Here is a 57,671-nt window from a genome sequence, read left to right as displayed (position 1 = left end):
GCACATTCACCATGGGGCCGCGAATGGGTGCCGGTGGTGCGGCACTGAATCAGTTGAAAAGTCTGTTGCATCAAAGCGACCGCGCCTATGCACTCCGGGAAGACATCGGGGGCTTGTGCCTTGATGCTGAAACGAACTTAACGATCCTTGAAGAAGCGGCCTTGCACCACTGGGGCATCGGGTAGCCCTTCTGTCGTTTCACTGGCAGTATGCGCAGTGCGGGGAAAATGCAACACCATCAGATCCGAGACGTGTTGCAGAGCACTTTCCATACCTTGGGCGTAGGCGTTGTGCTGAAAGGCCTGCTGCATGTCTTTGACCACGGCATTCCACGTTGCCTGCGGTACGGCCCGGGCTGCGGCGCGGTCGGCAACGATTTCAATGGCGTGGTCGGCCAAAAGCAGATAAATCAGGACTCCGTTGTTGTGCTCGGTATCCCAGGTGCGCAGTTTGCCGAACAGTCCCACTGCCCGGTCTCGGGCCGTAGCGCCGCGCCAAATGTAGCTGTAGGGTAAGCCGCCTTCAATGCACAGCCGGATCTGGCCCGTGTGTTGCGACTCACTCTTGGAGACAGCCTGTTCGAGGCGCAATAGCACATCGGCAGGAAAAGCTTTTTGCACTTGGCTCTCTGTCCAACGGTGGCGCCACAGGCGTGTGATTTTTTCAATCAATGTTGTCATGGTCTACCAGCTCCCGGAGGCTCCGCCGCCTCCAAAACTGCCGCCTCCGCCAGAGCTGAAGCCTCCACCAAATCCGCCACCACCGAAACCTCCTCCGCGACCACCGCCAAAACCCCCGCCACCAATATAGGGGCCCCCCCCGCCACCAGAGATATTGGCGAACAGTGTCACCAGCAGGGCAATCACACCGGCGGCCAGCGCCAGCAGCAGGCTGGAGGTCAGCAAGAAAGCCAGCAAGCCAGCACCGCCTCCCACAATCGCCGAGCCCAGCTTGTTACCGAAAATGCGACGAATGATGGGGCCAACGACCATCACTCCGAAGAATAAAAAGATGGCCAAACTTTCCAGGTCTATGCCTTGGGAAGAATTGCGCGAGGGGGTGCCTGGAGCTGGCAACTGCTCGCCGGCAATACGTGCACCAACCTGATCCAGTGCCGCCAGAATTCCTCCTGCATAGTCGTTTTGCCGGAAGTGGGGCACCATGTGCTGCTCAATGATGCGGGATGCTGCCAGGTCGGGGATGGCTCCTTCCAGGGCACGCGCAACTTCAATGCGCATGCGGCGGTCATCCTTGGCCACCACAATCAGCAAGCCGTCGCCTACTTCCTTGCGCCCGATCTTCCAGGTGCTGGCCACGCGGTGGGCAAAGGGGGCGATGTCTTCCGGGGAAGTGGTGGAGACCATGAGGACCACCACTTGCGATCCTGACTTCTCTTCAATGTCGCGCAGGCGAGCCTCAATGGCTGCAGTTTGTTGTGCGTTGAGCGTGCCGGACTGGTCCATCACGCGGGCGGTCAGGGTCGGTACAGGCTGCAGCTGCTGTGCCGCGGCAAACTGCCACGGGAGCAGCATGGCAAAACACAGCGCCAGCAGCATGCGCCACAGGGAAGCAACAGCCATAAATCTTCCTACAAGGGCCAGCAGCCATTAAGGATTGCTGGATTTACTTACTTCGTGCCAAAGTCCACAGTGGGTGGACGAGAGATTTCAGCTTCGTTCTGCACGGTGAAGTTGGGTTTGGCCTTATAGCCAAAGACCATGCCTGTGAGATTGGTGGGGAAGCTCCGCGCAAGTACGTTGTACTCCTGAACCGACTGGATGTAGGCATTGCGTGCGACTGTGATGCGGTTCTCGGTGCCCTCCAGGGTGACGCGCAAATCACGGAACGCCTGATTGGCTTGCAGTTGCGGGTATTGTTCGGCAACCACCATCAGCCGTGATAGCGCGCTGCTCAACTCACCTTGGGCTTGTTGAAATTTCTCGAATGCAGCGGGATCGTTGATCAACTCGGGTGTGGCCTGAATGGATGTGGCCTTGGAGCGCGCTTCAATCACTTTGGTCAGCGTCTCCTGCTCAAAGTTGGCTTCACCTTTGACGGAGGCAACGATGTTAGGCACTAAGTCTGCACGTCGTTGGTACTGGTTGAGCACCTCGCTCCACTTGGACTTGGTGTCTTCATCCAGTCTCTGGAAATCGTTGTAGCCGCAGCCGGTCAGTGCAGTGGCCATCAACAAAATCGCAAGAAGGCGTTTCATGGCGTATCCCTTTTCTTGGTATGAACTATGGAGCGTATTGTGCGTGACCCATGAGGCTGCAATGTGTAGGGCAACCGCGTGCAAAGCATGCTGCATTGCGGTTATCTTTGGCAACTACATGCGGCAAAAAAACAGGTTGGCAGATATGGATGACATCGTAAAACAAGCGCTGGAGAAATGGCCCAATGTGCCTGACTGTTGGGGCTGGCTGGGGCTGGACATGCGCGGCAATTGGTGGCTGCGTGACAGTGATGCTCAAGCGCTAGGAGCATTTCCTGCCAGCAAGGGAACATTGTTGGCGCATGAGAAGCTGCTGTCTTTTATTGGCCGCAATTACGAGGCAGATCAGCAGGGGCAGTGGTTTTTTCAGAATGGCCCGCAGCGCGTGTTCGTAGAGTTGGAAAGCACGCCCATGATTTGGCGTGTGCATGCAGACGGGCGTGTGGTTTCGCACACAGGCCTGGTTGCGCAGCAAGTGCAGCAGTGTTTGCTGGACGAGCACGGCCATGTGTATTTGCTGAGTGAAGGAGTCTTGGGCCTGGTGCATTCTCTGGATGTGTTGCACGCAGCAGCTGCCATTGAGTCAGGGCAATGGCAGGTTGAGGATGTGCAGGCGCACACCCTTGCTGCGCGGTTTGGTTTTGTGCGCAGTCCTCAGCAGCGACAGCTTGGTCAGGCGTAAATAAAAAAGGATCCGGTAAAGGATCCTTTTTCAAAATAGACCTGGGCCTGCGTATCGCTCAGTTGGCAGGCACCTCTTCTTTGGCTTCGGGCTGAGGCTCTTCAAAGCTGCCACCTGCGGCGTTGGCCATGAAGGCAACCGCGCGAGCTATTTCCAGGTCATTGAACTCGCCGCCACCCTGAGGTGCCATGGCGCCTTTGCCTTTCAAGGAAGATTGAACCAAGGCGTCGAAGCTCTGGCTCAGGCGAGGGCCCCATTCCGCAGCATCAGAAAACTTGGGGGCGCCCGAAACACCAGTGCCGTGACAGGCCACACACTGCACTTTGTAGACGTCTTCACCAGAGCGCAGCGGACGATCTCCATCGGCCTCGCGAATTTCAATAGAACCTATTTTTTGGATGCGCTGAGCCTGGGCCAGCTCATGCATTCCAACGCCTGCGCCAGTTTTTGGCGCTGAGCCCACAAACGTCACTAGACCGATGATCAAAATTACTGGCAGGATGAAGGCAAGCAATACAGTGATCAGCAGTTGCTTGGAGTTCTTGATGGGGCCGGTGTGGCCTTCTTCGTGGTGCGTATCGCTCATGGCGTCCTCTGCTTATCGGGGGCGGGAAAAACCAACAGAAAATTATATCGACCGACTCTTTTTTTACCCTGGCCACAGTGAGCGGTAAGCGGTCACTGTGGCGCAGAGTTGACGCATCTCAATGATTGTTCACTTCCTGCTTGCCAAGACTGGCTTCAGACCAGCCTCCGCCTAGGGCTTTGTACAGATTGATTTGATTGATCAACTGTGCAAGGCGCACTTGGACATCTGCTTGCTCCAGAGCAAACAGCGATCGTTGGGCATCCAGCAAGTCCAGATAGCTGGCGACACCGTTGCGATAGCGCAGATCTGAAAGGTAAAAGCGTTTGCGCTCTGCTTCAGCCTGTGCGGTTTGGGCGCGTGCCTGCTCAGCCAGGGTGGTGCGGCTTGCGAGAGCATCGGAGACCTCCTTGAAACCTGTCTGAATGCTTTTTTCATATTCAGCAACGGCGATTTCACGTGCTGCCTTGGCAGAGTCAAGGTTCGCGCTCAGACGTCCTGCAGTAAAGATGGGCAGATTAATGGTTGGTCCGATGTTGAAGCCCCAGGTGCCACCTTTGAACAGTCCGGAAAGCTCATCGCTGACACTGCCGTACTGTGCCGTCAGCGAAATGCTGGGGAAGAAGGCCGCCCGTGCTGCGCCAATATTGGCATTGGCAGAAATCAATCTTTGCTCTGCGGCCCGAATATCGGGGCGACGCACCAGCAAGTCAGATGGCAAGCCCGCAGGAATATCCATCATGGCAGGGGTGTCTGACAGCTTGGTGCCCTGGATGCTGGTGAGTAATTCGCTGGGCACCTGCTGGCCAATCAGTAGCGCCAGGGCGTTTTCATCCAGCGCGCGCTGGCGCTGCTGTTGCGCAAAGGTCGCACGCGCAGCCTCGGTCAGGGATTCGGCTTGACGGTAATCCAGTTCGGAGGAGAAGCCTGCATCAAAACGCAGCTTGGCAAGTTTGATGGACTCTTCTCGCGTGATCAACGTGCGGCGAGAAATGTCCAACAGCTCTTCATCTGCAATCAGTGCCAGCCAGCCTTGTGCCACGCTGGTGACCAAGGTCAGCTCAAAAGCTTTGCGCCCTTCGTCGCTGGCCAAATACTGCGCCAAGGCTGCTTCCTTCAGGCTGTTGACGCGACCAAAAAAGTCAATTTCCCATGCAGATAAGGCCAATCCAACAGAAAAGGTGTTGCCAAGGTCGCCAGTGACTTGGCTGTTGCCGCGATTGGCGGAGGCTACCCCCCCAACGCTGGGGAACAGTGCCGAGCGCTGGATTTGGAATTGGGCACGAGCCTGCTCCAGATTCAGGACAGCAATGCGCATGTCGCGGTTGTTGTCCAGCGCCAATTCCACAAGCTGCTGCAAGCGTGGATCCGTGAAGTAGTCGCGCCAGGCAATGGCGGTGTTCTCACCCTGGGCTGCAGCTTGTGAATAGGTGGCAGGAACGGGCGCTTGTGGGCGCTCGTACTCGGGAATCAGCGAGCAGCCTGACAAGGCAGCCGCAGCGGCCAATGCGATCAAAGAAAGATGTTTAGGCATGTTGATCCACTCCTGCTGTGCCAGCGGGGGCGGCGGTTGTATTGGCGGCAGGCGGCTGAGCTTTGCCCTTGAACAGGGTGCGCACCACCACGAAGAAGACGGGCACAAAGAACACTGCCAAAACAGTACCAGTGATCATCCCGCCCAGAACGCCGGTACCGATGGCACGCTGGCTGGCTGAGCTGGCGCCCGAAGCAACGACCAAGGGAACCACACCCAAACCGAACGCCAGCGACGTCATGATGATGGGGCGGAATCGCAGGTGGGCTGCCTCGAGTGCAGATTCAATGATGCCCTTGCCAGAAGCCTGCAGGTCCTTGGCAAATTCAATAATCAAAATGGCATTCTTGGCAGACAAGCCAATCACCGTGATCAGCCCAACCTGGAAGTACACGTCGTTGGAATAGCCGCGCAACAGGATGGCCAGCAAGACGCCAAGCACACCCAAAGGCACAACCAAGATCACGGCCATGGGGATGGTCCAGCTCTCATACAAAGCCGCCAGGCACAAGAACACCGCCAGGATGGCGAAGCTGTACAGCACCAGCGATTGCGAGCCGGCCAGCTTTTCCTCATAAGACTGTCCGGTCCATTCAAAACCAAAGCCTTGTGGCAGTTGCGAAACGATGCGCTCAACTTCAGCCATTGCATCACCAGTGCTGTAGCCTTCTGCAGGCGCGCCGGAGAGCTTCATCGCAGGGTAACCGTTGTAGCGCACGGTCTGCTGAGCGCCCTTGACCCAGTTCACGGTCGCGAATGCCGACAAGGGAACTGGCTCGCCACGCGTGTTGGATGCGTTGATTTTGAGTAGATCATCAGGCTGCATGCGAGCAGGCGCATCGGCTTGCACCACCACGCGCTGCAGACGGCCTCGATTCGGGAAGTCATTTACATAGGCGGAGCCCATGGCCGTCGACAGGGCAGTATTGATGCTGTCAAACCCGACACCCAATGCATTGGCCTTGTCGCGGTCAATGTCGATGCGCAGCTGTGGCGCATCTTCCAAACCATCGGGGCGAACCTGCGTCAGGATAGGGCTTTGAGCGGCCATACCCAGGAACATGTTGCGCGCGTTGACCAAAGCGTCATGTCCCAAACTGCCGCGGTCTTGTAAGCGCACGGTAAAGCCAGAGGACACACCCAGCTCTGGAATGGGAGGTGGGCTGAGTGCGTAGATAAAGGCGTCACGGATGCCACCTGTGCCTTGCATGATACGTGCGGCCAAGGCGTCGGCATGCTGGCTGGCCGCTTTGCGGTCATCCCAGTTCTTGAGGGTGATGAAGCCAATGGCTGCGTTTTGGCCCTGGCCGGAGAAGCTGAAGCCAATCACGCTCACCATGTCGCTGACCTCAGGCTGTTGGAGCACAAAGCCTTCGACTTGCTTCATGACCTCTTCGGTGCGCTCAGCCGTTGCGCCAGCAGGGAGCTGTACGTTCACCAGCACGTTGCCCTGGTCTTCACCGGGCAGGAAAGAGGTGGGCAAGCGCGTGTACATCACCACCACTGCAGCAATGATGGCTGCGTAGATGATGAGATAGCGCGCAGCCTTGTTGAGCATGCGCGCCACCACGCTTTCATAGCGCTTTGCGCCCTTGGAGAACGTGCGGTTGAACCAGGCAAAGAAACCTTTGCCTTCCAGGTGGTGGCCAGCTTCTACGGGCTTGAGCAAAGTGCCGCACAGCGCAGGCGTGAGTGACAGCGCCATGAACGCAGAGAAGCCAATGGATGCCACCATCACCGTTGCAAACTGGCGGTAGATATTGCCAGTGGAGCCAGCGAAGAACGCCAAGGGGACAAATACCGAGATCAGCACCACGGTCACACCGATGATGGCGCCAGAAATCTGGCCCATGGCTTTGTGCGTTGCCTCTTTGGGAGGAAGACCTTCCTCACTCATGATGCGTTCAACGTTTTCCACCACCACGATGGCGTCGTCCACCACGATACCGATCACCAGCACCATGCCAAACATGGTCAGCACGTTGATCGAGAAGCCCAAGGCCAGCAAGGTGGCAAACGTACCAAGCAGTGCGACAGGCACAACAATGGTCGGAATGATGGTGTAGCGCCAGTTCTGCAGGAACAGGAACATCACCAGGAACACCAGGCCCACGGCTTCCAGCAAGGTGTGTGCAACCTTGGTGATGGAGATGCTCACAAAGTTCGAGCTGTCATAAGGGATGGAGTAGCTCAGACCTTCAGGGAAGTACTGGGATAGCTCGTCCATCTTGGCGCGCACTGCCTGGGCTGCAGCCAGTGCATTGCCCGTTGGGGACAGCTGCACGCCGATACCAGCAGCGGGCTTGCCGTTCAAGCGTGCGGTGGTCGCGTAGCTTTGGCCGCCAATTTCAATGCGGGCAACGTCCTTGAGCCGAACCGCAGCGCCTGATGTATCCGCGCGCAAAACAATGTTGCCGAACTCCTCAGGAGTGGACAACTGGCCACGCACTGTCACAGTGGCTGTGATGCCCTGGCCTGCAATACCAGGCAGGTCGCCAATAGCACCCGACGCGACCTGCGCGTTCTGTGCTCGAATGGCTGCAATTACTTCTGCACTGGAGAGCTTGAAGCCTTCGAGTTTTGTAGGGTCGATCCACACGCGCATGGCTTGCTCGGAGCCAAACAGTTGCACCTGACCAATGCCTTCCAGGCGCTGGATTTCGGGCACCACATTTCGGGATGCATAGTCACCGATACGCACCACATCCCAGTCCGGGTTGGATGACGACAGCATGGAGAACAGCAAGAAGTTGGAGGCAGATTTATCTACCTTCACACCTTGCTGAGTCACTGCCGCCGGCAGACGAGGCGTCGCACGCGACAAGCGGTTTTGCACGTCCACCTGGGCCATCTCAGGGTCGATGCCTTGCTCGAAACTGACGGTCACCGAACCCGTGCCGTTGGACTGGGCCACGGACTCCATATAGAGCAGGCCAGTGGCGCCGTTCATTTCGCGCTCAATGACCGAAAGCACACTGTCTTCAAGCGTTTGTGCGGAAGCGCCAGGGTAGACGGCACTCACCACAATCGCAGGGGGAGCCACAGGGGGATATTGCGCAATGGGCAGTTGCGTGATGGAGACAGCGCCCAGCACCATGATGAAAAGCGCAACCACCCAGGCAAAGATGGGGCGCTCGATAAAGAATTTAGCCATGTGACAAGGTCCTCATTTACTTGGCTTCGGTGCCTTGTGCAGCAGGTGCAGCAGGTGCAGCAGTGGCAGGCGCTGCATCACTGGCCTTGTCCCCTGCAGTGCCAGGAGCAGTCCAGGGCACAGCTTTCACGGGCGTTCCAGGAGGCAGCATCTGCAGTTTCTGGAAGCCGTCGACCATGACCTGCTCACCCGCTTCCAGGCCCTCTTGAATGACCCAGCGGTTGCCACTGGCCATGCTGACCTTGACAGGGCGCACGCTGACCTGGCCTTCTGCTGATACGACGCTGACAGTGTCGCCTTGCTCTGTGCGTGTGACCGCCTGCTGCGGCACGGTGATCGCGTTGGTCGCTTGGGCCTGCTCCATGCGAATGCGGACATACAAACCAGGCAGCAGCAATCCCTTGGGGTTGGGGATCTCAGCGCGTAAAGTAACCTGGCCGGTACCTGCATCGACTGCCAGATCACTGAAGAGCAGCTTGCCGGGTGTTTCGTACTCAGAACCATCATCCAGAACTACGCGCACTTCGGCAGCTTGTTGACCGGCCGACTTGAGCTTGCCCTCATCCATGGCCTTTCGCAGCTTGAAGGCTTCGGTCGCCGACTGGGTGAAATTCACATATACCGGATTGATTTGCTGAATCACGGCCAGTGGTGTGGCTTCTCCCTGCCCAACCAGGGCGCCTTCCGTAACCAATGCTTGTCCAATACGCCCCGAAATGGGCGCTGTGACACTGGCGTAACCCAGGTTGATGTCTGCTGTGCGGACGGCAGCCTTGGCTGCTGCCACTTCGGCTTGTGCTTGCTTTTGTGCTGCTTCGGCGTTCACGAAATCCTGCTTGCTGATCGCGTTGGCTGCGACCAGAGGTCGGAAACGTTCAAGTTGCGCGGTAGTTTGTACCAGGCTGGCTTCTGCACGTGCCAGGGTAGCCCGTGCACTTTGTGCGGAAGCTTCGTAGGGAGCGGCATCAATGCGAAACAAAGTCTGTCCTGCTTTGACGTCCGAGCCTTCGGTGAACAAGCGTTTTTGCAAAATTCCCGCACTTCTTGCGCGTACTTGTGCAACGCGAGATGCCTCTACGCGACCTGGCAACTCGGTGATCAGGCCCACTTCGCCGGGTGTTGCTGTGACCACGCCAACGGGAACCTGGGGAGCGCTGCCAGCTGCGGCTTTGGCAGGATCTTCTTTTCCTTTGCCACATGCAGTCAAAACAAGAGCACATGCCAGTGCAACAGGGACGGGGCTGAATAGTCGGGCCCATGCATTGGTATGGCCAGAGCAAATGCGGTTCATGGTTGTCCTTCGGGGAAGATGTCCTAAAGCTACAAGCGCAGCAGGAACGCAGAAGTCAGTCAAAGCATCTGCGTTCATTCAGAAAATGGATATACATACAATGGTGAATGTATGTGAGCGTACGATTGTAGTAGTGCACATGCTGCCGATGTGTGGGTATCAATGCAAGTGATGGGGTCCAATGGTACGAAGAACAAAAGAAGATGCAGAAATGACTCGAAACCGGCTGCTGGATGCCGCGGAGCAAGTGTTTCATGCAAAGGGTGTCAGTGGGGCCTCGTTGAGTGAGGTGGCGCAGGCCGCTTCCATGACCCGCGGAGCGATTTACTGGCACTTCAAAGACAAAGCGGATTTGTTCGATGCCATGCTAAAGCGCGTCACCTTGCCATTTGAGCAGGCATGGGAGGGAGATGACGGAGAAGGGTTGCAAGGGCCAGCTTTACCGAGAATCCTGAGCGTTTATCGAATGATTTTGCATTCTGTAAGTGCTCATGCAGGCGTCCAGCGAGTATTTGACATTGCACTTTACAAAGTGGAGTGCGTTGGTGAAATGCTGGCAGTTAGAGAGCGGCGTTTGATGGGTTTGATGCGTTTTACCAAACAGGTTGAAGCAGCCTTGTCCTTGGCCGCTAAGCAGCAAGATGTTCAGTTAACCATTCCAACCGCCAGCGCGGCAATTGGTTTGCATGCAATTTTTGATGGCGTGCTGCACGCTTGGCTGTTGCACAATGCGCGGCCTTTTGATTTGGAGAAAGAGGGAATGACAGCGGTAACTTGTTACCTCCAAGCCCTAGGTTTGAATGTTTCTAAAGAAATTGCACAAATCTCTCAAAACTGATGATTTGTGCAGGTTAGAATTGCGGCTGTAGATTTTTTGGTAGTTCGCGTGCAGCGGGCGTCTGCGGCTGTAGCTCAGTGGATAGAGTATTGGCCTCCGAAGCCAAGGGTCGTGGGTTCGATCCCCGCCAGCCGCGCCAGACTAAATTGAGGAAATATTAAAAAATATTTTTGAGAGCAAAAAGTCTGCTACAATTGAAATCTCTTCGGAGGGGTGCCCGAGTGGCTAAAGGGGGCAGACTGTAAATCTGTTGGCTTACGCCTACACTGGTTCGAATCCAGTCCCCTCCACCATCTTTTTGAAAGATGAGAAGAGATAAGCATTGCAGGGCAATGCGCGCAAACCTAAGGTTTGCGGGAGTAGTTCAATGGTAGAACCCTAGCCTTCCAAGCTAATGACGCGGGTTCGATTCCCGTCTCCCGCTCCAAGATTCATAAGTTTGTAAGCGCAAACTTATGCCCATGTGGCTCAGTGGTAGAGCACTCCCTTGGTAAGGGAGAGGTCGGCAGTTCGATCCTGCCCATGGGCACCAATTTCATGGTGCTTCTGTGTCAGATGGTTGCGCCGATACCTCGTTAGCATTTGGTTTTTTTCGGAGTCGAAAAAATGGCAAAAGAAAAGTTCGAGCGCACCAAGCCCCACGTGAACGTGGGTACCATTGGTCACGTTGACCACGGTAAGACCACCCTGACAGCTGCTATCGCTACAGTGCTGTCCAAGCACTTCGGCGGCGAAGCTCGCGACTACTCGCAGATCGACAATGCGCCTGAAGAAAAGGCTCGTGGTATCACCATCAACACTTCGCACGTTGAGTACGAAACCGCTACTCGTCACTACGCTCACGTTGACTGCCCCGGTCACGCTGACTATGTGAAGAACATGATTACCGGTGCTGCTCAGATGGACGGCGCTATCTTGGTTTGCTCCGCTGCTGACGGCCCAATGCCCCAGACACGCGAGCACATCCTGCTGGCTCGTCAGGTTGGCGTTCCTTACATCATCGTGTTCCTGAACAAGTGCGACATGGTGGATGACGAAGAACTGCTGGAGCTGGTGGAAATGGAAGTCCGCGAACTGCTGGACAAGTACGATTTCCCTGGTGACGACACACCTATCATCCGCGGCTCTGCCAAGCTGGCTCTGGAAGGCGACCAATCCGACAAGGGTGAGCCAGCAATCCTGCGTCTGGCTGAAGCTCTGGACTCCTACATCCCCACACCTGAGCGTGCTGTGGACGGCGCATTCGTGATGCCTGTGGAAGACGTGTTCTCGATCTCCGGTCGTGGTACCGTGGTGACAGGCCGTATCGAGCGCGGTGTGATCAAGGTTGGCGAAGAAATCGAAATCGTCGGTATCAAGGACACACAGAAGACCACCTGCACAGGCGTGGAAATGTTCCGCAAGCTGCTGGACCAAGGTCAAGCTGGCGACAACGTGGGTCTGCTGCTGCGCGGCACCAAGCGTGAAGACGTGGAACGCGGCCAAGTGCTGTGCAAGCCCGGCTCCATCAAGCCACACACACACTTCACTTCCGAAGTGTATGTGCTGTCCAAGGACGAAGGCGGCCGCCACACTCCTTTCTTCAACAACTACCGCCCTCAGTTCTACTTCCGTACAACTGACGTGACCGGTTCCATCGAGCTGCCAGAAGGCAAGGAAATGGTGATGCCTGGCGACAACGTCTCCATCACTGTGAAGCTGATCGCTCCTATCGCTATGGAAGAAGGTCTGCGTTTCGCTATCCGCGAAGGTGGCCGTACTGTTGGCGCCGGTGTGGTTGCTAAGGTTATTGCCTAATTTATTTCGGGTTTAGGGGTATAGCTCAATTGGCAGAGCGTCGGTCTCCAAAACCGAAGGTTGTAGGTTCGATTCCTACTGCCCCTGCCACCATGTAGTGGTAACACCAAGCCCGCCAGGAACTGGCGGGCTTAAGTGTCTTGTGCTGCAGCAATGTTGCAGTGAGAAAAAGAGAGTTATGGCCACGTCGCAAGTAGAAACAGTTAGCACAGGTGCCGACAAAGCTAAGTTGGCTGGTGCATTGCTTTTGGTAATCGCCTCTGTTGCAGGCTTTTATCTGTTGTCCAAGCACGGTGCTGTTGCTCAATGGGGTGTCCTGGTAGTCGGCTTGATTGCTGCTGCCGCGACGTTCCTGGTTTCTGAACAAGGCAAGCAATTGCTTGGCTTTGGTAAAGATTCCTGGAAAGAAGTCAAAAAGGTAGTGTGGCCAACTCGCAAGGAAACCTTGCAGATGACCCTCTACGTTTTTGCGTTTGTGGTGGTCATGGCTCTGTTTCTGTGGCTGACGGATAAAACGCTTGAGTGGGCTCTTTATGATCTCATCTTGGGCTGGAGAAGCTAATGACTGATGCGATCGAACCTGTGTCGGGTGAGGCCGGTGCGTCTGCTCCTGTGAATCCCGATCTGCGCTGGTATATCGTGCATGCTTATTCAGGCATGGAAAAAGCGGTAGAGCGCAACATTACTGAGCGCATTAATCGCGCTGGTATGCAAGATAAGTTTGGTCGAATCTTGGTTCCCACCGAAGAAGTGGTGGAAATGAAGGGCGGTCAACGCAAGACCACAGAGCGTCGCCTGTTTCCAGGTTATGTCTTTGTTGAAATGGTCATGGAAGACGATACTTGGCACCTGGTCAAGCACACCAGCAAGGTCACTGGCTTTGTAGGTGGCGCCAAGAATCGTCCTGCTCCCATCTCTGAGGCTGAAGTCCAGAAGATTGTGAGCCAGATGCAAGAAGGCTCTGACAAGCCTCGCCACAAGATTGAGTTCATGGTGGGCGAATTGGTTCGTGTGAAGGAAGGTCCTTTCACAGACTTCAACGGCAGTGTCGAAGAAGTGAACTACGAGAAAAATCGTCTGCGTGTTTCTGTGGCAATTTTTGGTCGTTCGACACCTGTCGAACTCGAGTTCTCTCAAGTCGAAAAAACTTGAGGTACGTTTCTGGCCCCGCGTATTGAAATATTGGGGCTTTAACCCCGGGGAGCTGCGTCTTTTTGGAGACCCAGCGTTATCACCCGTAAGGAGCTAAAAATGGCGAAGAAAATCGTCGGCTTCATCAAGCTGCAAGTGCCAGCTGGTAAGGCCAATCCATCCCCTCCAATCGGTCCTGCGCTGGGTCAGCGCGGTCTGAACATCATGGAGTTCTGCAAGGCATTTAATGCGCAGACTCAAGGTGTTGAGCCAGGTCTGCCTTTGCCTGTGGTGATCACGGCATTTGCTGACAAGAGCTTCACTTTTGTTATCAAGACTCCTCCAGCGACCGTTCTGATCAAGAAGGCCATCAAGCTGGACAAGGGCTCTTCGAATCCTCTGAAGGCCAAGGTCGGCAAGATCACCCGCGAACAGCTGGAAGAAATCGCCAAGACCAAGTTGAAGGACATGAATGCTGCTGACGTGGACGCCGCTGTGCGTACATTGGCAGGTTCTGCTCGTTCGATGGGCGTGATTGTGGAGGGTTTGTAAAATGGCCAAGTTGACCAAGAAGCAAAAAGCCCTGCAGGGTAAGGTGGACTCCACCAAGCTGTACACATTTGCTGAAGCTGTGGCTCTGGTGAAGGATGCTGCAACTGCCAAGTTCGATGAATCCATCGACGTGGCTGTGCAACTGGGTGTGGATGCCAAGAAGTCTGACCAAGTGGTGCGTGGCGCTGTTGTGCTGCCTCACGGTACAGGTAAAACTACCCGCGTTGCTGTGTTTGCCCAAGGTGCCAAGGCTGAAGAAGCCAAGGCTGCTGGTGCAGACATCGTGGGTATGGACGACCTGGCTGCGATGGTGAAGGCTGGCGACATGCCTTTCGACATCGTGATCGCTGCTCCTGATGCAATGCGCATCGTGGGTCAGCTGGGTCAAATCCTGGGTCCACGTGGTCTGATGCCTAACCCCAAGGTTGGCACTGTGACTCCTGACGTTGCTACAGCGGTGAAGAACGCCAAGGCCGGTCAAGTGCAGTTCCGCGTGGACAAGGCCGGTATCATCCACTCGACCATCGGCCGTCGTTCATTCGACAACGACAAGCTGCAAGCCAATTTGGCAGCTTTGATTGATGCTCTGAACAAGGCGAAGCCTGTCTCCAGCAAGGGCTTGTACCTGCGCAAGGTGGCAGTATCCTCCACCATGGGTGTGGGTGTTCGCGTTGAGACACAATCCATCGCAGCTTAATTGCTAAAATCTTTGGTTCCGTCAGAAATGATGGAGCCAATGTGGTGGGCTAAATGGCTTTGCTTGCAAAGCCGTTTAGGTCATCCAAGACCGCTGGTGTGGCTAGCCACTTAATACTTCCAGCGCAGATGGCGATCCCGCTGCAGATGGATGAATGTCCTTCTAACAGTTGGTCGCTGCAATAAGAGCGCGTATGCAGGGCCTGCCTTGTATATGCATTTTAAGGAGTAGACCTTGAGTCTGAATCGCAGTGAGAAAGAAGCGGTCATCAATGAAGTGACCAGCCTCGCCGCTAAAGCTCAAACGCTTGTGATCGCGGAATACCGTGGCATCACGGTCGCCGACATGACCAAACTGCGTGCTGATGCTCGCAGCAAGGGTGTGAGCCTGAGCGTGTTGAAGAACACCCTGGCCCGCCGTGCTGTCGCCGGCAGCGCGTTTGAAGTTGTGGCTGACCAGATGACTGGTCCCCTGATCTATGGCTTCTCTGAAGACGCAGTGGCTGCCGCCAAGGTGGTGGCCGACTTCGCGAAGACCAACGACAAGTTGGTGATTCGCGGTGGCGCGTTTGCAGGCAAGGCCCTGGACGTGGACGGTGTGAAGCAACTGGCAAACATTCCTTCCAAGGAAGTTCTGCTGGCACAACTGTGCGGCTTGCTTATGTCCCCAGTCTCGCGTACGGCCGTTGTGCTGGGCGCTCTGGCGGCAAAGAAGAGCGAAGGCTCTGCCGAAGTGGCAGCCGAAACAGCCGCAGCCTAAGCGCTCGGCAAAACCAACAAATTTGTTAGGAAATCAAAATGGCATTCGATAAAGACGCATTCTTGACCGCCCTGGACAGCATGACTGTTCTGGAACTGAACGACCTGGTTAAGGCAATTGAAGAGAAGTTTGGCGTGAGCGCTGCTGCTATGGCCGCTCCTGCTGCTGGCGGCGCTGCTGCTGGTGCTGCTGCTGCTGAAGAAAAGACCGACTTCAACGTCGTTCTGGCTGAAGCTGGTGCCAACAAGGTTGCCGTGATTAAGGCTGTGCGTGAAATCACTGGCCTGGGTCTGAAGGAAGCCAAGGACCTGGTGGACGGCGCTCCTAAGGTTGTTAAGGAAGCCGCTCCTAAGGCTGACGCTGAAGCTGCTGTGAAGAAGCTGACCGAAGCTGGTGCTAAGGCTGAACTGAAGTAATTCAGTCCAATCCTGAGGCTGGAGTGTCTGAAAAGGCACTCCAGCCTTTGGTGCTTGTGGATATGGTTTTTACAGAGCACACCAGAAAGCCTGTTTTGAACAGTTTTTCTAGTGTCTTCTGACAACCCGACAGCAGAAGACGCCTTGGTTCGGGCAGTGTGCAATGCATTGCCGTCAGCCATGGTTGGTAGTGGCCAACCGCCAAGCCGGCAAAAAAAGCGCTCGCTGTATTTGCCGGACAGTGTCGTCGCAGACCCAGGACTCATGTCTTTGCCCGGAGATCTCATGGCCTATTCTTACACCGAACGCAAGCGAATTCGCAAGAGTTTCGGCAGCCGCGACAGCGTGCTCGAAGTGCCTTACCTGCTGCAGATGCAAAAAGATGCCTATACCGCATTCCTGCAAGCAGATGTAGCCCCCAAAAAACGTACGATGGAAGGCCTGCAAGCGGCCTTTGAGTCGGCATTCCCTATCGTCTCCCACAATGGTTTTGTGGAGATGAAGTTTGTTGAGTACAACTTGGCCAAGCCTGCATTCGACGTGCGCGAATGTCAGACACGTGGTCTGACGTTCGCGTCGGCTGTGCGTGCCAAGGTGCAACTGATCATCTATGACCGCGAGTCCTCGACCAACCAATCCAAGGTGGTCAAGGAAGTGAAGGAGCAAGAGGTCTACATGGGCGAAGTGCCCCTGATGACCGAAAAGGGCTCTTTCATCATCAACGGTACAGAGCGCGTGATCGTATCTCAGCTGCACCGCTCGCCAGGCGTGTTCTTTGAGCACGACAAGGGCAAGACCCACAGCTCGGGCAAGTTGCTTTTCTCGGCACGCATCATTCCTTACCGCGGCTCTTGGCTGGACTTCGAGTTCGACCCCAAGGATTTGCTGTACTTCCGCGTGGACCGTCGCCGCAAGATGCCTGTGTCGATCCTGCTGAAGGCCATCGGCATGTCGCCAGAACAGATCCTGGCACACTTCTTTGTGAACGACAACTTCCGCCTGATGGACAGCGGCGCACAAATGGAATTTGTGGCCGACCGTCTGCGTGGTGAAGTGGCACGTTTTGACATTACCGACAAGTCGGGCAAGGTCGTGGTTGCCAAGGACAAGCGTATCACTGCGCGCCACACTCGTGAGCTGGAGCAGTCGGGTACCAAGTTTGTCAGCGTGCCAGAAGACTTCCTGATTGGACGCGTGCTGGCCAAGAACATCATTGACCCTGACACCGGTGAAATCATCGCCAAGGCCAATGAAGAGTTGACTGAAGCGGTACTGAAGAAGCTGCGCAGCGCTGGTGTGCAGGACATCCAGTGCATCTACACGAACGAGCTGGACCAAGGTGCGTACATTTCGCAAACTCTGCGCACCGACGAAACCGTGGACGAGTTCGCTGCCCGTGTTGCCATTTACCGCATGATGCGTCCTGGTGAGCCTCCTACCGAGGACGCTGTGCAAGCGCTGTTCCATCGCCTGTTCTACAACGCAGACACATACGATCTGTCGCGTGTGGGCCGCATGAAGTTCAATGCCCGCGTGGGCCGCGAATCGGCAGAAGGTCCCATGGTGTTGTCCAATGAAGACATCTTGGCCGTGGTCAAGCTGTTGGTGGATCTGCGCAATGGTCGTGGCGAAGTGGACGATATCGACCACCTGGGCAACCGCCGCGTGCGTTGCGTGGGCGAACTGGCCGAAAACCAATACCGTACCGGTTTGGCACGTATTGAAAAAGCTGTGAAGGAGCGTCTGGGTCAGGCTGAGCAAGACCCGCTGATGCCTCACGACCTGATCAATTCCAAGCCTATCTCTGCAGCGCTGAAGGAATTCTTCGGTGCATCGCAGCTGTCGCAGTTCATGGACCAGACCAACCCGCTGGCCGAAATCACGCACAAGCGTCGTGTTTCGGCCCTTGGCCCAGGTGGTTTGACACGCGAACGTGCAGGCTTTGAAGTGCGTGACGTGCACGTGACCCACTACGGTCGCGTTTGCCCTATCGAAACGCCTGAAGGTCCAAACATTGGTCTGATCAACTCGCTGGCGCTGTACGCTCGTTTGAACGAGTATGGCTTCATCGAGACCCCTTACCGTCGCGTGGTCGATGGGAAGGTGACAATGGAAATCGACTACCTGTCCGCCATTGAAGAAGGCAAGTATGTGATCGCTCAGGCCAACGCCGAGCTGGATGCAGAAGGCCGCCTGGTGGGTGATCTGGTGTCGGCCCGCGAAAAGGGTGAGTCCACCTTGCTGTCGCCTGAGCGCGTGCAGTACATGGACGTGTCGCCAGCGCAGATTGTGTCGGTGGCGGCTTCCCTGATTCCTTTCCTGGAACACGACGATGCGAACCGCGCGTTGATGGGTGCCAACATGTCGCGTCAGGCCGTGCCTGTGCTGCGTCCCGAGAAGCCCATGGTGGGTACGGGCATCGAGCGCGTTGCTGCGGTGGACTCTGGCACCGTCGTGACTGCCCGTCGCGGCGGTATCGTGGACTATGTCGATGCAACCCGCATCGTGATCCGCGTGAACGACCAGGAAGCGGTGGCTGGCGAAGTCGGTGTGGACATCTACAACCTGATCAAGTATCAGCGTTCGAACCAGAACACCAACATCCACCAGCGCCCCGTGGTCAAGCGCGGCGACGTGCTGGCCAAGGGTGACGTGATTGCGGATGGCGCATCGACTGACCTGGGCGAAATCGCCATTGGTCAGAACATGCTGATCGCTTTCATGCCCTGGAACGGCTACAACTTCGAAGACTCGATCCTGATTTCTGAGCGCGTGGTGGCTGAAGACCGCTACACCTCGATCCACATCGAAGAACTCGTGGTGATGGCACGTGACACCAAGTTGGGCGCGGAAGAAATCACCCGCGACATCCCCAACCTGTCCGAGCAGCAACTGAACCGTCTGGACGAGTCCGGCATTATCTACGTGGGCGCTGAAGTTCAACCAGGCGACACACTGGTTGGCAAGGTGACACCAAAGGGTGAAACCACGCTGACGCCTGAAGAGAAGCTGCTGCGCGCCATCTTCGGCGAGAAGGCTTCCGACGTGAAGGACACTTCGCTGCGCGTAGACCAGGGTTCGTCTGGCACCGTGATCGACGTGCAGGTATTCACCCGTGAAGGTATCCAGCGTGACAAGCGTGCTCAGCAAATTATTGATGATGAGCTCAAGCGCTTCCGTCTGGACCTGAACGACCAGCTGCGTATCGTGGAAGCCGACGCGTTTGACCGTATCGAGAAGCTCTTGATCGGTCGCACCGCCAACGGTGGCCCTAACAAGCTGGCCAAGGGAGCCAAGCTGGACAAGGCTTACATGGACAGCGTCGAGAAGTTCCACTGGTTTGACATCCGTCCTGCAGAGGATGAGGTGGCTGCCCAGTTGGAGTCCATCAAGAATTCGCTGGAGCAAACACGCCACGAGTTCGATCTGGCCTTCGAAGAAAAGCGCAAGAAGTTGACACAAGGCGACGAGTTGCCTGCTGGCGTGCTGAAGATGGTCAAGGTGTATCTGGCAGTGAAGCGTCGCTTGCAGCCTGGTGACAAGATGGCCGGTCGCCACGGTAACAAGGGTGTGGTCTCGCGTATCGTGCCTGTGGAAGACATGCCTTTCATGGCCGACGGCACCACTGCCGACATCGTGCTGAACCCTCTGGGCGTGCCTTCGCGTATGAACATCGGTCAGGTGTTGGAAGTGCACTTGGGCTGGGCCGGTAAGGGTCTGGGTCAGCGCATTGGCGACATGCTGCGTGACGAAGCCGCTGTGGCTGAAGTGCGCGCCTTCCTGGAAGAGGTTTACAACAGCCGTGGCCGCAAGGAAGACCTGTCGTTGCTCAGCGATGCAGAAATCATGCGTATGGCTGACAACCTGAAGACCGGCGTGCCTTTCGCGACGCCTGTGTTTGACGGTGCTTCCGAACAGGAAATCAAGGACATGCTGAAGCTGGCATACCCTGATGATCTGAAGGAGCGCAAGGGCCTGACCGAGACACGTACGCAAGCGTACCTGTTCGATGGCCGCACTGGCGAGCAGTTCGAGCGTCCAACCACTGTGGGTTACATGCACTACCTGAAGCTGCACCACTTGGTCGACGACAAGATGCACGCGCGTTCCACAGGCCCATACTCGCTGGTGACACAGCAACCTCTGGGCGGTAAGGCCCAGTTCGGTGGTCAGCGTTTCGGTGAGATGGAAGTGTGGGCGCTGGAAGCTTATGGCGCCGCTTACGTGCTGCAGGAAATGCTGACGGTGAAGTCTGACGACGTGGTGGGCCGTACCAAGGTGTACGAATCTATCGTTAAGGGCGAGCACGCGATCGAAGCCGGTATGCCCGAATCGTTCAACGTTCTGGTCAAGGAAATTCGTTCCTTGGGTCTGGACATTGAACTGGAACGTACCTAAGGCCTTAAAGAAAGAGAGCGGCTGGCGCTTGTAGAACAAAACATGCAAGACTTTCAAAATTGGAAGCCTTGCATGCCAAGCGCTGGCAGCTATAAATTTTGTGAAAAGGGAAAGAGTTACATGAAATCGCTACTCGACCTGTTCAAGCAATTCACGCCGGATGAGCATTTCGATGCCATCAAGATCGGCATGGCTTCGCCCGAGAAAATTCGTTCCTGGTCTTTCGGTGAGGTGAAAAAGCCCGAGACCATCAACTACCGTACGTTCAAGCCCGAGCGCGACGGCCTGTTCTGCGCCAAGATCTTTGGTCCTATCAAGGACTATGAGTGCTTGTGCGGCAAGTACAAGCGCCTGAAGCACCGTGGTGTGATCTGCGAAAAGTGCGGCGTTGAAGTCACTCAGACCAAGGTGCGTCGTGAACGCATGGGCCACATTGACCTGGCTGCACCTTGCGCCCACATCTGGTTCCTGAAGTCGCTGCCATCGCGTCTGGGCCTGGTGCTGGACATGACACTGCGCGACATTGAACGCGTTCTGTACTTTGAAGCATATGTGGTGACCGACCCTGGCATGACCCCGCTGAAGAAGTTCAGCATCATGTCCGAAGACGACTACGATGCGAAGCAAGCTGAATTCGGCTACGACGAATTCACAGCCAAGATGGGCGCAGAAGGTATCAAGGACCTGCTGGAATCCATCGACATCGACAGCGAAATCGAGCGCCTGCGTGGTGACTTGACCGGCTCAGAAGTCAAGGTCAAGAAGAACGCCAAGCGCTTGAAGCTGCTGGAAGCGTTCAAGAAGTCCGGTATCAAGCCCGAGTGGATGGTGCTGGAAGTGCTGCCTGTGTTGCCTCCAGACCTGCGTCCTCTGGTGCCTCTGGACGGTGGCCGTTTCGCTACGTCCGACCTGAACGACCTGTACCGCCGTGTTATCAACCGTAACTCGCGTCTGCGTCGCCTGCTGGAGCTGAAGGCTCCCGAAATCATTGCTCGCAATGAAAAGCGCATGCTGCAAGAAGCGGTGGACTCGCTGCTGGATAACGGCCGTCGCGGCAAGGCCATGACGGGCGCGAACAAGCGTGCGCTGAAGTCCCTGGCCGACATGATCAAGGGTAAGAGCGGTCGCTTCCGTCAGAACTTGCTGGGTAAACGCGTGGACTACTCCGGTCGTTCCGTGATTACCGTGGGTCCTTACCTCAAGCTGCACCAGTGCGGTCTGCCCAAGCTGATGGCGCTGGAGCTGTTCAAGCCTTTCATCTTTGCCCAGTTGGAGCAGCGTGGCATTGCCACCACCATCAAGGCTGCCAAGAAGGAAGTCGAATCCGGTACGCCCGTGGTTTGGGACATCCTGGAAGAGGTCATCAAAGAACACCCCATCATGCTCAACCGTGCGCCTACGCTGCACCGTTTGGGTATCCAGGCGTTCGAACCTATCCTGATCGAAGGCAAGGCCCTGCAACTGCACCCTCTGGTCTGTGCGGCGTTCAACGCTGACTTTGACGGTGACCAGATGGCTGTTCACGTGCCTTTGTCTGTGGAAGCGCAGATGGAAGCCCGTACCCTGATGCTGGCTTCGAACAACGTGTTGTTCCCTGCTTCCGGTGAGCCTTCCATCGTTCCTTCTCAGGACGTGGTGCTGGGTCTGTATCACGCCACGCGTGACAAGATCAATGGCAAGGGCGAAGGCATGGTGTTCGTGGACACCAACGAAGTGCAACGCGCTCTGGATGCTGGCGAAGTGGAACTGCACGCCAAGATCAGCGTGCGTCTGCCTGAGTGGACCAAGAACAAGGAAACTGGCGAATTCGAAAAGAGCGTGAGCCTGGTGGAAACCACCGTGGGCCGTGCGCTGCTGTCGGAAATTCTGCCCAAGGGCCTGCCTTTCAGCCACATGAACAAGGCGCTGAAGAAGAAAGAGATCTCCAAGCTGATCAACTCTTCTTTCCGCAAGTGTGGCCTGAAGGCGACCGTGGTGTTTGCGGACAAGCTGCTGCAAAACGGTTTCCGTCTGTCGACCCACGCTGGTTTCTCGGTGTCTATCGACGACATGCTGGTGCCTCCACAAAAGGCTGGCATCTTGGCGAACGCCGAAGCCGAAGTGAAGGAAATCGAACAGCAGTACGTATCCGGTCTGGTGACCGCAGGTGAGCGCTACAACAAGGTGGTGGATATCTGGGGCAAGGCGGGTGACGACGTTTCGAAGGTGATGATGGACCAATTGAAAGTCCAGAAGACCATCGATCGTCACGGCAACGAAGTGGACCAGGAGTCTTTCAACGCGATCTACATGATGGCCGACTCGGGCGCTCGTGGCTCGGCTGCTCAGATTCGTCAGTTGGCTGGTATGCGTGGCCTGATGGCCAAGCCAGATGGCTCGATTATCGAGACGCCTATTACCGCGAACTTCCGCGAAGGTCTGAACGTTCTGCAGTACTTCATCTCGACCCACGGTGCTCGTAAGGGTCTGGCCGACACGGCCTTGAAGACTGCGAACTCGGGCTACCTGACACGTCGTCTGGTGGACGTGACGCAAGACTTGGTCGTGACCGAGAACGATTGCGGCACTTCCAACGGCGCGTTGATGCGTGCCATCGTTGAAGGTGGTGAAGTGATTGAGTCCCTGCGTGATCGCGTGCTGGGCCGCACCACTGCTGAAGACGTGCTGCACCCCGAAAACCGCTCGGTGCTCTTGGCTGCAGGCACATTGCTGAACGAAGACATCATCGAAGAGCTGGAAGCTCAGGGCGTGGACGAGATCAAGGTTCGCACTGCGCTGAACTGCGAGACCCGTTACGGTCTGTGCGCCAAGTGCTATGGCCGTGACCTGGGCCGCGGCGGCATGGTGAACCTGGGAGAAGCCGTGGGTGTGATTGCTGCGCAGTCCATCGGTGAACCCGGTACTCAGCTGACCATGCGTACCTTCCACATTGGTGGTGCGGCTTCGCGTGCGGCCATCGCTTCGAGCGTGGAAGCCAAGTCCAACGGCTCGGTGAGCTTCAACGCCACCATGCGCTATGTGACCAACACCAAGGGTGAGCTGGTTGTGATTTCCCGTTCCGGCGAAATCGTGATCAGCGAAAACGGTCGTGAGCGCGAGCGTCACAAGGTGCCTTATGGCGCGATCCTGACCATCAAGCCCGATGAGCAGATCAAGGCCGGCAAGATCCTGGCGAACTGGGACCCGCTGACTCGCCCCATCATTACCGAATACGCCGGTCAGGTGAAGTTCGAGAACGTGGAAGAAGGTCTGACCGTTGCCAAGCAGGTGGACGATGTGACCGGTCTGTCGACCCTGGTTGTGATCGACCCCAAGCGCCGTGGCTCTGCCAAGGTGGTGCGTCCTCAGGTCAAGCTGATCGATGCCAACGGGCAAGAAGTCAAGATCCCTGGTACCGATCACTCGGTGACTATTGGCTTCCAGGTCGGCGCGCTGATTCAAGTGCGTGACGGTCAGGATGTGGGCCCAGGCGAAGTGCTGGCACGTATCCCTGTGGAAGGCCAGAAGACCCGAGACATTACCGGTGGTCTGCCTCGTGTGGCCGAGTTGTTCGAAGCCCGTACGCCCAAGGACAAGGGCACACTGGCAGAGATGACCGGTACCGTGTCCTTCGGTAAGGAAACCAAGGGCAAGATCCGCCTGCAGATCACCGATCTGGAAGGCAAGGTCTGGGAAGAGCTGGTGCCCAAGGAGCGCAACATTCTGGTCCACGAAGGCCAGGTGGTGAACAAGGGCGAGTCCATCGTTGACGGTCCTGCCGATCCTCAAGACATCCTGCGTCTGCTGGGTATCGAAGAGCTGTCGCGCTACATCGTCGACGAAGTGCAGGACGTGTACCGCTTGCAAGGCGTGAAGATCAACGACAAGCACATTGAAGTGATTGTTCGCCAGATGCTGCGCCGTGTGGTGGTGGAGAACCCAGGTGAGTCCACCTACATCGCTGGTGAGCAGGTGGAGCGTTCGGAGATCCTGAACACCAACGAAGCGCTGCAAGCCCAAGGCAAGATCCCTGCAACATACTCCAACGTGCTGCTGGGTATCACCAAGGCTTCGCTGTCGACCGATTCGTTCATCTCGGCGGCTTCCTTCCAGGAAACCACCCGCGTGCTGACCGAAGCTGCGATCATGGGCAAGCGCGACGAGTTGCGCGGCCTGAAGGAAAACGTGATCGTGGGTCGTCTGATCCCTGCCGGTACTGGTCTGGCTTACCACCAGGCCCGCAAGGCCAAGGATGCCATGGACGACGCAGAGCGCCGCGCCATTGCCGAAGCTGAAGCAGCCGAGATGGCTGGTGAAGTGGATGCTTCTGAAGACAGCGCAGCTTAATCGCAGTGTTGCCTGACTAGGCAAAGCATCGCGCTCCCTACTTGCCTGACGGTGGGTAGGGAGCGTTTTTATTGGGACAAAGGTAAAACTAAGACGATGTGGATCTTGTCGCTGGAATGGCTGTTGCTTGTAGTGCTCATGTTCTGGGTGATTGGGGCGTTCAAGCGCCTCAAGCGTATGCGCGCAGCTAGCAAGCAGGCGTTTGCGTCTTTGGAGGTGCAGTTCACACAGTTGGTGGAGTTATTGCGTGACTGTGCGCGTGTGCAGGCGCTCAAAGAGAAGGTGGCCAGTGTTTCTGTACAGCATGCACACCATGCTCTGGTGCCCAGTGCCGATTTGCTGGAAGCTGCGTTGTTGCAAGCCAAACACCATCCTTTGCGTCCCGAGACGATTGCAGCTTTGGACAGCGCATGGCAAGGGGCGCAAGTGGCGTGGCAAGCCTATGTGCAGTTGTCCAAAGGGCACTCAGACGTATTGGAAGAGCATGTTCAAGAGTGGTCGCAGCGTTGGTTGCAGTTGACCACATTGCAAAGTCACAGCACTGAGCGGTTCAACGCAGCTGTGAAGGATTACAACCGGGCCATCGCCCAGTTTCCCGCGTGCATAGTGGCGCGACTCAGCGGCCTCAAGGCAGGCCGCACTTTTCAGAAAGATGCTGCATTGCTGATGCAGCCAAGTGCATGACACGAAAGATTTTTGACCACGCTGGTTCTGCCGCTTCCAGCGCATCTGCGCCCATCCCTTTGTGGCAACAGTTGGCCGCTGTGGCGCAAGGCTTGCAAATGATTCTGGCTGGCCAGTCCGGAACGGCGGCTTTGGCTGCCGTTCCGCTAAGGCTGCGCCCTGGCGTGCAGGCGTTGCTGTTTCAAGTGCTGCGTCAGCTGGGGCGTGCGCAGGCACTGCGCAAGCAACTGGCTCCGAAAGCACCGCCAGCAAAGGTGGACGCATTGCTGTGTATCGCATTGGCACTGGCCTGGGACGCGGAGCAAGCGCCGTATGAGCCATTTACGCTGGTGAACCAGACGGTAGAAGCTGCCAAGCGGGGAGGGCTGGAGCGCCAGTCCGGATTCATGAACGCATGCTTGCGTCGCTTCCTGCGGGAGCGCGATGCCTTGGTGGCAGCTACCGACAAAGATAGTCTGGCGCGCTGGAATCACCCCCAGTGGTGGTTGGAGCGTTTGAAAAAGGATCATCCCCAAGATTGGCAGCGAATCTTGGAGGCCAACAACGCGCAGGCTCCGATGAGCTTGCGGGTCAATCAGCAAAAAAGTACCCCAGCGCAGTACCAGCAAGCGCTGGCAGCAATAGGTGTGCAGAGTACGCTGTTTGGTGCCTGCGGCGTGCTGTTGCACAAAGCGCAGCCTGTGCAAGCCTTGCCGGGTTTTGCGGATGGCGTTGTGTCGGTGCAAGACGGTGCGGCACAGCTTGCAGCACCCTTGCTCTTGCAAGGCCTGGACTTGAGGCAGCCTTTGCAGGTGCTTGATGCTTGCGCTGCACCAGGAGGCAAGACCGCGCATTTGCTGGAATTTGCCGGTGCGGCATCTCCCATCCAGGTCACGGCACTGGAAGTGGATGCCCAGCGCAGCGAGCGCATCCATGACACCCTGCAGCGTACGGGACTGCAAGACCATGCCAAAGTGCTGGTGGCTGATGCGGGGCAGCCCTCGCAGTGGTGGCAGCAAGCCAATGGTGGCCTGCAGTTTGATGCCATCTTGCTGGATGCACCCTGTACAGCTTCCGGGATTGTGCGCAGGCATCCTGATGTGCGCTGGTTGCGCCGTGAAAGTGATGTGGCACAGTTGGCGGTTATCCAGGCGCAGATTTTGGATGCTCTGTGGCCCTTGCTCAAAAGCGGAGGGCGTATGTTGTACTGCACATGTTCGGTGTTCAAGGCAGAAGGCGATGAACAGGTGCAAGCGTTTCTTGCACGCAACACCCAGGCTCAGTTATTACCCTCTCCGGGCCATTTAATTCCGGGAATTTGGGCGCAAGGCGATGCACTCCCGGACAATGGTGCAGGTGACCATGACGGCTTCTTCTACGCTTTGCTCCAAAAAAACGCCTGATTCCTTGTCCGCTCAAGGAATGCGGCGTCGTGCGCTTTCCTTGATGATGTTGGCCGCACTGGCCAGTGTGGCTGTTCAGCCGCTTGGGGCGCAAAGCCAGGAACTGTCACAGCCTTATACGGAGCATCTGTCGCCTGAGATGCCTGCCGGTGTGCAGTTGCATCGTGATGGTGATGCATTGATGCTGACCGCCACTTTGAACTGGGCGTTGCCTGATTTGGTGCAAGACGCCTTGCTCAAAGGCATTCCTGTGCATTTCATAGCGGAAGCAGACATGCTGCAGGAGCGCTGGTGGTGGAGTGATCAGCAGTTGCTCAGTGCGAGTCGCTATATGCGTTTGAGCTATCAGCCTCTGACTCGTCGCTGGCGCTTGTACAACGGAAATCGGCCTTTTGAAGGCCAGGGTTTGGGGGTGGCGCTGTCCAGTACGTTTGAGACACTGGAAGAAGCGGTTCAGTCCATGCAGCGTATTGTGCGGTGGCGTATCGGAGAGATGTCAGCGCTTCCAGGCAGTGGCACCGCAGTCTTGCAATTGCGGTTTCGGATTGATCTCTCGCACTTCCCCAGGCCTTTGCAGATTGGTGCTTTGGGGCGAACAGACTGGAACCTGTTGGTGACGCAGCGTGAACGGGTAGAGTTGGGCCAACTTTAAGAGACACTGTGCACGTGGAGACCTCTTCTACCTCGCGTAAATCTACCCGTTGGGCACTGGGCGTGGCCGGGGCGGTGATGTGTGCCATCGGGTTGGTGCTGCTGTTTTTGCTGATGCAGGCCACCAATAACCGTGAGCTGTACGAGCGCCATTACGCATGGTTGTTCGGTTTGAATGTCATGGTTGCGGTCGCTTTGTCGCTGGTGCTGCTGTGGATGGCGCTTCGTCTGGCATTGCGCTGGAAGCAGCGTAAATTTGGCAGTCGCTTGTTGTTCAAGCTCGCTGCCATTTTTGGTTTGGTGGGAGTGGTTCCCGGCTTGCTGATTTATGTGGTGTCTTACCAGTTTGTTTCACGCTCCATCGAAAGTTGGTTTGACGTCAAAGTAGAGGGGGCGCTCAGCGCTGGCGTGAATCTGGCCAGCGTCACCCTGGAAACCGTGGCCAATGACATGGCCAATAACACACGCACAGCGAGCCAACAACTGGCGCAGGTCTCCGATGCGGGGGCCGGCTTGGTGCTTGAGCGCATTCGTGAGCAATTGGGGGCAACCGATGTCGTGCTGTGGAACGATGCCGGTGTGGCCGTGGCCAGTGCCGGACGATCATTGTTTGAAATTGCGCCCGCACGACCTAGCAGCCAGCAGTTGCGCAGTTTGCGCTCAGGGCAACGGCCTGTGGCAAGCATTGAAGGCCTGGATGATGTTGATGCCAGCTCTGACCGTGAAACGGTGGATGGTGTTCACGTCAAGGCATTGGTGCTGGTTAGCAACCCCCGCTGGGAGTTGGTGACTGAGCAGCGGTTTTTGCAAGCATCAATTCCACTGCCCAGCGCCTTGGTGGTCAACGCTCTGGCGGTGCAAGATGCCAACCGCGAGTACCAGGAGCGTGCTTTGGCACGCGAAGGCTTGCAGCGCATGTACATTGGTACGCTGACGCTGAGCTTGTTTCTGGCTGTTTTTGGTGCAGTGTTGCTTGCAGTGTTGCTGGGCAATCAGCTGGCACGTCCATTGCTGGTCCTGGCGCAAGGTGTGCGAGATGTGGCACGTGGGGATCTGACGCCAAAGATTGCCCTGCAAACCCAGGATGAACTTGGCGGGCTGACACGCTCATTTGCATTGATGACCCAACAACTGCTGGATGCACGCACGGCAGTGGACAAGAGCATGGGCGAAGTCAAGGCGGCGCGTACCAACCTGCAGACGATTTTGGACAACCTCACCGCCGGGGTGCTGGTGCTTGATGATCAATGGCATGTGCTGTCTATCAACCCAGGCGCAACACGCATCTTGCGTGCTCCGATGGCCATCTACATCGGCCGCAAACTCGGTGAAGTGCCGGGGCTGTCTGCCATGGCGAGTCTGGTAGAAGAGCAGTTTGACATTTTCTTGGGAGAGCAAGGCGCCAATGCTGGCAGAGACCGCTGGCAGCAAGTGCTCGAGCTGTCGCTGGACCATGCAGCCAAAGAAGCCGATGGAGAAGTAGTGCAGGACAAGACCACATTGGTGGTTCGTGGTGCCGAATTGCCTCAGGCGCAGCGCTTGATTGTGTTTGACGATATTTCGGAAATCGTTTCCGCGCAGCGCTCCAAGGCTTGGGCAGAGGTGGCGCGACGCGTTGCGCATGAGATCAAAAACCCTTTGACACCAATTCAGCTCTCGGCAGAGCGATTGGCCATAAAACTTACAGATAAGCTAGAGCCTAATGATCAAGCGTTGCTGGCACGGTCTGTGAAAACCATCGTGGATCAAGTGGCAGCGATGCTGCGTTTGGTGAACGAATTCCGTGATTACGCGCGCTTGCCGGCTGCTGAGCTACAACCTCTGGATTTGAACGCCTTGGTCAGTGATCTGATGCAACTGTACGGCGAAGAAAATGTCAAAGTGCCAGTTCGCGTCAAACTCGATCCTCATGCGCCCTGGATTGCAGGAGATGCACAGCAATTGCGCCAAGTCATCCACAATTTGGTCCAAAACGCGCAAGATGCGACACTTCAGCAAGCAGAGTCTTTGGGTGTAGAGCCGTCTACGGTTGAAATTTCAACCCAGTGGATAGAAAGCACCAAGCGCGTGAGGCTCAGCATCAGCGATGGTGGTACTGGCTTTGCACAGCACATCTTGCAACGTGCTTTTGAGCCTTATGTAACAACCAAGGTCGGAGGAACAGGTTTGGGGTTGGCGGTGGTAAAGAAAATTGCGGATGAGCACGGCGCTCGCATCGATTTGGTCAATCGTATAGATAACGGCATGGTGCAAGGTGCACAAGTGTCGCTATCATTTGTCCCTGTAAGCACCGAGGCACCGTGAGGGGCGGTGGACCTAAAACCTGTAGTACATAGGCTTTTCGAAACTCATGGCAAACATACTGGTGGTGGATGATGAATTGGGCATTCGAGATCTCTTGTCTGAGATCCTGAATGATGAGGGGCACAGCGTAGAAATGGCTGCCAATGCCACGGAGGCGCGTGCAGCACGCAATAGCAGCACGTTTGATCTGGTGCTGCTGGATATCTGGATGCCCGATACAGATGGCGTTTCTTTGCTCAAAGAGTGGGCCTCTTCAGGTCAACTAACCATGCCTGTGATCATGATGAGTGGTCATGCCACCATTGACACAGCCGTGGAAGCGACACGTATTGGCGCATTGTCCTTCCTGGAAAAGCCAATCACCATGCAAAAGCTGTTGAAGGCTGTCGAGCAGGGCTTGGCAAAGAATGCCAGCACCCCTGCCGCCAAACCCGCAGTAGCTACAGGCGTACCAATGAGCAATGCGATGCATGTGAGCGAAATGCCTGGCAGCAACAAGGTGGACACCAATACTCGCCCTGTGCCTGGTCTGCGTAGCCCCATCGATAACATGCCTAGCGCAAATCAGGATTTCGACCTGGACCGGCCACTGCGTGAAGCTCGCGATGGCTTCGAAAAAGCGTATTTCGAATTTCACTTGGCCCGCGAAGGCGGATCTATGACACGCGTGGCAGAGAAGACGGGCCTGGAGCGCACCCACCTCTATCGCAAGTTGCGGCAGCTGGGTGTTGATTTGGGGCGCAGCCGCCGTGGCTGATGCAGTTTCATAGAAATATTTCAGTTTTTCTTTGATGGACCCAAAATAACGATACAATTAAAGATTCCAAAGGTGTCAAACTTCATTGCTTGACGTCGCTACTGGCCCGGTAGCTCAGTTGGTAGAGCAGCGGATTGAAAATCCGCGTGTCGGCGGTTCGATCCCGTCCCAGGCCACCAAGATACTGTCCGCAGACGTCCACAGGCGTCTAAGACGAAACAAAAGCCCCAAGTAAATCAACGACTTGGGGCTTTTTTGTTGTCCGTGGTGTCTATAGGTGTCCACCTCAAGCCACGCACTTGTGGGGGCAACTTTGGGGGCAACTGCTAAATTAGGGGCAACTGATAGGAAAAGTTGCCCCCAATGCCTCTGACAGACACCGCAATTCGCAAGGCCGTACCTGGCCCAAAAGCCCGCAAGCTTTCCGATGGGAAAGGCTTGTATTTGGAGTTGTCGCCAGCTGGAGGGCGATGGTGGCGGTTGAAGTACCGTATTGCTGGCGTTGAAAAGCGCATCTCTTTGGGCACCTACCCTGAAACCTCATTGAAAGCGGCCAGGGAGAAAACTGAAGAGGCGAGGGCTCTTATTGCCCAGGGCATAGACCCCAGCGAAGCACGCAAGGCATCCAAGCAGGAGGCTGCTTATCAGGATGAGCAAGCCCAGCGTGAAGCCCAAGGGTTGCCTACACAGGGCAGCTTTGAGTTGGTGGCGCGTGAATGGTTTGACACTCGCAAGGATGAGTGGGCACTGAGCTATGCGAACAAGATTTTTCGCCGCTTGGAGGTCGATGTTTTTCCATGGCTGGGCAAGCTGCCTGTAGAGCAAATTACGCCGCCGATGGTGCTGGATGTGCTGCGGCGGGCCGAAAACCGTGGGGCAGTAGAAACGGCGCATCGTGTGTTGGAAACGTGTGGCCAGGTGTTTCGCTTTGCGGTGGCCACGGGACGCATTGAGAGCAATCCAGCGCGGGATTTGAAAGATGCTTTGCGCAGACCATTGGTGCAGCATTTCGCGGCCATTACAGACCCAAAGCGGCTTGGAGAGTTGCTTCGTGCGATTGATGGCTATCGGGGCACGCCGGTTGTGTGTGCTGCGCTGCGGTTGATGCCAATGATGCTTTTGCGACCCGGTGAGTTGCGGCAGGCGCAATGGGATGAGCTGGATCTGTCTGCCGCCACTTGGACGGTTCCAGCCGCCCGCATGAAGCGTGAGAAGGTGGGCAAAGTTTATGGCAAGCCGCACATCGTGCCGCTGGCCACGCAGGCCGTGGCCATCTTCGAGGAGCTCAAGCCTTTGACCGTGCACAGCCCGTTTGTGTTTCGCGGTGAACGTAGCGCACAGCGGCCAATGAGTGATGCCGCCATCAATGCTGCATTGCGGGTGCTGGGCTTTGCGGCAGATGAGGTCACTGCGCATGGGTTCAGAGCCACGGCACGCACGATGATTGTGGAGCGCCTGGGGATCGCTGAATCGGTGGTGGAAGCCCAGCTTGCGCATTCAGTACGTGACAGCTTGGGCAGGGCGTACAACCGCACGGAATTCATGGAAGAGCGTGTGCAGATGATGCAGCAGTGGGCGGACTATTTGGATACGCTACGCAATGCCCCTGGCAAGTAGCTGCTACGTCTGCAAATTGATGCGGCGTTTAGCTGCTTTCGGACGGGTTTAGTACACTGTGCATCACCATGTACAACTACAGCGGAACCGGCATTTACTCTATCCCCGAGGCATCGCGGCTCATCTGCGTGCCCGGCAAGGATATTCGTCGCTGGCTCTTGGGTTATCACTACCGCAAGACGCCTGGCGATGCTGAGTCACGCGTTGATGTTCCTCCTTTGTGGGAGCATGAGTTGGCACAGGGTGGTTTCGACGAGGACGTGATCGGCTTTCGTGACTTGATTGAGTTGCGCTTTATCCGAGAATTCATCAAGCATGGTGTGCCATTGCAGGTCATCCGCCGGTGCCTAAACACAGCTTCAGAACTGTATGGGGTAACGCACCCTATGTCTTTACCTAGATTTAAAACGGATGGGCGAACGATCTATGGTGAAGCGTTGCATGAGGCGGCGCAAGAAAACTCGCTGGTGGATCTTAAGAACCGCCAAGCCGTGTTTAAAGAGATCATCAAGCCTTCACTCTACGAAGGCATTGTTTACGATGACCAAGAGCTCCAGGCCAGCCGTTGGTACCCTGCGGGAAGCAAGAAATCTCCTGTAGTGATTGACCCTGCGCGGCAGTTTGGGGCACCTATTCTTGAGGCAACAGGTACGCCCACCAAGGCGCTTTACCAGACTTATCTGGCCGAGGGTGCTGATCCGCAAGCACTTGCGTTTACAGCCCGGCTTTATGACGCCTCGGCAAAGCATGTTGAGGCTGCAATCCGCTTTGAGGAAAGCCTCAAGCGGCCTTTCCATTGAACTTTCTGTTTGATGCAAACATGCCGCCTGCCTTGGCGGCTGCTGTAGCTGCACTTACTCTCCCAAGATACACGGCTGCCCAGGTTGGGCAGATCGTTCACCTCACAAGCAAGTTCTCTGCAAACACGCCTGATCTTGAATGGATGGAGGCGCTTGGGAATGAGCGTGGTACTCGCTGGGCCATCATTTCTAAAGACGGTTTCCGCAAGCAAAACGGTGCGGAACGGCAAGTGCAGCGGCAATATGGCCTATCCGTATTTGTGCTTCAGAAATCTTGGGCCAGTCAGCAGTATTGGGCCATGTCAGCCCAGCTAGTGCATTGGTGGCCACGTATCGTCGACCAAGCCTTAGAGACTGAGCGTGTGGCCTTAGAGGTGCCATGGAGCACATCAGGTCGCTTCAAGCAAATCTGATCGGCATACCTACCGCTGTTGTGGGGGTGTGATTGCCCCTGAGTTGCCTCGATCAACCCCTTGTCAGAGCACCTTGCCTAGACCCCTCAGCGCGCCACATCGCCCCCACCGCGCCTGCCCGCTTCATAGGGCGAAAATTACGTACAGGTCGGCGACGTGAGAATGGCTCTAGGCTTGACGCAGCTGTCAGATTCAGTCTCCAACAAAATTACGGGAAATTACGAGATATTTTGCAGGTAGGGCGTGGAGCGTTCAGGCTCAACTTCTGGTCTTGTGCATTCAGGCTGAATGCGGTCTAACCAACAATAAAAAGCGTTCGACTTCATGCAGACCTTGAAATGCCTTTTGGTTGAACCTGCAAGCGTTCACTGCCACACCTGAACTCGAAGTCGCTTGGCTCCTCATCGGCAGCACTTTGCGGCAACCTTAAGTCTGTAAGCGCGTAGCGCTGGCGAAGATCTATGCCTGGGTTGCTAAACCAGCATCCATTCGCCTCTTCTCCGTCACCTTCTTATTGCCATCAATCATCGTCAAGGCAGTTGCTAAAGCTTCAATATCAGCGAGGAATTCATCTGGTTCAGGTAGCGTTGGTGGAGCCTCTGCGCCTCCTTCGTGCGTGAAGTTGGAGCAGCGTGTCATTCCGTTGTAGACGGAACTTGCCTCAGCGTCGTTGACGGAAACGTATCGAAGTTTGGATGTTTCGATGCCACGCCTAAAGCGTTTGACGGTGCCCGCGAACAGGTGCTCCTCGATGAGGAGCTCCCACGTATCACGCATTCTCCGATAGCCGTTGCGTACGATGTCGTTGTATTCCTCATGATTGTGCTCATCTTCTAGGACTTTCCGCGCACGTTGAGCGAGGGTTCGAAGGTCGTTTATTCGTGCGTTCAGTTTTTTACCTTCAAATGGAAGCTCATTGCTGCAAATTCCCTTCCTCTCGGCTGCGGAGAATATGTGACGATCCTCCGCAGCGACGCCACAATCTTTGGCAATGTCTTTGAGTGCCCACGCAAAGGCTAGATCGTGCGTGAATACGATGATCTGGCGCTTCTTTGCTTCCAAAACAAGACGCTTTGCAATCTTCTCGCGACGTACGTGATCCAACGAGGACACTGGGTCATCAAAAATGAGCCCCGACTGTCCCGGCTCTATGCTGACCTCTGCCAAGAACAGCGCCATAGCGATGACTCGCTGCTCGCCCTCACTTAGGATGTCCGACACCTTCGCACGAGCGTACTGGGGCATTGTCCGAAGCTTAAGTTGCTGCATACGAGCGCCCTTTTGCCCGGACATCTCAAGTATGACGTCCAACTTACTGAGGCCAAGACTGGAGAGCTCCCGTACAAACGTCGTTCGCAGCTCCTCAGTCACATGCGCTTCGTAAAGTTCGCTTGTCTTACTAGTGACAGCCCGTGTATTACACGCCTTGATGGCTTCTCCGAACGCGTAATCACGCTTGTACCATTCGATGGCTTCCAGCACTTTGGGTAGCAATTCACTGAGCTTGACCCTTGCCTCTAAGTCTGCGAGTACCTTGGTCTTGTGTTCACGCTCTTCTGGCGTCAGCGTCTTCTCAATGCGGGCTGCCTCCGCGAGTTGTTTGTCTATCAGCTCCCCCAATTTAGTGACCGGAGATTCTGGCAACGGGTCTAAAGGGTCAAGCTTCTTGTTTGGCGCCATGGCAATAATGCTTTTCTGACGCTCTTGGAGCGACATTAAGTATTCGCGAATGGCTGTGACAAAGGTTGGCTCACTTTCGTTGATTTCTTCGATGAGTGCTTGGTCGGTTGGGAACGCGTCAAACTTAATCGACTTAATTCCCACGAACAGTTTCTTGGCGGTCTCCCTAGCCTGACTGGCCTTCTTTTGCGTATCGGCTTCGAGAAACTGGACAAATGACTTCAACCGGCCTTCAGCCTCCTCACTCAGCGGTTGCTGACAGACGACACAATGACTGCCCTGGTCAGGACCAGGAAAGGCATAGCCAGGATACGCGACCTCGGCCGCATATTTCATCGCACTACGAAGCAAAATTTCCCAGGGCTCCGTACCTGTGCCGGCAATCGTGACTCCCTCGGCCTTAAGCGAATTCGCAGCAAGCTTCGAAGCCTCCTCAGCGGCGACCATAACAACGAAAGCTTCGCGCAATTGGCTGGTAATCTTGTCCAAGAGAGGCGCTTCGAGGGTCACCAGTTCATTACGCAACGTTGCTAGTCGAGTCGCATATCGACGGATTGTGGCCGCCAATTTCGCTGGGTCTTCTTCCCTGAAGAGCTTGGTCAGCACTTGCCGTTCCGTCTCCTCGTCTTTGGAAAGTACTGCCAGTCTCTTGAACACCTCCCCGTCGCTTTTGCGATTGAGTTGGGCTATGGCACGCCCGACAACAGTAGCTCCAGCTAGCGAAGATAACTGACCGACGTCGAACGCGTTCCCCTTTTTGTCGGCTTCAATCTGTCGCTGCACGGCACCCAAGAGTTCGGACAGACCGTGGATAACCTCCATTCCATCTGGAACAAAGAGTACCTTCGCCTGGCTATCTACAAAGATGCGGGCGCAGTGGGCGTCGAAGACAGAGATTCGCGAAAGAGGTGCTGGTGCAATGCTGCCAGCGCTCCATTGTTGCGACTGTGAGGTCGTGCCTTCTCGCCAGTCGAAGACCGCACTAGGTGTAAGGAAGGTCTTTGACGCGTCATACACGTCTGGGAGGATGTTTTCGACATTACGTGCCCTGCAAGCCATCTTCAAGGCTCGCGCGTAGCCGGACTTGCCCGCGCCGTTGTGCCCGTACACAACGGTCAAACCATCCGCTTGGAATGCCAGCGTCTGTTTGGTATCGATTGCGTTCAGTTGCGTTGGCTCACGGAGTGCCAGCAAGCTAACGTCTACGTCATTCTTACCAAGTTCCGGAAGCGTCCTTGGATCCAGTCTCTCGGGAACACGGTTTTCTGGATCAGGCAAACCATGTTCGGCCTCTGCTAGGGAAGCCAGATCCCGAATATCCTGCGGCGTTAGGGCACCCATTGTCAGCCGTCGTACAGCATCATCAATCCACGCGGGCTGCTCGGCTGCCCACGCTGCTATTTTTTGAATTATTCGCATTCCCTCCTGCCTTTCTTTTAACTCTGCAAAAAGATTTTCATGACGATGTCATGAGGGTTAGCCTGGATACCAGCAGACGCTAGCGGCGGACTACTTCTATCGATTGTGGTAGTTCGGTGTCGAAAAGGTAGACGGCAGCATTCGCTGAAAAGAAGTCACCAATGGAAGAAACACAAACGGTAGGATTTTTTCTGCCCTGCCTTTAGACCGGTTAAACACGTTACACAGATCTCCGCAAGTGTGCCTACCCTCGCTTACTTAAAAATTGCTCTGCAAACCGTCCAGATCATTGAGTAAATCAGCCCGCATATGCCAAGCGCCAGGAAAAGCGCAATGCAAAAAATAATGATGTTGGTGGTAGTGAGCATGGCGGCATGTTGGGGGTTAGCAATGAAGTCCGGTGCTTGATTGGGCTACCCGCAAGCGTCCAGCTGGGACCACGCCACACTCAGGCTCACCAACCGCTTGGGGGAAAAAATAGGTAGGGGGGCTGGGAAAAGTGTAACCTCCGTAACCTGCCCTCTAAACCGCCCGCAAACCCGCATGGATATTGGGTTTCACAGGTTACAAGTTTCTGTAACCCAGCGTAACCTGGGTTACACCACTCTCATAACCCATTGTTTTTATTGAATTTCTTATTTTGAGAAGGTTACTTTATTTTTTGTATCCAGGTTACGCTCAGGTTACAGAAAAGGTTACAAAACTCATTTCTTGAAAGCATTGCTGCATAAGGCTTACAAGGTAAGTGATTACTAAGGTTACGGAAGTTACGCTTTTCCCGACCCCCCACCGGAATTTTGGCGACGGCGAATTTTGATAAGGGTAATCCCTTGGTTTTCATTGGAATGCTTATTTATTCATCAAAGTGGGGCGACATGAAAAAAGCCCCGTTTCCGGGGCTCTGTTGGGGGCAAAGTGCTGGACAAGGGCGCTAGTTAGCCTCCCACCTCAAACACCCAGCAGCGCACCGACTTGCCCACCTCGTCGCCTGCACTGTTGGTCTTGATAGCGCTTTTGACCACACGGGCGGCATCCACAAAGCGGCGTGTTTTGCTGGTGCGCAGCACCTTCTTTAGCTCTATCAAAGGCGGCACCTGCTGGCGGTGTTCGCTAGCCATCTCCACAAACTCATTCAGGTTCACGGCAATCAGGCTCTTGTCGCGGCTGTGATTGAGCCGTGGAGCGCTGACCGGGCCGTGTGCTGTGGGCTTGGGCATGCTGTCCAGAAAATCAAATGCCTCCCAGAACTCCTGTACCAATGGATGGTCAGCACTGATGGCACGTTGACGCTCTTGGGCCATGGCCACAATCTGTGCGCGCACTGCATTGAACTGTGCATCGCTCATAGGTACCAATTTGCTCAAGGCCATCACCGCCACCAGCAGCTGTGCATGGTTCTTGGCGATGCGCGGTTTTTGGATTTCATCTTGCTCCAGCAACCAGGCCATGACCTGGTCTGTCTGGGTGTTGAACGTGTTTACCACCTCTGCCTCCACGCGCAGGCAGGCCAGCAGGAAACCGCTGAGATGTTCCATCTCATAGGTCTCCAGTTTGCGGGCGCTGGCAAAGCTTTGCGGCGTGTGGCCATGGGTGGTGAATGTCATGTGGCAGATGCGCTCCATGATGGCCTGGCTGGCCTGCACGGGGTTGTTCTGGCTGATGACGATGGTGGCCCTGAACGGTGGTTCATAGGTTTCATTGCCACCCGTGCGCACGCCGGTGGTGCGCACGCTGCCTCCGTTGTAGGCGTCCTTGAGTTCATCCCAATCAAAGCTGCGCACATGGGCGCTGTTGCCTGTCTTGATCTCGCGGTCGCTTTCAATCAACACAATCGGCAAGTTGCTCACCTGTGTGAAGGTGCGCATGCGCCCGGCGGCGGTGGATTTGCTCGGGTCAAAACCCTCATAGTCACGCCCAAACAGCTTCCATAAAAACTGAATCAGCGTGGTCTTGCCGCTACCAGGTTCACCCACAATCTCCAGGAATGGAAAAGAGCTTTGTTCACTGCGAACCTGCTCGGCAAACAGGCTGGCAAACCAGTAGGCCAGGGCCACATAACCCGGTGCGCCAAACGCAGTCCACAGGTGCTGTGGCCAGCTTTTGTCTTGGGCTTGAGCATCTGGGTTGATGTGCAGCACGATAGAGCGCTGCAAGCTTTTGATGCTGAGTTTGCCCCGCTCAAAATAATCCTCCTCATTGGCTTGCAGCACATGGCCGTCATGCACCGCATAGTCCCCCAGCAAATAGGTTTGATGCTCGGCGCTGTAGCCCAGAAAATCCACCGTTTGCACCACCTTGATTTGCTCTAACTGCCGTTGCAGCATGCGCTCCAGTTGAAAGCTGGAGCCGCTGTACATGGCTCCGGGCACCAGGTGCAGCAATTGCTTTTTGAACTCACTGGCAGATGTCAGCTGGCCAGCCATGAACGTGCCTTTGACGGGGGCGCTTTCGTGCGGCAAGGCAATGCTGAAGTAATACCAGGCTTCTTTCGTGATTTCATTGCGCAGGTAGTACAGCGCCTTTGGCAGGCAGTTGGCAATGGGTTGCAGCACGGCGGATTGCTGAATGGCTTTATCGCGCAGCTCACGCTCTGACAAATATTTGTCGCCTTCCTCTTGCCCTTTTTCCAAATCGTCTTTGGCTTTGCTGTATGCGGTCAAGTCCAGCTTGAACCAATACAACCGGCTCCCATGGTCTAAATGGAACTCTGTACTTGCAGTGTGGTGGTAGATCAGCAGTGCCTTATCCATGGCCGATTCAGCCACCAGCAAGGCACCTTGGTGGCGGTACTCTTTGAGATCCTTGTCGGTGAGCCGGTCTCGCAAGTGCAGATCGTTCCAGTCCAGCTTGCCTGCACCGCTTGGCTGCGGAATTTGCGCAGCGCTGCACCGCCAGCCATCGGCCTGTGCCCGGCGCACATGCCGTTGCGTGTACGCTCGGCCCGCTTTATCGCTGTCCAGCGCAAAAACCAAGCGTGGCTCTTTGACCTGCTTACCCTCACGCTGGATCTGCGCCCGCACGGCCTCCAGCGCCAGGGCCGGATAGTTGTTGCAGCTCATCAAGGCCACCGCTGCAATGCCATGGTGTGCCAAGGCGATGGCATCAAAAATGCCCTCTACCAGCCACAGCTCATCGGGGGGCTGCGGGGCATCTGGTTGCGCGGGGTTGGGGGCGGCAAAGCTCAGACCAGGCATGCACCACCAGTGGCCACCATAGCTGCCACCGTATTTGAAATTGGCCTTCTTTTTGCCAAAGCGTGCAGGTCGATCAATCAGCCGCTCCCACCAGGTATCCGCCACCGCAAAGCGCACCGTGGCTGTGGCCGCACCATGCCCGCGGTCGGCGCGTGGGTCAAAGTATTGCTCCTGGGTGTACAGGCCACGAATACGCGCCAACTCAAAGCCCCGGGCCTGCTGCAAATAGGCATCTGCAGCCGCATTCGGGTTGCGCTCTGACTCGGGCTTGCACTCTTCCACCGCACGAGCGCGGTCGCTCCAGCTTTCAAACAAGTCGCTGTACAAGTCCTTGGCATGGGCCTCATAGCCGCAATGGTTGAGCCGTTCACAGCGCACCACCCACGGTGATGCGGCATACGTCCACAGGCTCTTGCTGCTGCAATTGGGGCAGCAACCTTTGCGCAAATACTTACCGTCCGTGGTGAGTTGAAACGCATAGTCGGCTTGCAAGCGCTGGGAGATTTCATGCAGTAGCTCAGTCATGCCGCACCGCCTTTCTCGCGCCAAATCTGTAGCCCTGCATCAATGGTTTCGGCCAGCACCGTGGCACGCCTGTCCATCGCTTCGCCCAGCAGCAAAATCAGCTCTGCCAACTCTTGCTCTGGGGCTGCATTAAGGCTTGCGGCCACCTCAACAAAATGGGCCAAAGCAAAGATGGCCTGATTGCCGCAACGCACCCGCGCAGCCATGTCGCTGGCCTCAAACAAACAATGGCGCAGAGGGTTATCTCTTGTTTGAGCTGGCTGTGGGCAATGCTCCGCCTGCACTGCCGTGTGGGCAGTGTTGTGATGGTTAGTCATGGTTTAACCCTCCGCCAGTTGGTTGACGGATGCCAGTGCTTGCACCAGCTTGCGGCGGGCAGCGGCAAAGTTGCCGCGCTCGATGTAGCTGCTGGCTAGGTTGGCGGCATTAAATGCGGCCAATACAGCGCTGATTTGGGTAGAAGCAAGGGTGCCCGTGGTGGGCTGAGATGCAGCGGCGCGGCTGGCCTGCTGGGTGATAGCGGTCATGGTCTTGGCTCCTTTGGGATTCAAGAAAACCACCGTTTGCGTTTCTACGCGCAGAAGGTGGAGCATGGTGGTTAGAAACACGTCCAAAGCCGTGCGGACGTCCTTACGGATAGCCCCCACCATGCCCCGTAACCATCGGATAGATGCATTCAAATGCACCAGCCGCCAGAAATTGGACATGACAAAACCCCGCTTTTCGATGGGGGTTGCAAACGCTTTAGACGTGGTGTTTCTACGCACCGGGCCTCTCGGCTTGCCGCAATTGTGCCACGTTGCAAAGCAATAGGGAATGGGGCCAGATTGGACACGAGCGCTTTTACTCTGGGCTTTTGTGAGGGATTGGAGAGGGCTATGCATAGACTTCTTTCTCAGTGGCCAGAGGGCGTGCGGCAATCCATGCTTGCACCTCGGAGAGCCGCCAGGCTACGCAGCTGCCATGCAGCTGCACAGCGGCTGGAAAGCTGTCGCTTTTGACCTTGGCATATACCGTGCTGCGTGCCAGCCCGGTGAGAAAGCACACATCCCTGATGCGCAACAAACGATCTGGCAGATGGTGGCTTTTTGCCTCTTGCGGCGGTGTCACTAAAATGGGCGCTGCTACCGCGCTCTGGCTGTCCGATGGGATGGCTGGGGCGTTTTTCTTGGGTGTCATTGACGTATCCCCCTCAAGCCTTCTGCTGCGCCATCCAGGCGCGAATATCAGCCACCTTCCAGGCTGAAATTCTGACCCCCAGCTTCTGAGGTTTGGGGAACTCTCCAGCACTGACCTTGCGCCGCAACGTGGAGGCACTGAACGGCAATAGCCCCACGGTGCCTTTGCGGTGTGGTTGGGTGACTAAATCACGTTCGCGGATGTATGCGCTATCCGCGAGTGTTTCAAACGCTTGTGCAGCACTGAGTGTGCTGACCATTGGCTGTGTTATGGATGGGTGTGGTGCCATGTGAGCCTCTTTGAATGAACAATGAAGCGATGGTCGTTGGCGGTTGCCGCGCTGCCCAGCCTGTGTGCTGGCAGACGTTACGCTTTGCTGGCAGCGCGTAGTTTTTTCCACTCCGTGATCCATTGGCGCACGGTTCGGAATGCCATAGGAACTTCTTTGCCTGCAATTGCGGTTGCAGCGGCATCCATGCTCTTGTAGGTGTGCATGTTTTTGTCTAGCCACTCGAAAACTTCAGCTTTGATTTTGTGGTTTTCTTTGTGTCTGGCAATGGCTCCTTTTTTTGCAATGGAATGGTTGGAGCCAGTGCGTTTTGTGATTGCAATGTGAGATGTGAAAATATCAGATGCCAAATTGTCAAGTAAATCTACAATATTTCTTGAATTTTGCTTGAAAGAATGAATTTCGATCAATAAAAATAATACTCTTAGTAGCAACTGCACATTGTCAGTTGGAATGAGTTTTTTTAATTCTGAAATTAATTTGTCTAATGTCTTACAAAAATCTTTGGGAGATTTTTTGGTTTTAATGAATTTTATGAATATCTCTTTGTCTAATAAAGAGTCAATTTCTAAATTTTCTAACCCATCTTCAAAAAAAAGAATATTCTTTCTGAATGGTTTTTAAATGAAAAGCCCATAGTCTGATATTCCCTCTGTTTTTTATTGGTTGATGACGAACTAAAACTGTCTTAGAAAATTCATGTTCTCCATGCACGCCCTGCTGTGCTAATTACTGAAAACAAAGTTCCCCAGCAGGCAATGGCTCCCGTTATTCTGTTTCCGGGCTTAACTAAGGCTTCCGAATGTTACTTAATGTAACGGATTGGGCTTACAGAACCTTACGAGCTTGCTGTAGGGTTGTGCAAAGCTTGCAAGATAGGGTCTTGCTGAGGGATGTCAAAGTTGGCCACCTTGGGAGGCGTTGGAGTGTTGGCCTGGCGGCGATCCTTCGCCGTTATTTCTACAGCGGTGCAGTAAGCCTGGCTATCCGTTTTATTCAAAGAGACCTGTTCTTTGATTTTTTTGGTGCCAAGAATAGGCAGATATATATCTGGATTGGGCTTGGCAGATGGTGAAATGGTTCTCACGGCCACTAAGTGGCAAATAAAGGTGTGTCCACACTCCAAATTTCGGCACTGCAAGTGCAGCTCTCGGGTAATTTTTGATTGAGCGCGGCTTGTGCGGATATTGCACCGCTCCCCGCAATGTGGACAGTCAAATTTATACACGCCTTGTACCTTCTTTGTCATGGTGGTCTAGGGATTTAATCCAATTTTCAATGTCTGATTTTTTCCACGCCACTAATTTTTTGCTAATTACCAAAGGGCGAGGAAACTGGTTTTTATGGATTCTTTTGTAAATAGTGCTGCGTGCCATTCCAATCTTTTGAGAAACAGCACCAATGCGCAAAAGTTGCTCATCGCAGTGAATGCTAATGGGGGGAGTTGGTGTGTTCACGAATTAATGATGGCTGTTGGGTGGCAATGCAGCAGCTCTGGCTGTAATGCCACCACGCGGTTTTAGAGTGGGGAGTTAATCAGTCTTGATTTAGCGCTGGCTGTGCAGGGGAGAGAGGTTCTTTTGTTGATGCATGAGGCGCTGGGCGGGTGTTTTGTGCGCAATGGCAGGAAGCACATCGACGGTGCTGGTGGTGATGCCTGCGGCCTCCAATTCACCGTGGATATTCACGCGCTGGGCCATTCCTTCCATTGCCTCAAAAATTGGGCGCAATGCTGTGGCCATGGTGGTTTGGCGATCACTCGGTAGCAAAACAGCACCCTTGAAGTCGATGTCGTTCAGTCCTGCCAGGTACTGATGCAAAGCAATTGCTTTGAGTAGGCTCTCGGGCACTTCGCTCAAGGCACGTGCCAGCATCAACGCTGCATATTTCTCACGCACAGCCGCACGTGTTGCTGCGTAGGTGTTCACGAGGCTGGCGATATCGTCCTGAAATGGCAAATCGTCAATGGCACGCTGGCACTCGGTAAGAGCTGAAGCAGTCTCGGTGGCCATGTCTTTGTTGGCCATTTTTTGGTGCATGGCAGATTTGACTTCAGGCGTCGTCGTGAACCCATGTTTTGCAAACAGCGCTTTGAATTCTTGTTCTGCGGCTTCAGCATCAGCCTCGTATTGCTGCCCCTTTGCTTGCAAATCGGCTTTGCGCTCTTGCAGGCGCTGCAAGGTTTCTTGTGCTTGGTGGTATGCATTCTGCGCTGCGCGAAAGCGTTGCAGGGCGGTATCAAACTCGGCTTGTGCTGTGTCGATGGACATGGTTGGCATGGTGATGTTTGGGCTGCGGTGAGGGGCGGTTTTTAGAAGTCGGCAAGCAGGACGTCTGGGGCATGGCCAGTTGCTGTATGTGTGACTACACCGCCATTGCTGGCGCGATGGTTTTCAAAGGCTTGTAGGGCCTGCTTGGCGCGATCAAATTCACGGGTGGCTTCTTCCACCTGCGCAGTGGCGGCGATGGCAGCGGTTTTGATGTTAGCTTTCGCGGCAGCGAAGGCTTGGCGGGCTTGGGCTTCAGTCATGGCTTTTTCCATGGGAGTTAATGTGTCTCCATGGTGCGCCTGGGGTCGCCTTTAGTCTCTTTTTGCACGTTGTGGGGGCTGAGTCGACAACGTGTGATTGCTGGAGCTTACGAATCAGCGCTTGACAGGGGCGAAGTGCCGCCGAGGAGCCTGAGGAAAGCGTTGCAAGCCCGGAAAGTCTGGGGGCAACTTTGGGGGCAACTCAGAAAATTGAAAAATTGCTTTTGTATTTAAATCAACAGCTTGGGAGTGTTTTTCGAGAGCGTCCCAGCCACCAAATTCAAATCCCTTGATTAGTAATGATCAAGGGATTTTTTGCGTTTCTGCACCGAACATGGATGTTGCGTAAATCTTTGGTAAAGATTAGATGCTCGGATCTGCGCCTTCTATGCAACTCAAATCTCGTGGATAGAATAAGAATAATTATTATTTACAACACTCTTGGAGATCGCAGTTATGCGGCCTACACAGCCATCCAGCACATCTTGCGAAGATGAAGGCTGGTTTTTTTGTGCCCGGCAATCGGGGGGCGGGCAATGAATACTTCGATGCACAAGACCAAGGCGCTGGGTATGGCGCGCTATCGTTGGGCTGTCGTTTCGCGAGCTTTGGCGGCTGTTGCCGGGGGATATGGGCTGAGTGCAGCATTTGCCGCAGCCTTTGGGCTGGCGTGCGCGCACTGGTGTGGAATGGGTAAAGCCGATGCTGTCACGCTGTCCACCATGTTGTCTTTTGTGGTGTTTGCGGTGGCCGTGTTGTGGGCTTTTGCTTGTCGAAGTGCCTGGAGAGCGTGGCTTGGCATTGCTTTGCCAGCCTTGATGATGCTGGCGTTGGTCGGGGCGCTGTACGGGAGGCATGCATGAGAGTGGATGGGAAGCCGGAAGGGCTGCGTCAGTCCATGTCATGGCTGCATACCTGGAGTGGACTGTTGCTGGGGTGGCTGCTGTATGCCGTGTTTTTTACCGGCACGTTGAGCTACTTTGTGGATGAGGTCAGTGACTGGATGCGCCCTGAGCTGCATGTATCGGTGCCGCAGGCTGATACGGCGGAAAAAGCCATGGCAGGGATGCAGAAGCTGGCGCCAGACGCCAGTAGTTGGAGCTTGCACTTGCCTAACGAGCGGCAGACCGCTGTGGAGGCTACCTGGCGCCCCCAAGGTGCACCACCAGGGCGTGAAGGCATGCAGCGAGCATATCTGGATGCAGCCACGGGCGAGGTGCTTCCTGTGCGTGAAACGCGTGGTGGCAGTTTTCTGTACCGTTTTCACTTTGAGCTGTACGCCATGCCACGGGTATGGGGGCGCTGGATTGTGGGGATTGCCACGTTGGTGATGTTTGTCGCGATTCTCAGCGGCATCATCACGCACAAGAAAATCTTCAAGGATTTTTTCACTTTCCGTCCGCGCAAAGGTCAGCGCTCCTGGCTTGATGCGCACAACGCAACCGCTGTACTGGCGCTGCCGTTTCATATCGTGATTACATTCAGTGGCTTGCTGCTGCTGATGACCATGCTCATGCCATGGGGCGCAAATGCTGTGTATGAGGGGCAGCCGCAGCGCTTCAATGCAGAGCGCAGGGGCATGCAGATGGTTTCTGCGCCGCAGGCCGCAGCACGTGCACCGCGCGAAGGGCGTGGTGAGCGAGCAGGCTATGAAGATGCTGCACCCATGGCAGAGATTGCACCCATGTTCGCGCAGGCTCAGGCGCAGCTCAAGGGGGCGGCAGTTGGCAGCATCATCGTGCAGAACCCGAATACACGACGTGCGATGGTGGAGCTGCGAGCGGAGGGGGCGGACTCATTGACCAGTGGACGGGGTGCAGGACAACGCGTGCAATTTGATGGCATCACCGGGGCCATGAAAGAGGCTCCTTCAGTGCGAGAGCCATCCAGCACGGTTGCGGTGATGAACAGCCTGGTCAGTGTCCACCTGGGGCGTTTTGCCGATCCAGCGGTGCGCTGGCTGCTGTTTCTTTCGGGTGTGGTGGGTACGGTCATGGTGGCCACAGGCATGGTGTTGTGGGTCGTCAAGCGTCTGCCAGAGCGCAACAAGCTGGGCTTCATCCCCAAGGGGCATCGTCTGGTCGAAGTATTGAATGTGGCTGCCATTGCTGGCCTGTCAGTGGCTGTGGTGGGGTATTTCTGGGCCAATCGCTTGTTGCCGGTGGGCCTTAGTGACCGTAGCGCTGCAGAAATCCATGTCTTTTTCACGCTGTGGCTGCTGAGCTTGCTGCATGCCCTTGTGCGTCCGCATGCCAGAGCATGGCTGGAGCAGATGGTGGTGGCTGCTATGGCCTTTGTTTGCTTGCCACTGCTTAATGTGTGGACTGGGGGGGCAGGTCTGTTGCAGACCATGACACACAGCCAGTGGAGCGTTGCCGGATTTGATGGGATGATGTTGGCGCTGGCAGTAGTGCATGGCAGCGTGGCCTACAAGCTGTGGCAGCGGTTGCGTCAACCTGCAGTGCCTGCAGCCAGGGTGCGGCAAGGCGTGGCTGCATCCAGAACAGCGCTACAGGCTCCGAAGGAGCATCTATGAATACCTGGATTGCTTTGTTGCTGGCAATACCTGCGTTTGCGGCCTTGAGCCAGGCCATGGAGCGCCACCATGCCCAGGTCTGCGGAAATGAGCCTTCGCCGCGTATTGCTTGGAGTTGCCGTGTCGTTGGCGCCGCATTGCTGCTGGGTACGCTTGTCGTTTGCCTGCAGGCCTGGGGGACGTCGGTGGCGGTTGCTGCGTGGCTGGGCGTGCTGACCTTGGCGGCATTGACCGTGGGGCTGGTGCTGACCTATGCCGCGCACTGTCTGCGGGGGGGAGCCCTGCTTAGTCTTGGCATTGCTTTGCTGGGTATTGGTCTGCGGATATAAAACACAGTTCTGTCAAGTCGGCTGGCGCGGCTGTAATGCATGCGCCAGCCGTTTTTATGGGCCTGCGCTGCAGGGCATGGTCTTGATGGGCGCACAAGAGCGTGCCACTCTGGCAGACTCGACATACGTAAAGACATTCTGAGGGAGAGCCTTCTTGGCAAGCTCAATCGCACCGGGTCTGGTGGCCTTGCATGGCAACTGTACGGAAACGCTGGCCGACACGCTGATGGCGTGGATGCAAGCCCATCCCTTGGCTCCTTTGGAGCAAGAAATCGTGCTGGTGCAAAGCAATGGCACGGCGGAGTGGTTCAAGATGCGCATGGCGGAGCAGTTGGGTGTCAGTGCTGCGGCCAAGGTGGAGTTGCCTGCACGTTTTATCTGGCGCACATACCGTCAGGTGCTGGGCAAGCACGAAGTGCCACCGTCCTCGCCGCTGGAGAAAATTCCACTGACATGGCGCTTGATGCGTTTGTTACCCGGCTGCCTGCACGAAGCTGCTTTTGCCCCGATTAGCAATTTTCTGCGCCCGGGTGAGCCTGAGCGCTTGCTGCAACTGGCCGAGCGCTTGGCAGATTTGTTTGACCAGTACCAGATCTACCGAGGTGACTGGCTGCACGCATGGGAGCAGGGGCGCGATGTGCTGACGCAGCCCGGCAAGCCCGATCAGCCGATCCCTGCGGGTCAAGCCTGGCAGCCCTTGTTGTGGCGAGCGGTGATTGCCGATCTGACGGCAGTTGAAAAAGCTGCCACACGCACTGCATTACGCGATCTGGTCATGCAGCGCCTGCGCGAGTTGGAGCCGGGCGCCATCAGTGTGCCGCGGCGGGTGGTGCTGTTTGGCCTGAGCCATGTGCCACTGGCCATGCTGAGCTTCATGGATGCGTTGGCGCGCCATACCCAGGTGGTGCTGGCAGTGCCCAACCCCTGCCGTTACCACTGGGCGGACGCGATTGATGGCCGTGATCTGCTGCGAATGCAGCGCCGTCGCCAGCCGCTGAAAAATGGGCAGGATCTGGCGGCTGTTCCGCTTGCGTCCATGCACGCCCATGCGCACCCGTTGCTGGCGGCCTGGGGCCGTCAAAGCCGTGACTATGTGCGGCTGCTCGATGAGTTCGATACCACGGTGGAAACCGCTAATCCAACGGTCTGGCCGCGCGTGGATTTGTTTGACGATGCGCCAGCGGATGCCGGCAGCCTGCTGCAGCAGGTGCAGCGCAGCATGCGCGATCTGCTGCCGCTGAGCGAGCACCCCAAGGCTAGCCAGGCCGGGCACAGCATTCCTGCGTCAGACCGCTCCATCGTGTTTCACAGCGCCCACAGCCTGGTGCGTGAACTGGAGGTGCTGCATGACCAGTTGCTGGACATGCTGGCGCAGCCGCCTGTGGATGGGCAAGCGCCTTTGCAGCCGCGTGATGTGATTGTCATGCTGCCCGATATCCAGAAGGCTGCGCCATCGATTCGTGCGGTTTTTGGCCAGTATGGCCGCACGGATGCGCGCTTCATTCCTTTTGACATAGCAGATCTGAGCGCCCGTGCCTCCAGTCCCATGGTGGTGGCGTTGCAATGGCTGTTGCGTCTGCCTCAGCAGCGTTGCCGGTTGAGCGAGCTGTGCGATCTGTTTGATGTGCCCGCTGTGGCTGCACGCTTTGGCCTGGCCGCTGAAGACGTGCCACAGCTGACGCAGTGGATGGCAGGGGCGGGAATTCGGTGGGGATTGAATGCTGCGCAACGCGGAAGTTTGGGGTTGCAAGCCTGTGGGGAGCACAACAGTGCCTGGTTTGGTCTGCGCCGCATGCTGCTGGGTTATGCCAACGGTGCTCGCAGCATGCAAAGTACCGATGGTGTGCAGCAGCCCGCAGCATGGGGCGAGATAGAGCCTTATGACGAGGTGGGAGGCCTGGATGCCGAGCTGGCCGGTGTGCTGGCCGCAGTGCTGGAGCGCTTGATGCGCTGGTGGAACGAGGCCTTGCAGGATGCAGCCCCTGATGTCTGGGCTCAGCGCTTGCGCCAGCTCGCGCAGGATATGTTTGATCCGCAGGATGATGTGGAGCAAGCGTTGCTGGATGGCCTGGAGCAGTCTTTGTCACGCTGGCAGGAGGCCTGCGACCAGGCTGCGTACACTTTGCCCATTCCTTTGGCGGTTGCCCAGGAGGCTTGGCTACAGGCGCTGGAACAGCCTTCACTGGAGCAGCGGTTTCGAGCCGGGGGTGTGACTTTCGCCACGCCCATGCCCATGCGTGCGATTCCGTTTGAAGTGGTTTGTCTGCTGGGCATGAACGATGGGGACTACCCGCGCCGAGCCACGCGCAATGATTTTGACCTGATGCAGCAAAGCGGCCAGTACCGCCCCGGTGACCGCGCGCGGCGTGATCATGATCGCCAGCTCATGCTGGAGGCTGTGTTGTCGGCAAGGCGCACGCTCTACATCAGTTGGGCCGGTCACCATGTGCGCGATAACAGCACGCAGCCTGCGTCGGTATTGGTTTCGCAATTGCGCGAATATCTGGCCGACGGCTGGCGTGGAACGCAAGACCTGTTGCAAGAGCGCACTTGGCACCATCCTTTGCAGCCTTTCAGCCGAAGCTATTTTGAAGAGGGCGCCGTACTCACCACCTATGCCAGCGAATGGCGTGCTGCACATGCTCAACAGGCTGACAGCAAAGCAGCAGTGCCGGAAATGGGCACTTTTGTGCCCGATGCCCAGGTGCCACTGAATGTGGCGCAGCTGACGGCGTTTGTGCGTCATCCGGTGAAGGCATTTTTTCGCCAGCGTTTGAATGTGCACTTTGAAGTTGAAGAAAGTGTAGTGGAAGACGACGAGGTGTTCCAGCTTGATGGTCTTCAAGCCTATGGGCTGGTGCAGACACTACAGCAGCAATGCGCGGCAGACTGGGAGCAGCAGACGGCACAGGGGCTGCAGCACGATGGTGATGCGATGGCGCAACTGCTGCAAAGACGTATTCACAGCCTGCAGCGTGCTGGACGCCTGCCTCTGGCGGGGTTGGGTCAACGCGAGGCGCAACAGTTGCAAGCCACTTTGCTGCCAGGATTGCGGGCATGGATGCAATTGCGGGCAGATTACCCCGAGCCAGCAGCGCGTGAGCGTTTGCACTTCTCGCACGCGGGTGTTGTCTTGGAAGACTGGCTGGAGCCCTTGTGGCTGCCTGCACAGCAGGCGCCTGCCGTGTTGCCAGTCTGGGTATTGATGGATCCGCGCGATGTGCTGGATGCCAAACGCCAGCCCCGGCGAGATCGCTTGCTGCCAGTGTATGTGCGCAGTCTGGTGGCTGCCGCCTGCGGTGTGGAAGTGCAAGGTATGGTGGTGGGGCGTGATGCCTGCCTGCATGTGCAGGCAATGGATGCCGACGAGGCGCGCGCGGCATTGCAGGCGTTGCTGGCACTGTGGCTGCAAGGCCTGCAACAGCCTTTGCCCTTGCCGTTCAAAACAGGACTGGCTTTGGCGATGGGCGATGCGCTGGGCGCCGCTGCGGCTTACGAAGGCGGTTACAAGCACCGCGGAGAGTGTGAAGACATGAGTTGGCAGCGCCTGTTTCCGGACTATGACTCGCTGGCCGCAGATGGTCAGTTGGAGGCTCTGGCTCAGCAGGTCTACTTACCCATGCATGCCTGGTGTGGCAGCAGTGTGGCCGTGGTGGAGTGGCATGTGCACCAAGACCAGAGAGGTGCAGCATGAGCGCACGCCACATTCTGGATGCAGCAAGCTTTCCCTTGCACGGCAGCCGCTTGATTGAGGCCAGTGCGGGCACGGGCAAGACCTGGACGATTGCCGCGCTGTATCTGCGTTTGGTGCTGGGGCATGGCGGGGAGCAGGGCTTTACCCAGCCGCTGCTGCCACCTGATATTTTGGTGATGACGTTCACGCGCGCGGCCACGCGCGAGTTGTCGGATCGCATTCGCGCACGGCTGGTAGATGCCGTGGCGTGTTTTCGCGGTCAGCAGCCTGTCGCAACGCACGATGCGTTTTTGCAGGCGCTCATCGACAGTTACCCCGAGGGCGAACAGCGCGAGCAAGCCGCATGGCGGCTGGCTATGGCCGCGGAAAGCATGGACGACGCGGCCATCTTCACCATTGATGCCTGGTGCCAGCGTATGCTGCGTGAACACGCGTTCGATAGCGGCAATCTTTTTGAGGAGGAGCTGGAGAGCGATGAAAGCCAGCGGCTGATGGATGCCGCGCATGACTACTGGCGCCAGCAGTGCTATCCCTTGAATGGTTCACAGCTGGAGGTGGTGCTGAATGTGTGGCGCAGCGTGCAGGAACTGGTGGGCGATATGCAGGCGCTCAGCCAGGACGCTGTGGATGCCGTGCACGCAACCGGCACACTGGCGCAATGCGTGGAGCGTGCCCAGCAAGCCCATGCACAGGCCTTGCAAGAATTGGCACAGGGCTGGTCGGAAAAAGCCGAGCATCTGCAGCATTGGCTGGATGCGCAGTTGGATGGTCAGGCCTATCTGTGGGACAAGCGAAAGCTGCAACCAGCGCGCTATACCGGATGGCTGTCCACGCTGAAAGCCTGGGCCCAGGATCCCTTGCACACGCCTTTGGCGCTGACCGATGCGGCGCGCAAGCGCCTGAGCCCTGAAGGCATGGCCGAGGCTTGCAAAGGCTCCACCTTGGATGTGCTGTTGCCGGAAACATTTACGCAATTGCAGCAGTTGTTGGTGGATATGGCGCAATTGCCAGAACCCGCAGTGGCCATCCGCCTGCATGCCGCAGCGCAGGTGCAGGCACGCTTGCAATGGCTCAAGCGCCAGGCGGGCACCTTCGGCTTCGCCGATATGCTGCAGCGTCTGGATGCCGCCTTGGCTGGTGAAAACGGCGCCAATTTGCGCAGCAGTATCCTGGCGCAATATCCGGTGGCACTGATTGATGAGTTTCAGGACACTTCGCCGCTGCAATACCGCCTGTTTGACCGCATTTACCGCACGGTGGACAACAACCCCAACAGTGCCCTGCTGTTGATTGGCGATCCCAAACAGTCCATTTACGGCTTTCGCGGTGCCGACATCTACAGCTATCTGCGCGCCCGTCAGGCAACCGAGGGGCGCCACTATGTGCTGGACGTGAACTTTCGCTCCACGCAGAGTGTGGTGCAGGCCGTGAATCAGTGGTTTGCGCAGGCCGAAGAGCGCTCGGGGCAGGCTGCGTTCATGTTCCGCACATGGGCGGATGGTGAACCTTACAACCCCCTGCCATTTGACCCGGTCAGCGCCAACGGGCGCAAAGAGCAATTGCATAGCCATGGAGTTGCTGTGCCTGCCATGCAGGTGCTGTGGCACGACGACAAAGGGGAGCCGGTGAGCAGTGAAGAGCTGCGTCGGCACATGGCGGCTGCGTGCGCACAGCAGATCGTGCAGTGGCTCAACGATGCGCAAGTGGGCTTTGCCCAGCCCGGGCAGCCGCTGCAGCGCATCCGGCCCAGCGATATGGCGGTGCTGGTGCGCACGGGGCGTGAAGCGGCGGCGGTGCGCCAGCAGTTGCAGCGCCGGGGCGTGGCTTCGGTGTATCTGTCAGACCAGGAGTCGGTGTTCAGCAGCGATGAGGCACAAGACCTGCTGTTATGGCTGTGCGCTGTGGCAGCACCTCTGGATGTGCGCGCGGTGCGTGCGGGGCTGGCCACACGTTTGATTGGTTTGAGCCTGGACGAGCTGGCATGGCTGGCGAGCAATGACGAAGCCTTTGATGCCTATGGCGAACAAATGCGGCAATTGCATGGCGTGTGGCAGCGCCAGGGCGTGCTGGCCATGCTCCGCCAGACCCTGCACCGCATGCAACTGCCAGCGCGCTGGCTGGCGCAAGTGGGCGGCGAGCGGCGGCTGACCAATTACCTGCATCTGGCCGAGCTACTGCAAAACGCCAGCGCCACCCTGGAAGGTGAGCAGGCCCTGATTCGCTGGTTGACCACACAGATCGAAGAACCCGGTAAAGGGGCGGAAGAGCAGGTGGTACGACTGGAAAGCGATGCGGATCTGGTCAAGATTGTGACGGTGCACAAAAGCAAAGGCCTGGAATACCCGGTGGTGTTTCTGCCTTTTGCAGCCGACTTCCGTACCTACAACGATGCGCTGGTGCGCGTGCCGCAAGACGATGGTTGCAAGCGCCTCGAACTGGCTCCCAGTGCGGAGCAGTTGGCACAGGCTGATACGGAACGCCTTCGCGAGGATTTGCGGCTTTTTTATGTGGCATTGACGCGCCCGCGCCATTGCCTCTGGCTGGGCCTTGGCGCGTTGCGCAAAGGCAATAGCAAAAACTGCGTGAATCACCAAGGTGCCAGTGGCTATTTGCTCAATGGTGGTGAGCCCGGAGATGCCCGTGCTTGGTGGGATGCATTGCAAAACTTGGCGCAGCGCAGTGGCGACATGGTGGTGCAGCGTCTGGCATTGCCAGTAGCCAGCACCTGGCTGCAAAGCAGTGAGCAGACCACACCTTTGCATGCCTTGCCCACCTATGACGGCGTGTTTGATCGCAGCTGGGGCATTGGCAGCTTTACGGCACTGGTGCGAGGAGCGGGTAGCCGCACGGCAGCAGTGCTTCCGGTGGCTGCCATGCGCCCGGCCGATGATGAGCGCTTGGCGGAAGAAGCATTGCCGGCCAAACCCAGCCTGGTGAAAGCAGCCCCGGACGCTGCGGTGTGGCACCGCTTCAAGCGTGGCGAGTTGGTGGGCAACTTTATTCACGACCAACTTGAATGGCTGGAAGGGGAAGATTTTGCCTTGGAGTCGGGTGGAGAGAGCCTGCTGGCGCAGCGTTTGATCCGCCGCTGTGAGCGCGCAGGCAGGGGGGCGGAAGCCCAGGATGTGCTGACTTGGATGACGGCCGTGGTGCAACACCGCTTGCCTGTATTGGGCTGCAACTTGAGCCAGATTGCCACACGCCTTCCAGAGATGGAGTTCTGGCTACCGCTGGCGAAATTGTCCGCCGAGCGCGTGGATGCGGTGTGCCACGAATTCATCCTGCCCGGGCAGTCTCGCCCTGCCTTGCCCCAGCGCAGTCTGCATGGCATGTTGATGGGCTTTGCCGACCTGGTGTTCCTGCATGAAGGGCGCTACTGGGTGATGGACTACAAAACCAACCACCTGGGGTTTGAAGCGGCAGCCTATACCGATGCGGCCTTGACTCAAGCCATGCTGCAGCACCGCTATGACGTGCAGGCTGCGCTGTATATGTTGGCTTTGCATCGTTTGCTGAAAACACGTTTGGGCATGGATTACCACCCTGCGCAGCAACTGGGTGGCGCGTTGTATTACTTTTTGCGAGGGCTGGATGGGCCGGCGCAAGCCGTGCATGTGGTGCCCCCGGTGTTGCCCATGCTCGAAGCGTTGGAAGCGTTGTTGGAAGAGGTGGGCGCATGATTCGCAAACGCAGTGTGGATACCGCCACCATGGATTTGTTTGCTGCTGCGGCGCAGCAGCCGCAAGGAACGACTGCGCAAGCCGTGCTGGAGCTGTTGCGGCAGTGGGCCGATGTGGGCATGTTGCGCCGACTGGATGTGGCGCTGGCTGTCTGGTTGCATGAGCAGGATGAGTGCTTGGCTCCATGCGTCTTGGTAGCTGCCGCCATGCTGGCTCACATGGAAGGGCGTGGGCACAGTTGTCTGCCACTGGCTGATCTGGTACTCGACCCCAATGCGGTGCTGGGCTGGGAAGCACAGGAGCAGCCAGCATTGCGCACTTTGTGGGCACAACTGCCGGAGGGTATGCTGGACTGGTTGCAGGCGCTGCAAGCCAGCACCCTGGTCAGAGTGGTGGGGCAGCAGGCCGATCATGCTCAACCGCTGGTGCTGGCTGCGGCAAAGGGCACGCAACCCTTGCTGTATCTTCGGCGCTACTGGGACCATGAGCGCACGGTGGCTGCGCATATTCTGCAGCGTAGCGCCGCACAAAGCGTATCGCTGGATGAATCTGGTGCACGCCAATGGCTGGATCGATTCTTCCCTTCCGCATCTGAAGCATGCAACTGGCAAAAAGTGGCGTGCGCACTGGCTTTGCGAGGACGCTTCTCCGTGATTACGGGTGGCCCTGGAACCGGTAAAACCTATACCGCCGCACGTTTGCTGGCCTTGTTGTTTGCCACGACGCCGGACGCCGAACAGCTGCGCGTGGCGCTCGCTGCCCCCACAGGAAAGGCTGCCGCTCGGCTGAAACAATCCATCGAAACTGCCTTGCAAGACCTGCAAGCCAGTGTGGGAGACGCCTTGGATCTGCCTGCACTGGTGCAACGTGTGGGAGCTGCACGCACCCTGCATTCCTTGCTGGGAGCACGACCTGGAACGCGGCACTGGGGCTATCACGCAGGACGTCCACTCGACGTGGATGTGCTGATTGTCGATGAGGCCTCCATGGTGCACCTCGAAATGATGTCGGCCTTGCTGGAAGCCTTGCCACCGCATGCACGCTTGATTTTGCTAGGGGACAAGGACCAGTTGGCCTCGGTCGAGGCGGGGGCCGTGTTGGGTGACCTGTGTCGCGATGCGCAGGCCGGGCGTTATTCCAAGGAAACCGTGGCGTTTGTGGAGCGCGTGTCGGGTGAGCGCATACCCGTGGGATTTCACGCATCAGGTAATGTGCCTGCCTTGGCGCAGCACACTGTGATGCTACGCGCCAGTCGTCGTTTTGATGGACCGATTGCGGCCTTGGCCACCGCTGTCAATGTTGGTGATGTTGCGCAAAGCCTGGATGTGCTGCAGGTGGATGTGGCGCAGCATGGTGAACACGCCCGTATTGCCTTGCGCCAGGATGGACGCTTGCCTGCACTGCACGGGTTGGCGCTCTATGGACGTGGCACTGCGCCTGGTTATGGCGCTTATGTTCAGGCTTTACAGCGCTGGAGCCAGATCAAGACTCGCGACGATCTGTCTGAGGCACACGATGCCTGGGTGCGTGAGGTATTGCATGCTTTTGACCGCTTTCGTTTGCTGTGCGCTGTGCGTGAAGGCGCTTGGGGCGTTTCCGGTCTCAACCAGGCCGTGGTGGCAGCCTTGCGTGCCCAAGGCGTGCTTGCACCGGATGGCGAATGGTATGCCGGCCGGCCCGTGATGGTGATGCGCAATGACGCTGCTCTGGGGGTGTTCAATGGAGACATCGGCATGGCTTTGCCCAGCGCTGCGGCAGGTCATCCTTTACGCGTGTACTTCTTGCAAGGTGACGAGATGCGTTCGGTGAGTGTTGCACGCCTGGCCCATGTGGAAACGGCGTTTGCCATGACGGTGCATAAAAGCCAGGGTTCGGAGTTTGAGCACACGGCCTTGGTGCTATCTGCACAGGCAGGAGGTGTGCTCGGCAGAGAGTTGGTCTACACCGGTATTACGCGGGCACGCTCACACTTCACCTTGATGGCTGAACGCCCGGGCTTGCTGTCCGCAGCCATTGCCAGCCCAACCAAACGGGCGAGTGGTTTGATGCGTTTTCTCGAAGGGCAATTGCATTCCTGAAATAGGATCCTCTAGCGTCAGCAGCATGGGCTCTTACGCATGTTTGCCTAAAAAAATTGGACACAGCTACACGGTTTGACATGTGCCTGCCTAGAATGTCTGCCATGCAGTTAAACGCGTCCACCTCATCGCTTTCGCGCCGCGCCATTACTGGCGTTCTGGTGCTGTGGCTGTGCGTGGTGGCTGCAGGGATCTGGGCGCCGATGGCCCGTGCGCATATGCAGGCGCAAAGTATGGAGCGCCTGTGCTCCGTGCATGGCGTTGAGCAATGGGTGCCCAGCCCTGTTGCAGAGGGCTCATCCGATGATGGTGAAGGCCTGCATCATCTGATCGACTGTCCGTTGTGCCTGCCATTGCTGGCTCCTCCGCCTGCGGAAGGCTCGGTAGCTGTGCAAGCATTGCCGCCTCAGCCTCCCCCTGCGCAGGTAGTGCTGGCCCAGGCAAGCCATGCGCAGCATTGGCCACCCGCACGGGGGCCTCCGGTCACATCACATCTTTTTTGAAACAAGGGCAGAAACACCTGCAACAGTGCATGTGGGTCTGCTGTTCATGCTTCCTGTTGAAAGAATTTTGTGATGTTGAAGACAACAAACTGGCTGTCGTGTGCGCTGCTGAGCGCTTGTTTTGCTGTGCCTGCATGGGCGCATCCTGATGCCGCTCATGTGCAGGCAGACAACGTGTGGGCACGTGCCAGCGTGCAAGGGCAGCAAGCTTCGGGCGCTTTCATGAACTTGACAGCCAAGGAGCCACTGCGTTTGGTTGGGGTGGAAACACCGGTTGCCGAGTCCGGCGAGATCCATGAAATGAAGATGGAAGGCGATGTGATGCGCATGCGCCAGATCGACGGTCTGGATCTGCCTGAAGGCCAGAAAGTGGAACTCAAACCCGGTGGCTACCACCTGATGTTTCAGCAGTTGAAAGCTCCGCTGCAAGACGGAACGCAAGTTCCTGTGACCTTGGTGTTCAAAGATGCCAAAGGTGAAATATCGCGCCTGCACTTGCAAGTTCCTGTCAAGCGCGTGGCTCCCGCCGCAGTGCAGCCAGGGCATGTCATGCCCGCTGCACATGGTCACGGCCACTAAGAGTCGCTGACACGGCTTATCAAAGAAGCGTGCGCAGATGATTGCTGCAGCCAATCTGGATAAAGCCAAACTTGCATTGCCAAGTTGGCTGTAGCACCCTGCATGTTCTCAGCACCGCTCGAATGCATCTCCGATGAGTTGGCGCTGGAGAGCCTAGCTTGCCTTTGTCAGTGAGGTTGGAGCCTGCTTCCTAGCTCCCCGGTGCCTTGTTAACAATGAGCCATCAATGCAGGCTAAGCTCCAACCAATCTGGTCATGCTCACGAAGGCGCACAAGCATGGCTTGCTATAGTTGCGCCCAAACTTTTGCAGCACTCCAGTTGCGTAGACGTCGCAAGCATGCCATGCCACTGTCGTAGACCAACGCTTGAAGCTAACTCTTCCACGCAATGACTGTTTGCAGCGCATACAAGATTCCATGGAGAGCAGTCTCTCGCTCAAGCATTACTTGCGCACACCACCTTTGGCTGCAG

Annotated in this window: 46 protein-coding genes, 6 tRNA genes and 1 pseudogene (1 of these 53 running past the window's edge); 34 read left to right on the top strand and 19 right to left on the bottom strand. The window is 56.5% G+C overall.

Annotation, left to right across the window (positions count from 1 at the left end):
* On the top strand, positions 1-48 hold the 3' end of the coding sequence (locus QEP11_RS07520) for a cold shock and DUF1294 domain-containing protein (protein ID WP_284336029.1). 603 nt of this gene lie to the left of the window's left edge; 48 of the gene's 651 nt are visible here — the last part of the coding sequence; the start codon falls outside the window, past its left edge; the stop codon is at positions 46-48.
* Positions 49-137: 89 nt separating this feature from the next.
* Here QEP11_RS07520 and QEP11_RS07515 read toward each other — a convergent pair whose 3' ends face one another.
* The 3 genes from QEP11_RS07515 to QEP11_RS07505 are packed head-to-tail and all read right to left on the bottom strand — an operon-like array spanning position 138 to position 2,215.
* The gene (locus QEP11_RS07515; RefSeq protein ID WP_284336028.1) at positions 138-680 is read right to left on the bottom strand and encodes a TPM domain-containing protein; all 543 of its coding nucleotides are present in this window, start codon (positions 678-680) and stop codon (positions 138-140) included.
* Positions 681-683: 3 nt separating this feature from the next.
* Positions 684-1,580: a TPM domain-containing protein gene (locus QEP11_RS07510; RefSeq protein ID WP_284336027.1), complete on the bottom strand. Its 897-nt coding sequence runs from the start codon at positions 1,578-1,580 to the stop codon at positions 684-686.
* A gap of 47 nt (positions 1,581-1,627) precedes the next feature.
* Positions 1,628-2,215: a LemA family protein gene (locus QEP11_RS07505; RefSeq protein ID WP_284336026.1), complete on the bottom strand. Its 588-nt coding sequence runs from the start codon at positions 2,213-2,215 to the stop codon at positions 1,628-1,630.
* Positions 2,216-2,360: 145 nt separating this feature from the next.
* Here QEP11_RS07505 and QEP11_RS07500 point away from each other — a divergent pair, with 145 nt between their 5' ends.
* Positions 2,361-2,897 carry a DUF2946 family protein gene (locus QEP11_RS07500; protein ID WP_284336025.1) on the top strand — a complete coding sequence of 179 codons (537 nt, stop codon included), beginning with the start codon at positions 2,361-2,363 and terminating at the stop codon, positions 2,895-2,897.
* 58 nt (positions 2,898-2,955) lie between these two features.
* On the opposite strand, the gene QEP11_RS07495 is transcribed toward QEP11_RS07500, so the two are convergent.
* The 4 genes from QEP11_RS07495 to QEP11_RS07480 form a co-directional block, all read right to left on the bottom strand.
* Entirely contained in the window at positions 2,956-3,483 is a 528-nt protein-coding gene (locus tag QEP11_RS07495; protein WP_284336024.1) for a c-type cytochrome, read from the bottom strand.
* Positions 3,484-3,601: 118 nt separating this feature from the next.
* Positions 3,602-5,017 carry an efflux transporter outer membrane subunit gene (locus QEP11_RS07490; protein WP_284336023.1) on the bottom strand — a complete coding sequence of 472 codons (1,416 nt, stop codon included), beginning with the start codon at positions 5,015-5,017 and terminating at the stop codon, positions 3,602-3,604.
* On the bottom strand, positions 5,010-8,171 hold the full coding sequence (locus QEP11_RS07485; protein ID WP_284336022.1) for an efflux RND transporter permease subunit: 3,162 nt from the start codon (positions 8,169-8,171) through the stop codon (positions 5,010-5,012). The genes QEP11_RS07490 and QEP11_RS07485 overlap by 8 nt, the downstream gene beginning before the upstream one ends.
* A 16-nt stretch (positions 8,172-8,187) precedes the next feature.
* Entirely contained in the window at positions 8,188-9,462 is a 1,275-nt protein-coding gene (locus tag QEP11_RS07480; protein ID WP_284336021.1) for an efflux RND transporter periplasmic adaptor subunit, read from the bottom strand.
* Positions 9,463-9,643: 181 nt separating this feature from the next.
* On the opposite strand from QEP11_RS07480, the gene QEP11_RS07475 reads away from it, so the two are divergent.
* From QEP11_RS07475 to QEP11_RS19010, 24 genes are all read left to right on the top strand, one after another.
* Entirely contained in the window at positions 9,644-10,300 is a 657-nt protein-coding gene (locus QEP11_RS07475; protein ID WP_284336020.1) for a TetR family transcriptional regulator, read from the top strand.
* Between the two features lie 63 nt (positions 10,301-10,363).
* A tRNA-Arg gene (locus QEP11_RS07470) sits at positions 10,364-10,439 on the top strand.
* A 68-nt stretch (positions 10,440-10,507) separates the two neighbouring features.
* Positions 10,508-10,593 (top strand) — tRNA-Tyr (locus tag QEP11_RS07465).
* A 60-nt stretch (positions 10,594-10,653) separates the two neighbouring features.
* Positions 10,654-10,727, top strand: a tRNA-Gly gene (locus QEP11_RS07460).
* A 30-nt stretch (positions 10,728-10,757) separates the two neighbouring features.
* A tRNA-Thr gene (locus tag QEP11_RS07455) sits at positions 10,758-10,832 on the top strand.
* 74 nt (positions 10,833-10,906) lie between these two features.
* Positions 10,907-12,097, top strand: coding sequence for an elongation factor Tu (gene tuf / locus QEP11_RS07450; protein WP_284336019.1), 1,191 nt, complete (start codon positions 10,907-10,909; stop codon positions 12,095-12,097).
* Between the two features lie 14 nt (positions 12,098-12,111).
* Positions 12,112-12,187 (top strand) — tRNA-Trp (locus tag QEP11_RS07445).
* Between the two features lie 88 nt (positions 12,188-12,275).
* Complete coding sequence (gene secE / locus QEP11_RS07440) at positions 12,276-12,659, top strand: preprotein translocase subunit SecE (RefSeq protein WP_284336018.1); 384 nt, start codon at positions 12,276-12,278, stop codon at positions 12,657-12,659.
* The gene (gene nusG, locus QEP11_RS07435) at positions 12,659-13,249 is read left to right on the top strand and encodes a transcription termination/antitermination protein NusG (protein ID WP_284336017.1); all 591 of its coding nucleotides are present in this window, start codon (positions 12,659-12,661) and stop codon (positions 13,247-13,249) included. The genes secE and nusG overlap by 1 nt, the downstream gene beginning before the upstream one ends.
* Before the next feature lie 99 nt (positions 13,250-13,348).
* Complete coding sequence (rplK, locus tag QEP11_RS07430) at positions 13,349-13,780, top strand: 50S ribosomal protein L11 (RefSeq protein WP_042413800.1); 432 nt, start codon at positions 13,349-13,351, stop codon at positions 13,778-13,780.
* Position 13,781: 1 nt separating this feature from the next.
* Positions 13,782-14,477, top strand: a complete 696-nt coding sequence (gene rplA, locus QEP11_RS07425) for a 50S ribosomal protein L1 (protein WP_284336016.1) — start codon at positions 13,782-13,784, stop codon at positions 14,475-14,477.
* Between the two features lie 234 nt (positions 14,478-14,711).
* Positions 14,712-15,236 (top strand): 50S ribosomal protein L10, encoded by a 525-nt coding sequence (rplJ, locus tag QEP11_RS07420; protein ID WP_284336015.1) that lies wholly within the window; start codon positions 14,712-14,714, stop codon positions 15,234-15,236.
* Positions 15,237-15,274: 38 nt separating this feature from the next.
* Positions 15,275-15,652, top strand: coding sequence for a 50S ribosomal protein L7/L12 (gene rplL, locus QEP11_RS07415; RefSeq protein ID WP_284336014.1), 378 nt, complete (start codon positions 15,275-15,277; stop codon positions 15,650-15,652).
* Between the two features lie 285 nt (positions 15,653-15,937).
* Positions 15,938-20,050 (top strand): DNA-directed RNA polymerase subunit beta, encoded by a 4,113-nt coding sequence (gene rpoB / locus QEP11_RS07410; RefSeq protein WP_284336013.1) that lies wholly within the window; start codon positions 15,938-15,940, stop codon positions 20,048-20,050.
* Positions 20,051-20,170: 120 nt separating this feature from the next.
* Positions 20,171-24,376 (top strand): DNA-directed RNA polymerase subunit beta', encoded by a 4,206-nt coding sequence (gene rpoC / locus QEP11_RS07405; protein WP_284336012.1) that lies wholly within the window; start codon positions 20,171-20,173, stop codon positions 24,374-24,376.
* 96 nt (positions 24,377-24,472) lie between these two features.
* A complete protein-coding gene (locus QEP11_RS07400; protein ID WP_284336011.1) occupies positions 24,473-25,060 on the top strand; it encodes a LemA family protein in 588 nt (195 codons plus the stop codon).
* A complete protein-coding gene (rsmB, locus tag QEP11_RS07395) occupies positions 25,057-26,442 on the top strand; it encodes a 16S rRNA (cytosine(967)-C(5))-methyltransferase RsmB (protein WP_284336010.1) in 1,386 nt (461 codons plus the stop codon). Before QEP11_RS07400 ends, rsmB begins: the two co-directional genes overlap by 4 nt.
* Entirely contained in the window at positions 26,402-27,094 is a 693-nt protein-coding gene (locus tag QEP11_RS07390) for a DUF4390 domain-containing protein (protein ID WP_284336009.1), read from the top strand. The genes rsmB and QEP11_RS07390 overlap by 41 nt, the downstream gene beginning before the upstream one ends.
* An 8-nt stretch (positions 27,095-27,102) precedes the next feature.
* On the top strand, positions 27,103-29,397 hold the full coding sequence (locus tag QEP11_RS07385) for a sensor histidine kinase (RefSeq protein WP_413788695.1): 2,295 nt from the start codon (positions 27,103-27,105) through the stop codon (positions 29,395-29,397).
* A gap of 46 nt (positions 29,398-29,443) precedes the next feature.
* Positions 29,444-30,154, top strand: coding sequence for a response regulator (locus QEP11_RS07380; RefSeq protein ID WP_284336007.1), 711 nt, complete (start codon positions 29,444-29,446; stop codon positions 30,152-30,154).
* Between the two features lie 103 nt (positions 30,155-30,257).
* Positions 30,258-30,333: transfer RNA gene (locus QEP11_RS07375), tRNA-Phe, on the top strand.
* 184 nt (positions 30,334-30,517) lie between these two features.
* The gene (locus QEP11_RS07370; RefSeq protein WP_284336006.1) at positions 30,518-31,771 is read left to right on the top strand and encodes a tyrosine-type recombinase/integrase; all 1,254 of its coding nucleotides are present in this window, start codon (positions 30,518-30,520) and stop codon (positions 31,769-31,771) included.
* Between the two features lie 68 nt (positions 31,772-31,839).
* The gene (locus QEP11_RS07365; protein ID WP_284336005.1) at positions 31,840-32,571 is read left to right on the top strand and encodes a MerR family transcriptional regulator; all 732 of its coding nucleotides are present in this window, start codon (positions 31,840-31,842) and stop codon (positions 32,569-32,571) included.
* Positions 32,568-32,984, top strand: a complete 417-nt coding sequence (locus QEP11_RS19010) for a PIN-like domain-containing protein (protein ID WP_349816760.1) — start codon at positions 32,568-32,570, stop codon at positions 32,982-32,984. The genes QEP11_RS07365 and QEP11_RS19010 overlap by 4 nt, the downstream gene beginning before the upstream one ends.
* 459 nt (positions 32,985-33,443) lie before the next feature.
* Here QEP11_RS19010 and QEP11_RS07360 read toward each other — a convergent pair whose 3' ends face one another.
* The 12 genes and pseudogenes from QEP11_RS07360 to QEP11_RS07310 form a co-directional block, all read right to left on the bottom strand.
* Entirely contained in the window at positions 33,444-36,083 is a 2,640-nt protein-coding gene (locus tag QEP11_RS07360) for an AAA family ATPase (protein ID WP_284336004.1), read from the bottom strand.
* Positions 36,084-37,018: 935 nt separating this feature from the next.
* On the bottom strand, positions 37,019-39,802 hold the full coding sequence (locus QEP11_RS07355) for a toprim domain-containing protein (protein WP_284336003.1): 2,784 nt from the start codon (positions 39,800-39,802) through the stop codon (positions 37,019-37,021).
* Positions 39,799-40,119: a hypothetical protein gene (locus tag QEP11_RS07350; protein WP_284336002.1), complete on the bottom strand. Its 321-nt coding sequence runs from the start codon at positions 40,117-40,119 to the stop codon at positions 39,799-39,801. The genes QEP11_RS07355 and QEP11_RS07350 overlap by 4 nt, the downstream gene beginning before the upstream one ends.
* Before the next feature lie 3 nt (positions 40,120-40,122).
* Positions 40,123-40,509 carry a hypothetical protein gene (locus QEP11_RS07345; protein ID WP_284336001.1) on the bottom strand — a complete coding sequence of 129 codons (387 nt, stop codon included), beginning with the start codon at positions 40,507-40,509 and terminating at the stop codon, positions 40,123-40,125.
* A 169-nt stretch (positions 40,510-40,678) separates the two neighbouring features.
* Positions 40,679-40,981 (bottom strand): helix-turn-helix transcriptional regulator, encoded by a 303-nt coding sequence (locus QEP11_RS07340; protein ID WP_284336000.1) that lies wholly within the window; start codon positions 40,979-40,981, stop codon positions 40,679-40,681.
* Positions 40,982-40,994: 13 nt separating this feature from the next.
* Positions 40,995-41,240 carry a helix-turn-helix transcriptional regulator gene (locus tag QEP11_RS07335; RefSeq protein ID WP_284335999.1) on the bottom strand — a complete coding sequence of 82 codons (246 nt, stop codon included), beginning with the start codon at positions 41,238-41,240 and terminating at the stop codon, positions 40,995-40,997.
* Positions 41,241-41,347: 107 nt separating this feature from the next.
* Positions 41,348-41,680, bottom strand: a complete 333-nt coding sequence (locus QEP11_RS07330) for a hypothetical protein (protein WP_284335998.1) — start codon at positions 41,678-41,680, stop codon at positions 41,348-41,350.
* Between the two features lie 428 nt (positions 41,681-42,108).
* Complete coding sequence (locus QEP11_RS19005) at positions 42,109-42,357, bottom strand: hypothetical protein (protein WP_349816766.1); 249 nt, start codon at positions 42,355-42,357, stop codon at positions 42,109-42,111.
* Positions 42,358-42,519: pseudogene (locus tag QEP11_RS07325) on the bottom strand (ogr/Delta-like zinc finger family protein); the annotation flags it as partial.
* Positions 42,491-42,727, bottom strand: a complete 237-nt coding sequence (locus tag QEP11_RS07320; RefSeq protein WP_284335997.1) for a helix-turn-helix transcriptional regulator — start codon at positions 42,725-42,727, stop codon at positions 42,491-42,493. The pseudogene QEP11_RS07325 and the gene QEP11_RS07320, both read right to left, overlap by 29 nt.
* A gap of 79 nt (positions 42,728-42,806) precedes the next feature.
* Positions 42,807-42,941, bottom strand: a complete 135-nt coding sequence (locus tag QEP11_RS19000) for a DUF1924 domain-containing protein (protein WP_349816765.1) — start codon at positions 42,939-42,941, stop codon at positions 42,807-42,809.
* Between the two features lie 640 nt (positions 42,942-43,581).
* Positions 43,582-43,800, bottom strand: coding sequence for a hypothetical protein (locus QEP11_RS07310; protein ID WP_284335995.1), 219 nt, complete (start codon positions 43,798-43,800; stop codon positions 43,582-43,584).
* 536 nt (positions 43,801-44,336) lie between these two features.
* Here QEP11_RS07310 and QEP11_RS07305 point away from each other — a divergent pair.
* The 8 genes from QEP11_RS07305 to QEP11_RS07270 all read left to right on the top strand — a co-directional run bounded on the left by QEP11_RS07305 (position 44,337) and on the right by QEP11_RS07270 (position 57,199).
* Complete coding sequence (locus QEP11_RS07305) at positions 44,337-44,663, top strand: DUF3649 domain-containing protein (protein ID WP_284335994.1); 327 nt, start codon at positions 44,337-44,339, stop codon at positions 44,661-44,663.
* On the top strand, positions 44,660-46,336 hold the full coding sequence (locus tag QEP11_RS07300) for a PepSY-associated TM helix domain-containing protein (RefSeq protein WP_284335993.1): 1,677 nt from the start codon (positions 44,660-44,662) through the stop codon (positions 46,334-46,336). The genes QEP11_RS07305 and QEP11_RS07300 overlap by 4 nt, the downstream gene beginning before the upstream one ends.
* A complete protein-coding gene (locus QEP11_RS07295; RefSeq protein ID WP_284335992.1) occupies positions 46,333-46,665 on the top strand; it encodes a DUF3325 domain-containing protein in 333 nt (110 codons plus the stop codon). Before QEP11_RS07300 ends, QEP11_RS07295 begins: the two co-directional genes overlap by 4 nt.
* Before the next feature lie 154 nt (positions 46,666-46,819).
* On the top strand, positions 46,820-50,359 hold the full coding sequence (recC, locus tag QEP11_RS07290; protein ID WP_284335991.1) for an exodeoxyribonuclease V subunit gamma: 3,540 nt from the start codon (positions 46,820-46,822) through the stop codon (positions 50,357-50,359).
* The gene (gene recB, locus QEP11_RS07285; protein ID WP_284335990.1) at positions 50,356-54,039 is read left to right on the top strand and encodes an exodeoxyribonuclease V subunit beta; all 3,684 of its coding nucleotides are present in this window, start codon (positions 50,356-50,358) and stop codon (positions 54,037-54,039) included. Before recC ends, recB begins: the two co-directional genes overlap by 4 nt.
* Positions 54,036-56,117 (top strand): exodeoxyribonuclease V subunit alpha, encoded by a 2,082-nt coding sequence (gene recD / locus QEP11_RS07280; RefSeq protein WP_284335989.1) that lies wholly within the window; start codon positions 54,036-54,038, stop codon positions 56,115-56,117. Before recB ends, recD begins: the two co-directional genes overlap by 4 nt.
* Positions 56,118-56,221: 104 nt before the next feature.
* The gene (locus tag QEP11_RS07275; protein WP_284335988.1) at positions 56,222-56,620 is read left to right on the top strand and encodes a DUF2946 family protein; all 399 of its coding nucleotides are present in this window, start codon (positions 56,222-56,224) and stop codon (positions 56,618-56,620) included.
* 72 nt (positions 56,621-56,692) lie between these two features.
* Complete coding sequence (locus tag QEP11_RS07270; RefSeq protein ID WP_284335987.1) at positions 56,693-57,199, top strand: copper chaperone PCu(A)C; 507 nt, start codon at positions 56,693-56,695, stop codon at positions 57,197-57,199.
* The last annotated feature ends 472 nt before the right edge of the window (positions 57,200-57,671 follow it).

Origin of the sequence: Comamonas halotolerans, from assembly GCF_030162935.1 — a bacterium.
Lineage (GTDB): Bacteria > Pseudomonadota > Gammaproteobacteria > Burkholderiales > Burkholderiaceae_C > Comamonas > Comamonas halotolerans.
Note: the sequence above shows the minus strand (reverse complement) of the source record. Positions and strands in the feature narration are given on the sequence as shown.

Bases quoted from the DNA above. Each gene is read 5' to 3' on its own strand.
- recD (WP_284335989.1), top strand. From the start codon at position 54,036: ATGATTCGCAAACGCAGTGTGGATACCGCCACCATGGATTTGTTTGCT.
- QEP11_RS07295 (WP_284335992.1), top strand. From the start codon at position 46,333: ATGAATACCTGGATTGCTTTGTTGCTGGCAATACCTGCGTTTGCGGCC.
- QEP11_RS07350 (WP_284336002.1), bottom strand. From the start codon at position 40,119: ATGACTAACCATCACAACACTGCCCACACGGCAGTGCAGGCGGAGCAT.
- QEP11_RS07300 (WP_284335993.1), top strand. From the start codon at position 44,660: ATGAGAGTGGATGGGAAGCCGGAAGGGCTGCGTCAGTCCATGTCATGG.
- rpoC (WP_284336012.1), top strand. From the start codon at position 20,171: ATGAAATCGCTACTCGACCTGTTCAAGCAATTCACGCCGGATGAGCAT.
- QEP11_RS07380 (WP_284336007.1), top strand. From the start codon at position 29,444: ATGGCAAACATACTGGTGGTGGATGATGAATTGGGCATTCGAGATCTC.
- secE (WP_284336018.1), top strand. From the start codon at position 12,276: ATGGCCACGTCGCAAGTAGAAACAGTTAGCACAGGTGCCGACAAAGCT.
- QEP11_RS07335 (WP_284335999.1), bottom strand. From the start codon at position 41,240: ATGGTCAGCACACTCAGTGCTGCACAAGCGTTTGAAACACTCGCGGAT.
- QEP11_RS07495 (WP_284336024.1), bottom strand. From the start codon at position 3,483: ATGAGCGATACGCACCACGAAGAAGGCCACACCGGCCCCATCAAGAAC.
- rsmB (WP_284336010.1), top strand. From the start codon at position 25,057: ATGACACGAAAGATTTTTGACCACGCTGGTTCTGCCGCTTCCAGCGCA.
- QEP11_RS07370 (WP_284336006.1), top strand. From the start codon at position 30,518: ATGCCTCTGACAGACACCGCAATTCGCAAGGCCGTACCTGGCCCAAAA.
- QEP11_RS07510 (WP_284336027.1), bottom strand. From the start codon at position 1,580: ATGGCTGTTGCTTCCCTGTGGCGCATGCTGCTGGCGCTGTGTTTTGCC.
- QEP11_RS07475 (WP_284336020.1), top strand. From the start codon at position 9,644: ATGGTACGAAGAACAAAAGAAGATGCAGAAATGACTCGAAACCGGCTG.
- QEP11_RS07310 (WP_284335995.1), bottom strand. From the start codon at position 43,800: ATGACTGAAGCCCAAGCCCGCCAAGCCTTCGCTGCCGCGAAAGCTAAC.
- QEP11_RS07505 (WP_284336026.1), bottom strand. From the start codon at position 2,215: ATGAAACGCCTTCTTGCGATTTTGTTGATGGCCACTGCACTGACCGGC.
- QEP11_RS07365 (WP_284336005.1), top strand. From the start codon at position 31,840: ATGTACAACTACAGCGGAACCGGCATTTACTCTATCCCCGAGGCATCG.
- QEP11_RS07345 (WP_284336001.1), bottom strand. From the start codon at position 40,509: ATGTCCAATTTCTGGCGGCTGGTGCATTTGAATGCATCTATCCGATGG.
- rplL (WP_284336014.1), top strand. From the start codon at position 15,275: ATGGCATTCGATAAAGACGCATTCTTGACCGCCCTGGACAGCATGACT.
- QEP11_RS07270 (WP_284335987.1), top strand. From the start codon at position 56,693: ATGTTGAAGACAACAAACTGGCTGTCGTGTGCGCTGCTGAGCGCTTGT.
- QEP11_RS07275 (WP_284335988.1), top strand. From the start codon at position 56,222: ATGCAGTTAAACGCGTCCACCTCATCGCTTTCGCGCCGCGCCATTACT.
- QEP11_RS07340 (WP_284336000.1), bottom strand. From the start codon at position 40,981: ATGACACCCAAGAAAAACGCCCCAGCCATCCCATCGGACAGCCAGAGC.
- QEP11_RS07305 (WP_284335994.1), top strand. From the start codon at position 44,337: ATGAATACTTCGATGCACAAGACCAAGGCGCTGGGTATGGCGCGCTAT.
- QEP11_RS07485 (WP_284336022.1), bottom strand. From the start codon at position 8,171: ATGGCTAAATTCTTTATCGAGCGCCCCATCTTTGCCTGGGTGGTTGCG.
- QEP11_RS07390 (WP_284336009.1), top strand. From the start codon at position 26,402: ATGACGGCTTCTTCTACGCTTTGCTCCAAAAAAACGCCTGATTCCTTG.
- QEP11_RS07400 (WP_284336011.1), top strand. From the start codon at position 24,473: ATGTGGATCTTGTCGCTGGAATGGCTGTTGCTTGTAGTGCTCATGTTC.
- tuf (WP_284336019.1), top strand. From the start codon at position 10,907: ATGGCAAAAGAAAAGTTCGAGCGCACCAAGCCCCACGTGAACGTGGGT.
- QEP11_RS07500 (WP_284336025.1), top strand. From the start codon at position 2,361: ATGGATGACATCGTAAAACAAGCGCTGGAGAAATGGCCCAATGTGCCT.
- QEP11_RS07360 (WP_284336004.1), bottom strand. From the start codon at position 36,083: ATGCGAATAATTCAAAAAATAGCAGCGTGGGCAGCCGAGCAGCCCGCG.
- recB (WP_284335990.1), top strand. From the start codon at position 50,356: ATGAGCGCACGCCACATTCTGGATGCAGCAAGCTTTCCCTTGCACGGC.
- QEP11_RS07490 (WP_284336023.1), bottom strand. From the start codon at position 5,017: ATGCCTAAACATCTTTCTTTGATCGCATTGGCCGCTGCGGCTGCCTTG.
- QEP11_RS07480 (WP_284336021.1), bottom strand. From the start codon at position 9,462: ATGAACCGCATTTGCTCTGGCCATACCAATGCATGGGCCCGACTATTC.
- nusG (WP_284336017.1), top strand. From the start codon at position 12,659: ATGACTGATGCGATCGAACCTGTGTCGGGTGAGGCCGGTGCGTCTGCT.
- QEP11_RS07515 (WP_284336028.1), bottom strand. From the start codon at position 680: ATGACAACATTGATTGAAAAAATCACACGCCTGTGGCGCCACCGTTGG.
- QEP11_RS07355 (WP_284336003.1), bottom strand. From the start codon at position 39,802: ATGACTGAGCTACTGCATGAAATCTCCCAGCGCTTGCAAGCCGACTAT.
- rpoB (WP_284336013.1), top strand. From the start codon at position 15,938: ATGGCCTATTCTTACACCGAACGCAAGCGAATTCGCAAGAGTTTCGGC.
- rplA (WP_284336016.1), top strand. From the start codon at position 13,782: ATGGCCAAGTTGACCAAGAAGCAAAAAGCCCTGCAGGGTAAGGTGGAC.
- rplK (WP_042413800.1), top strand. From the start codon at position 13,349: ATGGCGAAGAAAATCGTCGGCTTCATCAAGCTGCAAGTGCCAGCTGGT.